Origin of the sequence: Streptomyces sp. NPDC014889 (assembly GCF_043081205.1) — a bacterium.
In the GTDB taxonomy this organism is placed as follows: Bacteria; Actinomycetota; Actinomycetes; order Streptomycetales; family Streptomycetaceae; genus Streptomyces.
Window position 1 is genome coordinate 286105 of record NZ_JBIBWH010000001.1, and the last position, 56638, is coordinate 342742.

At 72.1% G+C, this 56638-nt stretch carries 53 protein-coding genes, 1 pseudogene and 2 riboswitches (1 of these 56 cut by a window edge); of the genes and pseudogenes, 36 read left to right on the top strand and 18 right to left on the bottom strand.

What is annotated here, in order from left to right:
* A pseudogene (locus ACF09J_RS01300) lies at nt 1-717 on the bottom strand (hypothetical protein); the annotation flags it as partial.
* Between the two features lie 281 nt (nt 718-998).
* Here ACF09J_RS01300 and ACF09J_RS01305 point away from each other — a divergent pair.
* Nucleotides 999-1973 carry a carbohydrate kinase family protein gene (locus tag ACF09J_RS01305; RefSeq protein ID WP_392303300.1) on the top strand — a complete coding sequence of 325 codons (975 nt, stop codon included), beginning with the start codon at nt 999-1001 and terminating at the stop codon, nt 1971-1973.
* Between the two features lie 48 nt (nt 1974-2021).
* On the opposite strand, the gene ACF09J_RS01310 is transcribed toward ACF09J_RS01305, so the two are convergent.
* Nucleotides 2022-3404: a cysteine desulfurase/sulfurtransferase TusA family protein gene (locus tag ACF09J_RS01310; protein WP_392303301.1), complete on the bottom strand. Its 1383-nt coding sequence runs from the start codon at nt 3402-3404 to the stop codon at nt 2022-2024.
* Nucleotides 3405-3689: 285 nt separating this feature from the next.
* On the opposite strand from ACF09J_RS01310, the gene coxB reads away from it, so the two are divergent.
* The 4 genes from coxB to ACF09J_RS01330 all read left to right on the top strand — a co-directional run bounded on the left by coxB (nt 3690) and on the right by ACF09J_RS01330 (nt 8173).
* Complete coding sequence (coxB, locus tag ACF09J_RS01315; protein ID WP_392303302.1) at nt 3690-4649, top strand: cytochrome c oxidase subunit II; 960 nt, start codon at nt 3690-3692, stop codon at nt 4647-4649.
* Complete coding sequence (ctaD, locus tag ACF09J_RS01320) at nt 4646-6382, top strand: cytochrome c oxidase subunit I (RefSeq protein ID WP_392303303.1); 1737 nt, start codon at nt 4646-4648, stop codon at nt 6380-6382. Before coxB ends, ctaD begins: the two co-directional genes overlap by 4 nt.
* Complete coding sequence (locus ACF09J_RS01325) at nt 6379-6777, top strand: cytochrome c oxidase subunit 4 (RefSeq protein WP_392303304.1); 399 nt, start codon at nt 6379-6381, stop codon at nt 6775-6777. The genes ctaD and ACF09J_RS01325 overlap by 4 nt, the downstream gene beginning before the upstream one ends.
* A 139-nt stretch (nt 6778-6916) precedes the next feature.
* A complete protein-coding gene (locus ACF09J_RS01330) occupies nt 6917-8173 on the top strand; it encodes an Ig-like domain-containing protein (RefSeq protein WP_392303305.1) in 1257 nt (418 codons plus the stop codon).
* Nucleotides 8174-8271: 98 nt separating this feature from the next.
* On the opposite strand, the gene ACF09J_RS01335 is transcribed toward ACF09J_RS01330, so the two are convergent.
* Nucleotides 8272-8673, bottom strand: a complete 402-nt coding sequence (locus ACF09J_RS01335; protein WP_362349205.1) for a hypothetical protein — start codon at nt 8671-8673, stop codon at nt 8272-8274.
* Nucleotides 8674-8885: 212 nt separating this feature from the next.
* Here ACF09J_RS01335 and ACF09J_RS01340 point away from each other — a divergent pair, with 212 nt between their 5' ends.
* The 6 genes from ACF09J_RS01340 to ACF09J_RS01365 all read left to right on the top strand — a co-directional run bounded on the left by ACF09J_RS01340 (nt 8886) and on the right by ACF09J_RS01365 (nt 16043).
* Entirely contained in the window at nt 8886-9497 is a 612-nt protein-coding gene (locus ACF09J_RS01340; protein WP_100572299.1) for a heme-copper oxidase subunit III, read from the top strand.
* Between the two features lie 63 nt (nt 9498-9560).
* Nucleotides 9561-10370 (top strand): c-type cytochrome, encoded by an 810-nt coding sequence (locus tag ACF09J_RS01345; RefSeq protein WP_392303306.1) that lies wholly within the window; start codon nt 9561-9563, stop codon nt 10368-10370.
* Nucleotides 10367-11434 (top strand): Rieske 2Fe-2S domain-containing protein, encoded by a 1068-nt coding sequence (locus ACF09J_RS01350; protein ID WP_392303307.1) that lies wholly within the window; start codon nt 10367-10369, stop codon nt 11432-11434. The genes ACF09J_RS01345 and ACF09J_RS01350 overlap by 4 nt, the downstream gene beginning before the upstream one ends.
* On the top strand, nt 11431-13092 hold the full coding sequence (locus ACF09J_RS01355; RefSeq protein ID WP_392303308.1) for a cytochrome bc complex cytochrome b subunit: 1662 nt from the start codon (nt 11431-11433) through the stop codon (nt 13090-13092). Before ACF09J_RS01350 ends, ACF09J_RS01355 begins: the two co-directional genes overlap by 4 nt.
* Nucleotides 13093-13238: 146 nt before the next feature.
* Nucleotides 13239-14303, top strand: coding sequence for an anthranilate phosphoribosyltransferase (trpD, locus tag ACF09J_RS01360; protein ID WP_392303309.1), 1065 nt, complete (start codon nt 13239-13241; stop codon nt 14301-14303).
* An 85-nt stretch (nt 14304-14388) separates the two neighbouring features.
* Nucleotides 14389-14505, top strand: a riboswitch (SAM riboswitch).
* A gap of 164 nt (nt 14506-14669) precedes the next feature.
* On the top strand, nt 14670-16043 hold the full coding sequence (locus ACF09J_RS01365; RefSeq protein ID WP_392303310.1) for an aminotransferase class V-fold PLP-dependent enzyme: 1374 nt from the start codon (nt 14670-14672) through the stop codon (nt 16041-16043).
* A 60-nt stretch (nt 16044-16103) separates the two neighbouring features.
* Here ACF09J_RS01365 and ACF09J_RS01370 read toward each other — a convergent pair whose 3' ends face one another.
* Entirely contained in the window at nt 16104-16385 is a 282-nt protein-coding gene (locus ACF09J_RS01370) for an Lrp/AsnC family transcriptional regulator (RefSeq protein WP_100572304.1), read from the bottom strand.
* Nucleotides 16382-17134, bottom strand: coding sequence for a rhomboid family intramembrane serine protease (locus ACF09J_RS01375; RefSeq protein ID WP_392303311.1), 753 nt, complete (start codon nt 17132-17134; stop codon nt 16382-16384). Before ACF09J_RS01375 ends, ACF09J_RS01370 begins: the two co-directional genes overlap by 4 nt.
* A 154-nt stretch (nt 17135-17288) precedes the next feature.
* Here ACF09J_RS01375 and ACF09J_RS01380 point away from each other — a divergent pair, with 154 nt between their 5' ends.
* From ACF09J_RS01380 to ACF09J_RS01400, 5 genes are all read left to right on the top strand, one after another.
* Nucleotides 17289-17528 carry a hypothetical protein gene (locus tag ACF09J_RS01380; RefSeq protein ID WP_100572306.1) on the top strand — a complete coding sequence of 80 codons (240 nt, stop codon included), beginning with the start codon at nt 17289-17291 and terminating at the stop codon, nt 17526-17528.
* 74 nt (nt 17529-17602) lie between these two features.
* Nucleotides 17603-18952 (top strand): NYN domain-containing protein, encoded by a 1350-nt coding sequence (locus ACF09J_RS01385; RefSeq protein ID WP_392303312.1) that lies wholly within the window; start codon nt 17603-17605, stop codon nt 18950-18952.
* Between the two features lie 238 nt (nt 18953-19190).
* Nucleotides 19191-20225, top strand: coding sequence for an NlpC/P60 family protein (locus ACF09J_RS01390; RefSeq protein ID WP_392303313.1), 1035 nt, complete (start codon nt 19191-19193; stop codon nt 20223-20225).
* Between the two features lie 246 nt (nt 20226-20471).
* The gene (locus ACF09J_RS01395; RefSeq protein WP_392303314.1) at nt 20472-21494 is read left to right on the top strand and encodes an NlpC/P60 family protein; all 1023 of its coding nucleotides are present in this window, start codon (nt 20472-20474) and stop codon (nt 21492-21494) included.
* Nucleotides 21495-21526: 32 nt separating this feature from the next.
* On the top strand, nt 21527-22717 hold the full coding sequence (locus tag ACF09J_RS01400) for a hypothetical protein (protein WP_392303315.1): 1191 nt from the start codon (nt 21527-21529) through the stop codon (nt 22715-22717).
* Here the strand turns inward: ACF09J_RS01400 and ACF09J_RS01405 are convergent.
* On the bottom strand, nt 22705-23955 hold the full coding sequence (locus tag ACF09J_RS01405) for a glycosyltransferase 87 family protein (RefSeq protein ID WP_392303316.1): 1251 nt from the start codon (nt 23953-23955) through the stop codon (nt 22705-22707). The genes ACF09J_RS01400 and ACF09J_RS01405 overlap by 13 nt on opposite strands.
* A gap of 154 nt (nt 23956-24109) precedes the next feature.
* Here ACF09J_RS01405 and ACF09J_RS01410 point away from each other — a divergent pair, with 154 nt between their 5' ends.
* Nucleotides 24110-25252 (top strand): glycosyltransferase family 4 protein, encoded by a 1143-nt coding sequence (locus ACF09J_RS01410; protein WP_392303317.1) that lies wholly within the window; start codon nt 24110-24112, stop codon nt 25250-25252.
* A gap of 9 nt (nt 25253-25261) precedes the next feature.
* Here the strand turns inward: ACF09J_RS01410 and ACF09J_RS01415 are convergent, their stop codons facing one another.
* Nucleotides 25262-27058: an AMP-dependent synthetase/ligase gene (locus ACF09J_RS01415; RefSeq protein ID WP_392303318.1), complete on the bottom strand. Its 1797-nt coding sequence runs from the start codon at nt 27056-27058 to the stop codon at nt 25262-25264.
* Nucleotides 27059-27299: 241 nt separating this feature from the next.
* Between ACF09J_RS01415 and ACF09J_RS01420 the strand changes: the two genes are divergently transcribed.
* The 6 genes from ACF09J_RS01420 (at nt 27300) to ACF09J_RS01445 (ending at nt 32563) form a co-directional block, all read left to right on the top strand.
* The gene (locus tag ACF09J_RS01420; RefSeq protein ID WP_392303319.1) at nt 27300-28097 is read left to right on the top strand and encodes a metallophosphoesterase; all 798 of its coding nucleotides are present in this window, start codon (nt 27300-27302) and stop codon (nt 28095-28097) included.
* Between the two features lie 145 nt (nt 28098-28242).
* Nucleotides 28243-28686 carry an SRPBCC family protein gene (locus tag ACF09J_RS01425; protein ID WP_392303320.1) on the top strand — a complete coding sequence of 148 codons (444 nt, stop codon included), beginning with the start codon at nt 28243-28245 and terminating at the stop codon, nt 28684-28686.
* Between the two features lie 150 nt (nt 28687-28836).
* Nucleotides 28837-30006: an ArsA family ATPase gene (locus ACF09J_RS01430; protein WP_392303321.1), complete on the top strand. Its 1170-nt coding sequence runs from the start codon at nt 28837-28839 to the stop codon at nt 30004-30006.
* A gap of 57 nt (nt 30007-30063) precedes the next feature.
* Nucleotides 30064-30645: a DUF5304 domain-containing protein gene (locus ACF09J_RS01435; protein WP_392303322.1), complete on the top strand. Its 582-nt coding sequence runs from the start codon at nt 30064-30066 to the stop codon at nt 30643-30645.
* A 115-nt stretch (nt 30646-30760) separates the two neighbouring features.
* Entirely contained in the window at nt 30761-31714 is a 954-nt protein-coding gene (locus ACF09J_RS01440; RefSeq protein WP_392303323.1) for an ROK family glucokinase, read from the top strand.
* A 90-nt stretch (nt 31715-31804) separates the two neighbouring features.
* Nucleotides 31805-32563 carry an endonuclease/exonuclease/phosphatase family protein gene (locus ACF09J_RS01445; protein WP_392303324.1) on the top strand — a complete coding sequence of 253 codons (759 nt, stop codon included), beginning with the start codon at nt 31805-31807 and terminating at the stop codon, nt 32561-32563.
* 310 nt (nt 32564-32873) lie between these two features.
* On the opposite strand, the gene ACF09J_RS01450 is transcribed toward ACF09J_RS01445, so the two are convergent.
* On the bottom strand, nt 32874-33671 hold the full coding sequence (locus ACF09J_RS01450) for a hypothetical protein (RefSeq protein ID WP_392303325.1): 798 nt from the start codon (nt 33669-33671) through the stop codon (nt 32874-32876).
* The gene (locus tag ACF09J_RS01455; protein WP_392303326.1) at nt 33664-34443 is read right to left on the bottom strand and encodes an alpha/beta hydrolase; all 780 of its coding nucleotides are present in this window, start codon (nt 34441-34443) and stop codon (nt 33664-33666) included. The genes ACF09J_RS01450 and ACF09J_RS01455 overlap by 8 nt, the downstream gene beginning before the upstream one ends.
* A 147-nt stretch (nt 34444-34590) precedes the next feature.
* Between ACF09J_RS01455 and ACF09J_RS01460 the strand changes: the two genes are divergently transcribed.
* The 4 genes from ACF09J_RS01460 (at nt 34591) to ACF09J_RS01475 (ending at nt 38728) form a co-directional block, all read left to right on the top strand.
* Complete coding sequence (locus tag ACF09J_RS01460; protein WP_392303632.1) at nt 34591-35514, top strand: 1-acyl-sn-glycerol-3-phosphate acyltransferase; 924 nt, start codon at nt 34591-34593, stop codon at nt 35512-35514.
* A 21-nt stretch (nt 35515-35535) separates the two neighbouring features.
* On the top strand, nt 35536-36861 hold the full coding sequence (gene macS, locus ACF09J_RS01465; RefSeq protein ID WP_392303327.1) for a MacS family sensor histidine kinase: 1326 nt from the start codon (nt 35536-35538) through the stop codon (nt 36859-36861).
* Entirely contained in the window at nt 36858-37535 is a 678-nt protein-coding gene (locus ACF09J_RS01470) for a response regulator (RefSeq protein WP_392303328.1), read from the top strand. Before macS ends, ACF09J_RS01470 begins: the two co-directional genes overlap by 4 nt.
* Nucleotides 37536-37699: 164 nt before the next feature.
* Nucleotides 37700-38728: a 6-phosphofructokinase gene (locus ACF09J_RS01475; protein ID WP_392303329.1), complete on the top strand. Its 1029-nt coding sequence runs from the start codon at nt 37700-37702 to the stop codon at nt 38726-38728.
* Nucleotides 38729-38813: 85 nt separating this feature from the next.
* Here the strand turns inward: ACF09J_RS01475 and ACF09J_RS01480 are convergent, their stop codons facing one another.
* Both ACF09J_RS01480 and ACF09J_RS01485 read right to left on the bottom strand, forming a co-directional pair.
* The gene (locus ACF09J_RS01480) at nt 38814-40730 is read right to left on the bottom strand and encodes an anthranilate synthase family protein (RefSeq protein WP_392303330.1); all 1917 of its coding nucleotides are present in this window, start codon (nt 40728-40730) and stop codon (nt 38814-38816) included.
* A gap of 130 nt (nt 40731-40860) precedes the next feature.
* A complete protein-coding gene (locus ACF09J_RS01485; protein WP_392303331.1) occupies nt 40861-41109 on the bottom strand; it encodes a trp operon leader peptide in 249 nt (82 codons plus the stop codon).
* Here ACF09J_RS01485 and ACF09J_RS01490 point away from each other — a divergent pair.
* The 3 genes from ACF09J_RS01490 (at nt 41033) to ACF09J_RS01500 (ending at nt 44210) form a co-directional block, all read left to right on the top strand.
* Nucleotides 41033-42337 (top strand): glycoside hydrolase domain-containing protein, encoded by a 1305-nt coding sequence (locus ACF09J_RS01490; RefSeq protein WP_392303332.1) that lies wholly within the window; start codon nt 41033-41035, stop codon nt 42335-42337. The two genes, ACF09J_RS01485 and ACF09J_RS01490, sit on opposite strands and share 77 nt — an antisense overlap.
* 96 nt (nt 42338-42433) lie before the next feature.
* A complete protein-coding gene (locus ACF09J_RS01495; RefSeq protein ID WP_392303333.1) occupies nt 42434-43786 on the top strand; it encodes a class II 3-deoxy-7-phosphoheptulonate synthase in 1353 nt (450 codons plus the stop codon).
* Nucleotides 43787-43949: 163 nt separating this feature from the next.
* Nucleotides 43950-44210, top strand: coding sequence for a bacterioferritin-associated ferredoxin (locus tag ACF09J_RS01500; protein ID WP_100572356.1), 261 nt, complete (start codon nt 43950-43952; stop codon nt 44208-44210).
* A gap of 24 nt (nt 44211-44234) precedes the next feature.
* Here ACF09J_RS01500 and bfr read toward each other — a convergent pair whose 3' ends face one another.
* Nucleotides 44235-44753, bottom strand: coding sequence for a bacterioferritin (bfr, locus tag ACF09J_RS01505; protein WP_392303334.1), 519 nt, complete (start codon nt 44751-44753; stop codon nt 44235-44237).
* Nucleotides 44754-44907: 154 nt separating this feature from the next.
* On the opposite strand from bfr, the gene ACF09J_RS01510 reads away from it, so the two are divergent.
* Nucleotides 44908-45564 carry a sulfite oxidase-like oxidoreductase gene (locus ACF09J_RS01510; RefSeq protein WP_392303335.1) on the top strand — a complete coding sequence of 219 codons (657 nt, stop codon included), beginning with the start codon at nt 44908-44910 and terminating at the stop codon, nt 45562-45564.
* Between the two features lie 30 nt (nt 45565-45594).
* Here the strand turns inward: ACF09J_RS01510 and ACF09J_RS01515 are convergent, their stop codons facing one another.
* The 5 genes from ACF09J_RS01515 to thiO all read right to left on the bottom strand — a co-directional run bounded on the left by ACF09J_RS01515 (nt 45595) and on the right by thiO (nt 50799).
* A complete protein-coding gene (locus ACF09J_RS01515) occupies nt 45595-46485 on the bottom strand; it encodes a deoxyribonuclease IV (protein WP_392303336.1) in 891 nt (296 codons plus the stop codon).
* Nucleotides 46486-46533: 48 nt separating this feature from the next.
* A complete protein-coding gene (pknB, locus tag ACF09J_RS01520; RefSeq protein WP_392303337.1) occupies nt 46534-48468 on the bottom strand; it encodes a Stk1 family PASTA domain-containing Ser/Thr kinase in 1935 nt (644 codons plus the stop codon).
* 169 nt (nt 48469-48637) lie between these two features.
* Nucleotides 48638-49432, bottom strand: coding sequence for a thiazole synthase (locus ACF09J_RS01525; RefSeq protein WP_392303338.1), 795 nt, complete (start codon nt 49430-49432; stop codon nt 48638-48640).
* A gap of 3 nt (nt 49433-49435) precedes the next feature.
* Nucleotides 49436-49636, bottom strand: coding sequence for a sulfur carrier protein ThiS (gene thiS, locus ACF09J_RS01530; protein WP_392303339.1), 201 nt, complete (start codon nt 49634-49636; stop codon nt 49436-49438).
* A complete protein-coding gene (gene thiO / locus ACF09J_RS01535; RefSeq protein WP_392303340.1) occupies nt 49633-50799 on the bottom strand; it encodes a glycine oxidase ThiO in 1167 nt (388 codons plus the stop codon). The genes thiS and thiO overlap by 4 nt, the downstream gene beginning before the upstream one ends.
* Nucleotides 50797-50908, bottom strand: a riboswitch (TPP riboswitch). (Overlaps the previous gene by 3 nt.)
* Before the next feature lie 170 nt (nt 50909-51078).
* Between thiO and ACF09J_RS01540 the strand changes: the two genes are divergently transcribed.
* The 5 genes from ACF09J_RS01540 (at nt 51079) to ACF09J_RS01560 (ending at nt 55756) form a co-directional block, all read left to right on the top strand.
* A complete protein-coding gene (locus ACF09J_RS01540; protein ID WP_392303341.1) occupies nt 51079-52308 on the top strand; it encodes an NAD(P)/FAD-dependent oxidoreductase in 1230 nt (409 codons plus the stop codon).
* Between the two features lie 66 nt (nt 52309-52374).
* Nucleotides 52375-52740, top strand: coding sequence for a helix-turn-helix domain-containing protein (locus tag ACF09J_RS01545; protein WP_141361701.1), 366 nt, complete (start codon nt 52375-52377; stop codon nt 52738-52740).
* Between the two features lie 144 nt (nt 52741-52884).
* Nucleotides 52885-53568 (top strand): thiamine phosphate synthase, encoded by a 684-nt coding sequence (gene thiE, locus ACF09J_RS01550; protein WP_392303342.1) that lies wholly within the window; start codon nt 52885-52887, stop codon nt 53566-53568.
* Nucleotides 53569-53780: 212 nt separating this feature from the next.
* On the top strand, nt 53781-54704 hold the full coding sequence (metF, locus tag ACF09J_RS01555) for a methylenetetrahydrofolate reductase [NAD(P)H] (RefSeq protein ID WP_392303343.1): 924 nt from the start codon (nt 53781-53783) through the stop codon (nt 54702-54704).
* A 56-nt stretch (nt 54705-54760) separates the two neighbouring features.
* Nucleotides 54761-55756 (top strand): hypothetical protein, encoded by a 996-nt coding sequence (locus tag ACF09J_RS01560; RefSeq protein WP_392303344.1) that lies wholly within the window; start codon nt 54761-54763, stop codon nt 55754-55756.
* 12 nt (nt 55757-55768) lie between these two features.
* On the opposite strand, the gene ACF09J_RS01565 is transcribed toward ACF09J_RS01560, so the two are convergent.
* Nucleotides 55769-56638 carry the 3' portion of a phytoene desaturase family protein gene (locus ACF09J_RS01565; protein ID WP_392303345.1) on the bottom strand. It continues 627 nt past the right edge of the window, so only the last 870 of its 1497 coding nucleotides appear in the window; its start codon lies off the right edge, out of view; the stop codon is at nt 55769-55771.

Genomic DNA, 56638 nt, shown 5'->3' on the forward strand with positions numbered 1-56638 from the left:
CTCCGGCCCGGCCTTGCGCCCGGCCCCGGCCCGGTCGTCGGGCCCGGTCCGGTCTTCGGATCCGGCCCTGGCCTGCTCCTCGGGCTCGGCCCCGACTGTGGGCTCGGCGTCAGCCTCGGGCTCGGAGTGGGCGTCGGGACCGGTCTCGGCTTCGCCTCCGGAGTCGGCCCGGGCCCGGGACCTTGCCTCGGCCTCCGGCCCGGCCTTGCGCCCGGCCCCGGCCCGGTCGTCGGGCCCGGTCCGGTCTTCGGATCCGGCCCTGGCCTGCTCCTCGGGCTCGGCCCCGACCGTGGGCTCGGCGTCAGCCTCGGGCTCGGAGTGGGCGTCGGGACCGGTCTCGGCTTCGCCTCCGGACTCGGCCCGGGCCCGGGACTCCGCGTGGGTCTCCTGCCCGGCCTCGCGGCCGGATTCGGCCCGGTTCTCCGGCCCGGTCCGGTCCTTGGACCAGGCTCCGGACTGGTCCTCGGACACCGACTGGCCCTCGGGGCCGGATCGAGTCCCGGACTCGGGCTCGGTTCCGGGCTGGGTCTCCGTGTTGGGCTCGGGGCGGTTCTGGGGAGCGGATCGGGAGGATCCGGTCCCGGCCTGGTCCTCGGGCCCGGACGCGGTCCGGGGTTCCGGGCCCGAAGGACCCGCCTCCGGTCCCTTCCCCCGGTTCCGGGATTCCTCGGCGGTGTCCGGGGACTCGTTGTCGTGGTCGGGTCGCTCGGTGTTCACCGCATCGCTCCTTCGCCTGCACAGGTGCTGTTCCACACGGCGCCGCGGGCCGGTGGGTCGTATCCCGCATCCCCCGGGTGGGGGACGGCGATGGGACGCGGTGGGGGAGCGCGCGGTTCCCTGCCGTACGCCGGTCGGGGCACGGGTGGCGGAACGGCGGCCCGGTCGGGTGGGGGATACGGCGGACGCGGCCCGGCGCGGCGAGCGGCGGCGTGGGCAGGGGCCGTCGGAGCGGGTAGCGTGAACTGTCAATCCCCCCTGACTCCAGGAGCGTCCACGCCGTGCGCATCGCAGTCACCGGCTCCATCGCCACCGACCACCTCATGACCTTCCCCGGCCGCTTCGCCGACCAGCTCGTCGCGGATCAGCTGCACACGGTCTCGCTCTCCTTCCTGGTCGACCAGCTGGACGTCCGGCGCGGCGGGGTCGGCGCCAACATCGCCTTCGGCATGGGCCAGCTCGGCACCCGGCCGGTCCTGGTGGGCGCCGCCGGACCCGACTTCGGCGAGTACCGGGCCTGGCTGGACCGGCACGGCGTCGACACCTCCTCGGTCCGCATCTCCGAGACCCTGCACACCGCCCGCTTCGTGTGCACCACCGACGCCGACCACAACCAGATCGGCTCCTTCTACACGGGCGCGATGAGCGAGGCCCGCCTCATCGAGCTCAAGACCGTCGCCGACCGCGTCGGCGGTCTCGACCTGGTCCTGATCGGCGCGGACGACCCGGAGGCGATGCTCCGGCACACCGAGGAGTGCCGCTCGCGCGCCATCCCGTTCGCCGCCGACTTCTCCCAGCAGATCGCCCGGATGAACGGCGACGAGATCCGGATACTGCTGGACGGCGCGACGTACCTGTTCTCCAACGAGTACGAGAAGGGCCTCATCGAGTCCAAGACCGGCTGGAACGACGCCGAGATCCTCGACCGCGTCGGCCACCGGGTCACCACCCTCGGCTCGCGCGGCGTCCGCATCGAGCGCGCCGGCGCCGACCCGGTCGAGGTCGGCTGTCCGGACGAGGAGCGCAAGGCCGACCCGACCGGCGTCGGCGACGCCTTCCGCGCCGGGTTCCTCTCCGGCCTCGCCTGGGGCGTCTCCCTGGAGCGCGCCGCCCAGGTCGGCTGCATGCTGGCCACCCTGGTGATCGAGACCGTGGGCACCCAGGAGTACCAGCTCCGCCGCGCCCACTTCATGGAGCGCTTCACCAAGGCCTACGGCGACGACGCGGCCCGCGAGGTCCGCGCCCACCTCGCCTGACGCGGCGCGGGACCCGGCACCCGGCGCCGGGACCCGGGAGAGCCGCTCCTAGGAGACCCGGCGGACGACGTAGGCCGAGCCCTCGTCCGCCGGCTCCTCGCCCACGTACTCCTGCCCGCGCATCTCGCACCACGCCGGAATGTCCAGCCGCGCCGCCTCGTCGTCGGACAGGACGCGCACCGTGCCACCGACCGGCACGTCCCCGAAGACCTTGGCCAGCTCGATCACCGGAATCGGGCAGCGCCTGCCGAGGGCGTCCACGACCAGCGCGTCCTCCCGCCCGGCGGCCGGTGCCGCCGGAGCCGGCGCCCCGAGCTTCTCCCGCACCCCCGCCACCACGCCCGGCAGGACGGCCAGGAACCGCTCGACCTCCTCCTCCGGCGTCCCGGACGGCAGCGACACCCGCACATTGCCCTCGCTCAGCACGCCCATCGCCTTCAGGACATGGCTCGGCGTGAGCGTGCTGCTCGTGCAGGACGAACCGGAGGAGACGGAGAAGCCCTCACGGTCCAGCTCGTGCAGCAATGTCTCCCCGTCGACATAGAGACAGGAGAAGGTGACGACACCCGGCAGCCGGCGGACCGGATCGCCCACGACCTCCACATCCGGCACCAGCCGCGGCACCCGTGCCCGGATCCGCTCCGTCAACTCCCGCAGCCGTACCGCCTCCTCGGCGGCCTCCGCCCGCACCGCCCGCAGCGCGGCCGCGGCCGCGACGATCGCCGGGATGTTCTCGAACCCGGCCGCCCGGCCCGACTCCCGCTCGTCCACCGGCCCGCACGGCGCGAACCGCGCCCCCTTGCGCACGACGAGCAGCCCGGTCCCGGGCGGCCCGCCCCACTTGTGGGCGCTCGCCGTCAGCAGCGACCAGTCACCGCCGACCGGGCCCCAGCCCAGCGACTGCGCCGCGTCCACCAGCAGCGGGACGCCCGCGGCCCGGCACACCGAGGCCACCTCGGCGACCGGCTGCTCGGTGCCCACCTCGTGGTTGGCCGACTGAAGACAGGCCAGCGCGGTGTCCTCGCGCAGCGCCGCCTCGTACGAGCCCTCGGCCACCCTGCCCTGCCGGTCGACCGGCACCCGCGTCACCGACCCGCCGTCCGCCTCGTGCGCCTCGGCGGCGTGGAGCACCGAAGAGTGTTCGACCTCTGACACGATCAGGTGGCGTCCGACGCGGCGGCGCCCCGCCAGCGCCCCCGCGATCCCGCTGTGCACGGCCCGCGTCCCGGACGAGGTGAACGTCAGCTCGTCGGCCCGGCAGCCCACCGCCTCCGCGGCCGCCTCCCGGGCCGCGTCCAGCAGCAACCGGGCCCGGCGGCCCTCGCGATAGAGACGAGCGGGATCGGCCCACCCCTCGTCGAGGGCGGCGAGCAGCGCCTGCCGGGCGACGGGATGAAGGGGAGCACTGGAAGCAGCGTCGAAGTAGGCCACACGCCAACGCTAAGCGCTGCCGGGGTCACCCAGTCACGGCAAAAGGCGCATTACGCTCCTCATCGGGCGCCCCGAAGCCCCCTCACAAACCGGCCACGCAGGGGTATCCCACCCCTTCGGAGCGACCCGCCGCGCGTATGGCACCCTCCCCGCGACCCCCCGGAAGGCGTCCAGTAGGGTTTGGTCCGCATAAACATCCAAACCCCTGCCCGACGCAGGGCCGCGACCGACCAGCGAGAAGGCCGCAGCCGAACAGCGCGGGCGAGACTCTCGGGAAGGCGCTACGTGAGTCCCAACGGCTCCGACCGCTCGCCGCGGCGCCCGATGCGGCGGAAGCTGCTGCAGGCACTGACTGCGGGCCTGGTCCTGGCGACCGCAACCGGTTGCACATACAAGGACTTTCCCCGGCTGGGTATGCCCACCCCGGCCACGGAAGAGGCTCCCCGGATCCTCTCGCTGTGGCAGGGGTCCTGGGCGGCCGCGCTCGCCGTCGGCTGCCTGGTGTGGGGTCTGATCCTGTGGAGTGCTTTCTTCCACCGGCGCAGCCGCACCAAGGTGGAGGTTCCTCCGCAGACCCGGTACAACATGCCCATCGAGGCGCTGTACACGGTGGTCCCCCTCGTCATCGTCTCGGTGCTCTTCTACTTCACGGCCCGTGACGAGTCCAAGCTCCTGGACCTCTCCAAGAAGCCGGACGTGACGGTGAACGTCGTCGGCTACCAGTGGAGCTGGGCCTTCAACTACATCGAGCCCGTCGCCGGTTCGACCGGCGACGCGAAGACCGACAAGAACCTGAACGCGATTCCGGACCGGTTCAAGGCGGACTTCCCGGCGAACGCCGGCGGTGTCTACGACTACGGCATCCCGGGGACCCGGAACCCGCAGAACGGCAACCCCGGCCCCACCATGTGGCTGCCCAAGGGCAAGACCGTCCGCTTCATCCTCACCTCGCGCGACGTCATCCACTCCTTCTGGGTGCTGCCGTTCCTGATGAAGCAGGACGTCATCCCGGGCCACACCAACTCCTTCCAGGTGACCCCCACCATGGAGGGCACCTTCCGGGGCAAGTGCGCCGAGCTGTGCGGCCAGGACCACTCCCGGATGCTGTTCAACGTGAAGGTCGTCTCGCCCGAGCGCTATGAGCAGCACCTCAAGGACCTCGCCAAGAAGGGGCAGACCGGTTACGTTCCCGCAGGCATCGCGCAGACGAGCCACGAGAAGAACCGGGAGACGAACAAGCTGTGAGCATCCTCAACGAACCTCAGGGTGCCGCGGCAGCTGAGGACTCTTACGAGAGCGAGCTGCCGGTCCGGCGCAGGCAACCGGGCAATCTCGCGGTGAAGTGGCTGACGACCACCGACCACAAGACGATCGGAACGCTGTACCTGGCGACGTCGTTCGCGTTCTTCTGCATCGGCGGCGTGATGGCGCTCCTCATGCGCGCCGAGCTGGCCCGCCCGGGCCTGCAGATCATGTCGAACGAGCAGTTCAACCAGGCGTTCACGATGCACGGCACGATCATGCTGCTGATGTTCGCGACGCCGCTGTTCGCGGGCTTCACGAACTGGATCATGCCGCTGCAGATCGGCGCCCCGGACGTGGCCTTCCCGCGGCTGAACATGTTCGCCTACTGGCTCTACCTGTTCGGCTCGCTGATCGCGGTGGGCGGTTTCCTCACCCCGCAGGGCGCGGCCGACTTCGGCTGGTTCGCGTACGCCCCGCTGTCGGACGCGGTGCACTCGCCGGGCCTGGGCGGTGACCTGTGGATCATGGGTCTGGCCTTCTCCGGCTTCGGCACCATCCTCGGCTCGGTCAACTTCATCACCACGATCATCTGCATGCGCGCGCCGGGCATGACCATGTTCCGCATGCCGATCTTCACCTGGAACGTGCTGCTGACCGCGGTGCTGGTCCTGCTGGCCTTCCCGGTCCTGGCGGCGGCCCTGTTCGCCCTCGAGGTGGACCGCAAGTTCGGTGCCCACGTCTTCGACGCGGCCAACGGCGGCGCGTTGCTGTGGCAGCACCTGTTCTGGTTCTTCGGGCATCCAGAGGTGTACATCATCGCGCTGCCGTTCTTCGGCATCGTCAGTGAGATCATCCCGGTCTTCGCCCGCAAGCCGATGTTCGGTTACATGGGCCTGATCGGCGCGACGATCGCCATCGCCGGTCTGTCGGTGACGGTGTGGGCGCACCACATGTATGTCACGGGTGGCGTGCTGCTGCCGTTCTTCTCCTTCATGACCTTCCTGATCGCGGTCCCGACCGGTGTGAAGTTCTTCAACTGGGTCGGCACCATGTGGAAGGGAAGTCTCTCCTTCGAGACACCGATGCTGTGGGCGACCGGCTTCCTGATCACCTTCGTCTTCGGTGGTCTGACCGGTGTGATCCTGGCCGCGCCGCCGCTGGACTTCCACATCTCGGACTCGTACTTCGTGGTGGCGCACTTCCACTACGTCGTCTTCGGCACCGTGGTGTTCGCGATGTTCGCCGGATTCCACTTCTGGTGGCCGAAGTTCACCGGCAAGATGCTCGACGAGCGGCTCGGCAAGATCACCTTCTGGCTGCTGTTCATCGGCTTCCACGGCACCTTCCTGATCCAGCACTGGCTGGGCGTCGAGGGCATGCCGCGCCGGTACGCCGACTACCTGGCGGCCGACGGCTTCACCGCGCTGAACACGGTGTCGACGATCTTCTCGTTCGTGCTCGGCCTGTCGGTCCTGCCGTTCTTCTACAACGTCTGGAAGACGGCCAAGTACGGCAAGCCGGTCGGCGTCGACGACCCGTGGGGCTACGGCCGCTCCCTGGAGTGGGCCACCTCCTGCCCGCCGCCGCGGCACAACTTCCTCACCCTGCCGCGGATCCGCAGCGAATCCCCGGCGTTCGACCTGCACCACCCCGAGATCGCCGCACTCGACCAGCTCGAGAACGCCGGCCATGGTGAGAAGGCCCTCGCTGGCGGCAAGGAGGCCGGCAAGTGAAGATCCAGGGCAAGATGTTCATGTGGCTGAGCGTCTTCCTGCTCATCACCGCCATCGTCTACGGCGTGTGGTCGAAGGAAGCGGTCGGCGCGACGGCGCTCTTCATGGCCTTCGGTCTGTCCATCATGATCGGCTTCTACCTGGGCTTCACGGCCCGGCGGGTCGACGTGGGCGCCCAGGACAACAAGGAGGCCGATGTCGCGGACGACGCCGGCGAGCTGGGCTTCTTCAGCCCGCACAGCTGGCAGCCGCTCGGCCTCGGCATCGGTGGCGCGCTCGCCTTCCTCGGCATCGCGGTCGGCTGGTGGCTCGTCTACTTCGCCGCGCCGATCATCTTGATCTCGCTGTGGGGCTGGGTCTTCGAGTACTACCGCGGCGAGAACCGCACCCAGTGACCCCCACGGGACACCGCTGAACACCAGGGAGTCCGGACTCTCCACCTGGAGAGTCCGGACTCCCTCTTTTGGCCTACAGATTCCCTCGGACGGGTGATCCACCGCGCCGGAGGTGACGAAGCTCCCTAGCGTGAGGGCCATGACCACCACTGTGATTTCCCGTGGAGCGGGAGCCGCCCTGCTGGTCGCCGCCCTCGGCGCGAGTGCCACCGCCTGCGGGTCGGACGGCAACCCGCTGGCCGCCTACCCGTACGACGCGGCGGACCAGATCTCCTTCAGCGGCCCCAAGGACGCCGGGAAGAAAGCAGACCCGGACAAGCCCCTGGAAGTCACCGCTCAGGGCGCGGACGGGCGGATCACGGACGTCACGGCCATGGACGCCACGGGGCGCCACGTCTCCGGCGAACTGGCCGCCGACGGCAGCCGCTGGCACAGCACCTCACCACTCGCCGCGGGCGCCCACTACACGGTCCGCGTGAGCACCGAGGACGAGGCCGGAAAGCCCGGCCGCAAGGTCCTCACGTTCGACACGGACAAGCCCCCGGGGCAGCAGCGCCTGAACGTCACGTTCGGCCCTGAGGCGGGCACCTACGGCGTCGGGCAGCCCATCACGGCCGAACTCGACCAGCCCATCAAGGACAAGGCCCAGCGGGCCGTCGTGGAGCGCGCTCTCAGGGTCGACTCCAAACCGTCCGTGCAGGGTTCCTGGTACTGGGTCAGCGACAAGGAGCTCCACTACCGCCCGCAGGACTACTGGCCCGCCAACGCCACCGTCGAGGCGCACAGCAACCTGGAGAACATCAAGATCAGCGACCGGTTGCGGGGCGGCGCGGCCAAGCCGCTGAAGATCACCACCGGTGACCGGATCGTGGCGCTCACGGACGCCGCCAAGCACCTGATGACGGTCTACCGGAACGACGAGAAGATCAAGGAGATCCCCGTCACCACCGGCAAGCCCGGCTTCGAGACGCGCAACGGGATCAAGGTCGTCCTGGCCAAGCAGTACTACGTCCAGATGAAGAGCTCCACCGTCGGCATCGCCGCGGGCTCCAAGGACTCGTACGACCTGCCCGTGTACTACGCCACCCGGGTCACCTGGAGCGGCGAGTACGTCCACGCCGCCCCGTGGTCCGTCGGCTCGCAGGGCGAGGCCAACGTCAGCCACGGCTGCACCGGCATGAGCACCCCCAACGCCTCCTGGTTCTTCAAGACCGTCCACGAGGGCGACCTGGTCCAGGTGGTCAACTCGGCCGGCGACGACATGGAGCTGTTCGACAACGGCTTCGGCGACTGGAACATGCCCTGGCAGAAGTGGCTCCAGGGCAGCGCCATCGCCTCCGACGGGGACGGCGCAGGGGCGCAGAACAAGGCCCGGCTGAGCCCGCAGAGCGTGTGAGACGAGGCCAGGGGGTGTCTGACACCCCCTGGGTGGCGCACGACGGCCCGCGGCCGGACAGGACACGGGCCGTCGTCAGCCTGGCCCCGCCCAGGGCCTCAGACGCCGCTCAGCGCCTTCTTGCGCAGCAGGGACGCCAGGGCGGCCGCGAACTCCACCGGCTCCACCGGAAGAGTGACCGCAGCGTCCGCCCGGCTCCACGTGGCCAGCCACGCGTCCTGCGGCCGCCCGATGAGCAGCAGCACCGGAGGGCAGTTGAAGACCTCGTCCTTGATCTGCCGGCACATCCCCATGCCGCCCATGGGCACGGCCTCGCCGTCCAGGACACAGACGTCGATGCCGCCCCTGTCCAGCTCCTTGAGGACCGCGGCGGGCGTGGCGCACTCCAGGAACTCCACCACGGGGGCGTCCGGAGCCGGCCGCCGGCCGCAGGCCAGCCGCACCTGCTCCCGGGTGTTGGCGTCGTCGCTGTAGACCAGCACCGTGGCGGTCGCCTGCATTGTTCCTCCGCGTCGTTGGTCGGGGAAAACCCCGTCGGGAACTGTCGGGAACTTCCGGGTACCGATGGCGCGGATGCTACCCCCTTCAACTCCTGGTAGACAGCGGTTGGAACAGCCCTTCGACGGGCCGTACGGGCAGGGCACACCCCCGGGACACTCCGAACGGCACCCCCCGGGGTGAGGGCGGGATAAGCGACCGACATAATGTCGGCGTGGCGACAGCAACGACAGTAGAAACCGGGCACGCGCACCCGTCGGTCAATCGACCGAACCTCACCAGCGTCGGAACCATCATCTGGCTGAGTTCCGAGCTGATGTTCTTCGCGGCCCTCTTCGCGATGTACTTCACCCTGCGATCGGTGACGGGTCCGGCGCACTGGAAGGAGATGGCGGGCGCTCTCAACGTCCCCTTCTCGTCGGTGAACACCACGATCCTGGTGCTCTCCTCGCTCACCTGCCAGCTCGGCGTCTTCGCCGCCGAGCGCGGTGACGTGAAGAAGCTCCGGGGCTGGTTCATCGTCACCTTCATCATGGGTGCGATCTTCATCGGCGGTCAGATCTTCGAGTACACGGAGCTGGTGAAGAAGGACGGCATCTCGCTCTCCTCCGACCCGTACGGCTCGGTGTTCTACCTGACCACCGGCTTCCACGGGCTGCACGTGACGGGCGGTCTCATCGCCTTCCTGCTGGTCCTCGGCCGCACCTACGCGGCCCGGAGGTTCACCCACGAGCAGGCGACCGCGGCCATCGTCGTGTCCTACTACTGGCACTTCGTCGATGTCGTCTGGATCGGACTCTTCGCCACGATCTACCTGATCAAGTAGCCGAACGAACCGATCCAAGTCCGCAAAGCATCGACGCAGAAGATCCTGACACCGGGGTAATCCGTGAAAAAGCTCTCCGCACGACGACGCCATCCGCTGGCGGCGGTCGTCGTCCTACTCTTCGCGCTGGCGGCCACTGGGGGGCTGTACACCGCGTTCGCACCCGCGAGCAAGGCGAAGGCCGAGGACACCGCCCAGTCCCTCACCATCGAGGAGGGCAGGAAGCTCTATCTGGTCGGCTGCGCCAGCTGCCACGGCACCGGTGGGCAGGGCACCACCGACGGTCCCAGCCTCGTGGGCGTGGGCGCGGCGGCGGTCGACTTCCAGGTGGGCACCGGCCGTATGCCGGCCCAGCAGCCGGGCGCGCAGATCCCGCGCAAGAAGGTCATCTACAACCAGGCCGAGATCGACCAGCTCGCCGCGTACATCGCGTCCCTGGGCGCCGGTCCCAACGTGCCGACGGCGAACCAGTACAGCCCCGAGGGCGCGGACGCCGCCAAGGGCGGTGAGCTGTTCCGCACCAACTGCGCCCAGTGCCACAACTTCACCGGCAAGGGCGGTGCGCTGACGCACGGCAAGTTCGCCCCGAACCTCACGGGTGTGAGCAACAAGCACATCTACGAGGCCATGCAGACCGGCCCGCAGAACATGCCTTCCTTCCCCGACACGCTGCTGACGGAGAAGAACAAGAAGGACATCATCGCGTACCTCGACGCGGTCAACGGTGACGAGACCACGACCCCGGGTGGTATGGACCTGGGTGGCCTCGGACCGGTCACCGAGGGTCTGTTCGCCTGGATCTTCGGACTGGGTGCCCTTGTCGCGGTCGCCGTCTGGGTCGCCGCTCGGACCGCAAAGGCCAAGAAGTCATGAGTAGCCAAGACATTCCTGAAGAGAACCTGCCCGCAGCGCAGGCAGCCCCCGAGCACGGGCGCGGCGCGGTCTCCGTGGCGGACGAGCGGGCTCCGTTCGCCGACCCGGGACTGCCGCCCCACGAGCCCCGGATCCAGGACATCGACGAGCGGGCCGCCAAGCGGTCCGAGCGCACCGTCGCCCTGCTGTTCACGGTGTCGATGCTGGCCACTCTCGGCTTCATCGCCTCGTACGTGACGATCCCGCACGACCAGTCGATCTTCGTCTTCCCGCTCGGGCACATCAACGCGCTGAACTTCGCGCTCGGCCTGACGCTGGGTGTGGCGCTGTTCGCGATCGGCGCGGGCGCGGTCCACTGGGCCCGCACCCTGATGTCCGACGTCGAGGTCGCCGACGAGCGTCACCCGATCGAGGCATCCCCCGAGGTCCGTGCGAAGGTCCACGCGGACTTCAAGCAGGGCGCCAAGGAGTCGGTGATCGGCCGTCGCAAGCTGATCCGCAACACGATGCTCGGCGCGCTCACGCTGGTGCCGCTGTCCGGTGTCATGCTGCTGCGCGACCTGGGCCCGCTGCCCGGGACGAGCCTGCGCCACACGCTGTGGGCCAAGGGCAAGCGCCTCGTCAACATGAACACCAACCTTCCGCTGCGTCCCGAGGACGTCTCGGTCGGCTCGCTCACCTTCGCGATGCCGGACGGTCTGAAGGACACGGACGAGGACTTCGCCAACGAGATCGCCAAGGCCGCCCTGATGATCATCCGGCTCGAGCCGGCCGACATCAAGGACAAGCGCGAACTCGACTGGGGCCACGAGGGCATCGTCGCCTTCTCGAAGATCTGCACCCACGTGGGTTGCCCGATCTCCCTGTACGAGCAGCAGACGCACCACGCCCTGTGCCCGTGCCACCAGTCCACCTTCGACCTCTCCGACGGTGCCCGAGTGATCTTCGGCCCCGCCGGCCACGCTCTGCCGCAGCTGCGCATCGGCGTGGACAGCGAGGGTTACCTCCAGGCGCTCGGCGACTTCGAGGAGCCCGTCGGTCCTGCATTCTGGGAGCGCGGATGAGTACATCAGCAGCCAACACGAATCCGTCTGCCGCTGACGGGGCGGGCCGCTCTCGCGGGCAGGCACCGGCCGGCGAGAGGCTCGCCGACTGGGCTGACGGCCGGCTCGGGATCTACTCCCTGGCCAAGGCCAACATGCGCAAGATCTTCCCCGACCACTGGTCGTTCATGTTGGGTGAAGTCTGCCTGTACAGCTTCATCATCATCATCCTCACGGGTGTGTACCTGACGCTGTTCTTCCACCCCTCGATGAACGAGGTGGTGTACAACGGCTCGTACGTCCCGCTGCAGGGTCAGCTGGTGTCCGAGGCGTTCAACTCGACCATGCACATCTCCTTCGAGGTGCGCGGTGGTCTGCTCATCCGGCAGATCCACCACTGGGCCGCGTTGATCTTCCTGGCCGGCATGTTCGTGCACATGATGCGCGTGTTCTTCACCGGCGCGTTCCGCAAGCCGCGGGAGATCAACTGGCTGTTCGGCTTCCTGCTGTTCGCCCTGGGCATGTTCACCGGTTTCACCGGTTACTCGCTCCCGGACGACCTGCTCTCCGGCACCGGTGTCCGCTTCACCGAGGGTGCGATCCTGTCCATGCCGATCGTCGGCACGTACATCTCGTACTTCCTCTTCGGCGGCGAGTTCCCCGGCCACGACTTCGTGGCGCGGTTCTACTCGATCCACATCCTGCTGCTGCCCGGCATCATGCTGGGCCTGGTGGTCGCCCACCTGATCCTGGTCTTCTACCACAAGCACACGCAGTTCGCGGGTCCCGGCAAGAGCAACAAGAACGTCGTCGGCATGCCGCTGCTGCCGGTGTACATGGCCAAGGCCGGCGGCTTCTTCTTCCTGGTCTTCGGCGTCCTCGCGATCATCGCGGCGATCGTGGAGATCAACGCGATCTGGGTGATCGGCCCGTACCGTCCGGACCAGGTGTCCACCGGCGCCCAGCCCGACTGGTACATGGGCTTCGCCGAGGGTCTGGTCCGCTTCATGCCGGGCTGGGAGGTCAACTTCTGGGGCCACACGCTCGTCCTGGGCGTGTTCATCCCGCTGGTCCTCTTCGGCCTGGTCCTGGCGGCGCTGGCGGTCTACCCGTTCATCGAGTCCTGGATCACCGGCGACAAGCGCGAGCACCACATCCTGGACCGCCCGCGCAACGCCCCCACGCGTACCGCGTTCGGTGTCGCCTGGATCACGATGTACATGATCACGCTGGTCGGCGGCGGCAACGACCTGTGGGCCACGCACTTCCACCTGTCGATCAACGCGGTCACCTGGTTCGTCCGGATCGGCTTCTTCGTCGGACCGGTCATCGCGTTCGTCGCCACCAAGCGGATCTGCCTCGGCCTCCAGCGCCGCGACAAGGAGAAGGTGCTGCACGGCCGCGAGACCGGCATCATCAAGCGCCTGCCGCACGGTGAGTTCATCGAGATCCACGAGCCGCTCAGCCAGGAGCAGCTCTTCACGCTCACGGCGCACGACCAGTACGAGCCGGCCGAGATCGGCCCGACGGTCGACGAGAACGGTGTCGAGCGCAAGATCAAGGGCTCGCAGAAGCTCCGCGCCAAGCTCAGCAACGCGTACTACGGCGAGGACAACCAGATCCCGAAGCCGACTGTCGAGGAATACAGGGAGATCACGAGCGGCCACGGCCACCACTGATCACTGACCGCTGCGCGTCGCCACGCCACGGTCGAAGGGCCCCGTCCGATCTCCGGACGGGGCCCTTCGCGGTGTCCGGGGCTGGATAGGGTGGACCTGTTCGAGACACGCGTCCCGCATACGGGACACCGACCCAGGAGCGGCATATGAACGCTGTGACCCCCGCTGGAGGCGACACCGCGGCGGGCCGTTCCTGGCCCCGGGTGCTGAACGGTCTGCTGGAGGGCCGCGACCAGAGCGCGGACGACACCGCCTGGGCCATGGACCGGATCATGGGCGGTGAGGCGACGGACGCGCAGATCGCCGGGTTCGCGGTGGCGCTGCGGGCCAAGGGCGCGACCGTCGAGGAGATCACCGGGCTCGTGCGCACGATGTACGAGCACGCGAATGTGATCGAGGTGCCGGGCGCCACCGTAGACATCGTCGGTACGGGCGGCGACGGCGCGAAGACGGTGAACATCTCCACCATGTCGTCGATCGTCGTCGCCGGCACGGGCGCGAAGGTCGTCAAGCACGGCAACCGGGCCGCGTCGTCCGCCTCCGGGGCGTCCGACGTGCTGGAGAAGCTGGGCGTCAACCTCGACCTGACCCCGCAGCGGGTGGTGCAGGTCGCCGAGGAGGCCGGGATCACTTTCTGCTTTGCGGTGAAGTTCCATCCGGCGCTGCGCCATGTGGGCGCCGCGCGCGGGCAGTTGGGGATCCGGACCGTGTTCAACCTCCTCGGTCCGCTGACCAACCCGGCGAAGGTGAAGGCGCAGGCGGTCGGTGTGGCCGTCGCGCACGAGGCGCCCATCGTGGCGGGCGTCTTCGCCGAGCGCGGCAATTCCTCCCTGGTCTTCCGGGGCGACGACGGCCTCGACGAGCTGACCACCACGTCCACTTCACGGGTGTGGGCCGTCCGGGACGGCAAGGTCACCGAGGAGACCTTCGACCCGCGGGACGTCGGCATCGAGCTGGTGCCAGTGGAGGCGCTGCGAGGCGCGGACGCCTCGTACAACGCGGAGGTGGCCCGGCGCCTGCTGGACGGCGAGAAGGGGCCCGTACGGGACGCCGTCCTGCTGAACTCCGCGGCGGCGCTGGTGGCCCTGCGGCCGGGCCCGGGCAGCCTCGCCGAGCAGATCCGGGCCGGTATGGACCGTGCGGCGGAGTCCATCGACTCAGGGTCCGCCAAGCGCGTGCTGGAGCGCTGGGTGGCCGTCAGCAACGCCTGAGACCCTCGTCCTTCCCCGCAGGGCGCAGTCCACGATCCGGACTGCGCCTTGCGCGCGGAAGACCGTGTGGCAGGATGCTGAACCAGGTCATGAGTGACAGCCATGTGGCCCCGGCCGGCTGTCCGGCAACCCTCCGTCCGTGGCGGGGTGCCCCGGGTGAAGACCAGGCCGTAGGCAGCGAGGTCTACGGCAAGCGCGGACCCCTCGCGTCACCAGGGGTCCTGGTCGTTCGAGGGAGCCTTCCGTGAGCAAGCGAATGCGCTAGGGCGTAGAGCCCCGCCTCCGCATCCCCCTTTTCACCCCTCTCCACGCTCGAGCCGTGCCCGCTCGCGTGGCGATGCCGCCTGCTTTCACGGGAGTTCACCCATGTCCGTTTCCACCGTTGCCGCCGACCAGTCCGCCTGCCGTGACATCCCGGAGCCGCTGCCCGTGCTGGGCCGGGACGTCACCGTTCCGCTCGTCACCGGCGGGGAGGTCACCTACGCGGCGCTCGACTACGCGGCCAGCGCGCCCGCCCTCCAGCGGGTCTGGGACGACGTCGCCGCGTACGCGCCGTACTACGGCAGCGTCCACCGCGGCGCCGGCTACCTCTCCCAGCTCTCCACCGACCTGTTCGAGAACGCCCGCGAGACGGTCGCCCGGTTCCTGGACTGCCGTGCGGAGGACCAGGTGGTGTTCACCCGGTCCACCACGGACTCCCTCAACCTGCTCGCCCGCGCGCTGCCCGGTGACTGTCAGGTCTTCGTCTTCGAGACCGAGCACCACGCCTCGCTGCTGCCGTGGCGGGACGCGCGGGTGACGTACCTCGACGCGCCGCGCACCCCGGAGCGCGCCGTGGCGACCCTGGAGCGGGCCCTCGCCGAGCGCGCCCCCCACGGCCCTGCCCTGGTGTGCGTCACCGGCGCCTCCAACGTCACCGGCGAGCTGTGGCCGGTACGGGAACTGGCCGCCGCCGCCCACGCGCACGGCGCCCGGATCGTCCTGGACGCCGCCCAACTCGCCCCGCACCACCCGGTGTCGGTGCGCGACCTCAACGTCGACTGGGTCGCCTTCTCCGGCCACAAGCTGTACGCCCCCTTCGGCTCCGGCGTCCTGGCCGGCCGCGCCGACTGGCTGCGCGAGGCCGAGCCCTACCTCGCGGGCGGCGGCGCGAGCCGCACGGTGGCGCGGCGCGCCGACGGGTCCGTGGACGTGCGCTGGCACGAGTCGGCCGCCCGCCACGAGGCCGGCTCCCCGAACGTCATCGGCGCCTACGCCGTCGCCTCGGCCTGCACCGCGCTGACCGAGGCCGGCTTCGACGACCTCGTCGCGCGCGAGCAGCACCTGATCCGCAAGGTGCGGGCGGGGCTCGCCGAGGTGCCCGAGGTCAGGGTGCTGTCCCTGTTCGGCGACGACGCCCCGCGGGTCGGCGTACTGTCCTTCGTCGTGGCGGGCTGGAACAGCTCCCACTTCGCCGCCGCCCTCTCCGCCGAGTACGGCATCGGCGTCCGCGACGGCCTCTTCTGCGCCCACCCCCTGGTCCGCACCCTGCTGGGCGGCGACCCGCAGAGCCAGGGCGAGTGCGGGGCGCCCGAGGCCGCCCCGGGCGAGAAGTCCCTCAACGCCATCCGGGTGAGCTTCGGCGCGGGCACGCCCGACGAGCACGTGGACCGCTTCGTGGCGGCGGTGCGGGGGCTGGTCCGCGACGGGGCGAAGTGGACGTACCGCACGGAGGACGGCCGCTGCGTCCCGGCGGTGTGATCCGCCCGTTCAGGAGCCCCGGGCGGTGAGGAGCCCGGGGCGCTCGGGCGTCGGTGCAGGTCAGGAGTCCAGACCGATGGCGAAGGCCGCCTCCAGGTCGTGCTGCGAGTACGTGCGGAAGGCCACGTGCGTGTCCGTCCCCTCGACGCCCGGGATCTTGCTGATCCGCCCCGGGATGACCTCCGCGAGGTCCTCGTGCTGCCGCACCCGGACCATGGCGATCAGGTCGTACGTGCCGGTGACGGAGAACACCTCGCTGACCGAGTCCAGTGAGGCGATCTGCTCGGCGATCTCGGGGATCCGGTCCACGCTGGTCTTGATGAGGACGATCGCGGTGATCACGGCTGGTTCTCTCCCTCGGGGGCCGGAGCAGGGGCGGGCTTCACTCTAGTCTTCCGGCCGGACCAGGCCCACGTGCAGGCGAAGCCCAGGGCGAAGCCCACCACGTGGGCCAGGTAGGCGACCTGCGGTCCCTCGGCGGCGCGCCCCGCGGCCAGCCACTGCAGGGCCGCCCAGAAGGGCAGGACCACCCACGCGGGAAAGCGCAGCGGCATGAAGAACAGGAACGGGAAGAGGCTGGTCACCCGGGCACGGGGGAACAGCAGGAGAAACGCGCCGAGGACCGCCGAGATCGCGCCGGAGGCCCCCACCAGGCTCTGCACGGAGTTGGCGTTGGCGGCCGCGTAGCCCACCAGGGCCAGATAGCCGCAGCCGACGTAGAACAGCGTGAACCGGACGCGGCCCATGCGCTCCTCGGTCATCGCCCCGAAGACGTGCAGGAACAGCATGTTGCCGAGCAGGTGCACCCAGCTTCCGTGCACGAACAGGGCCGTCGCGGGGGTGAGGGCGGCCCGCGGTGAGCCCGTGAACAGGTCGGCGGGGACCACGCCCCACCGCCGGAAGTAGGCCCGCTGGGCGAGCAGCAGCGCGTCCCCGGTGCCGTAGGAGGGATTGAGACCCGAGGCCGGGCCGGTCACGAAGATCAGACAGCACAGGACGATCAGGGCGCACGTCACCGGCGCCTGCATGCTCCGTACCGCCCTGGCCGCCCTGATCGTCCGGGCGGCCACCGTGTACCTGTTGCCGATCATGTGCACAGAGCATGGCGTACCGGGACGCAACCGCACAGACCGCCTCGCCGCCATGGACGGACCGGCGCCGAGTCCCCGCCAGGCCGTAGGGTTACGTGCCACACGCCCAGGGAATCTGGCGCGTCACGGACACAGAAGGAAGCGAACAGTCACGATGACGGTTCCTCTGCCGACCGCCACGACGCGGTGGCGCTGCACCCTGTGCGGCAACCTCACCCGTTTCGACGTGACCCGCTCGTCGAAGGTCGTCGAGTACGTGCACCTCGACCTGGCGGGAGAGCCGCAGGTGGAGGAGCGCGAGGTGGTCAGTGAGACGATCGAGTCAGTGCGTTGCCGTTGGTGCAACGCCGTGGACCAGGTGGAACTCGTGGACAGGCCGGGCGCCGGTTCCTGAGCGGAACGGGCCCGTACGGGCGACCCCCGCAGGGGGCCGCGGGGAACAGAGGCATTGAGGCATTGGGGTGACGGATGGCGGAGACACAAGGCGGGGGGCCGGGCGACGGCGCCGCCGAGGTGCTCGACCGTCCCCTGCCCGACGGAGTGCGCCGCCGGGTCGTCCAGATCGTCTCCGACTCGTTCGGGGCACTGACGTTCGGGGAGCTGCCCGCGCAGCTGCGGCAGTACGCCCGGTTCACTCCCAGCCGCCGGGCGAAGTTCGCGGGCAACGCCATGGCGGCCGCCCTGGAGACCGATCCGCTGTTCCGCCAGCGCGTCGGCGAGAAGTTCAAGGAGGCCCAGCCGGAGCTGTCGGCCGCCCTCGACTCCGGCTCGCCACCCCCGGCCGCGGACCCGCTCGACGTGGCGGCCGCGGCGTACGTGCTGCGCCCGCCGGGCTGGGTGAAGCTGGTCGCCGCCGCGGGCGAGGAGGCCCAGCGGGCCGACGCCGAGCGCGCCGACGAGGAGAGCCGGGCCGAACTGGAGCGGCTGCGCGCCGAGCTGGCGGCGGCCCGCGAGCAGAACCGGGCCGACACCGAGCGGCTGCGGGCCGAGCTGGACGCCGCCCGGAAGGAGTCCGAGTCGCTGCACCGCAGGCTGCGGGCCGCGCACAGCGACGTCAAGCGCGGTGAGGCCGCGCTGCGCAAGGCACGGGGCGAGCTGGAGGCCGCGCGGGCCGAGGGGCAGGCGCAGGTGTCGGCCGCCGAGAGCGAGGCCAGACGGCTCAAGGCGCGTCTGGGGGAGGCGGAGGCGGCGCTGGAGACCGCCCGCCGGGCGGCCCGCGAGGGGCGCAGCGTGGAGGACATGCGGGTACGGCTGTTGCTGGACACCGTCCTCGACGCGGCCCAGGGGCTGCGCCGGGAGCTGGCGCTGCCGCCGGTGTCGGTGCGGCCGGCGGAGACCGTGGACGCGGTGGAGCCGGGCCGGATGACCCCCAAGGACATCGCCGCCCGCGCGCTGTCCGAGCACGACCCGGCGATTCTCGACCAGTTGCTCGCGCTGCCGCAGGCGCATCTGGTCGTCGACGGCTACAACGTCACCAAGACCGGTTATCCGCAGATGCCGCTGGAGAAGCAGCGGCTCAGGCTGCTGGGGCAGCTCTCGCAGCTCGCCGCGCAGACCGGCGCCGAGGTCACCTGTGTCTTCGACGGGGCCGAGCTGGTCGCGCCGGTGCTGCTCGCGCCGCCGCGCGGGGTGCGGGTGCTGTTCTCCAAGCCGGGGGTCACGGCGGACGAGCTGATCCGTCAGCTGGTGCGGGCCGAGCCGCCCGGCCGGCCGGTGATCGTCGCCTCGACCGACCGCGAGGTCGCCGACGGGGTCGCGAAGGCGGGGGCGCGGCCGGTGGCCTCGGTGGTGCTCCTGAAGCGGCTCTCCCGCGGCTGAAAACGGACTTAGGGTCGCGAAAAGCCTTTAGCGCAACATACGGGCCGCATTCCCGAATTGGTCGGAAGCGTCACGCGACACAGGGTCAAGTGGTCCTCACTGCTGGTGAGTTATGGGCAAAGAATGCAGCGAGTGGCGGGATTTTCCGCCCCAGGATTTGAATTCATCACGATGAGGTCACTAGGGTCAGGCTCGAACCTCCGAGCGGGTGATCACTCAGAAGAAGGAGCTCGCTTTCGTGGCGTCCCACCGTCGACCCAAGCAACCCAGCCGTGCGCGTGTGACTGTGCTCACCACCGCAGCGGCAGCGGCCGTAGCGATCAGTGCCCAGGCCGCCAACGCAGCCCCGAGCGCTAAGCCGAGCAAGGACGAGGTCAAGTCCAAGGTCGACGAGCTCTACCAGCAAGCGGAGCAGGCCACCGAGAAGTACAACGGGGCCAAGGAGAAGCAGGAGAAGCTCCAGAAGGAGATCTCCACCATCCAGGACAACGTCGCCCGCGGCCAGCAGGATCTCAACAAGCTGCGCGACGGCCTCGGTTCGCTGGCAGCGGGCCAGTACCGCACCGGCGGCATAGACCCCTCGCTCCAGCTCTTCCTGTCCTCCGACCCGGACGACTACCTCGACAAGGCCTCCACGCTCGACCAGTTGAGCGGCCAGCAGGTCGAGGCGCTGAAGAAGATCCAGGACAAGCAGCGGGAGCTCGCCCAGGAGCGGTCCGAGGCCTCCGCGAAGCTCAAGGATCTCGCCGCCACCCGCACCGAGCTGGGCAACAAGAAGAAGGAAGTCCAGGGCAAGCTCGCCGAGGCGCAGCGGCTCCTGAACAGCCTCACCGCCAAGGAGAAGGCCGCGCTCGCCGCCGAGCAGCAGCGGGCCAGCCGGGCCTCCACCGAGCGTGTGCAGATGGGCAACGCCGCCCCCGCCTCCGGCCGGGCCGGCGCCGCGTTCTCCGCCGCCCAGTCCAAGATCGGCTCGCCCTACGTCTACGGCGCCACCGGCCCGTCCTCCTACGACTGCTCGGGTCTGACCTCGTGGGCGTACGCCCAGGCCGGCGTCAGCATCCCGCGCACCTCCCAGGCGCAGGCCAACGCGGGCACCCGGATCTACTCGCAGAGCCAGCTCCAGGTCGGCGACCTGGTCATCTTCTACGGCGACCTGCACCACGTCGGCCTCTACGCGGGCAACGGCCAGGTGCTGCACGCCCCGCGCACCGGCACCGTCGTGCGCTACGAGTCGATCGGCAACATGCCCTTCCAGTTCGGCGTCCGCATCTGACGCCGATTCCGGAGAGCACGTCTCCCACTCGCCCGAACGGGCGAATCCCGGCACCTCACGGTGACCCCGCGCCCCGCCCATGACCTGCGTCTGAGGCGGGGCGGCCGCGTTCGGTGCCCCCTCGGCGGCTTTGGCCGCCGTGTGTCCGCGCGGCTACTGTCTGGCGCGTTTCCCGCCGGCCGGGCGCTCGGCGCCCCGGTCACGGGAAGCGGTCAGTGTCCGCCAGTGGAGGGAGTACGGCTTCCCGTGGGGTCTCATCGCCGCCCAGCACCGTCCGGGTTCGACCGGGGCGCGGGCGCCGCGTTCTGCGTTCTGTCCGTCGCCGCCGCCGCCCTCGGCGCCGTACCGGCCACCTCGGCCGTCGCCGCTCCGCACGGCGACGCCCGGTCCGAGGTCGACCGCCTCTACCAGGAGGCCGAGAAGGCGACCGAGGCCTTCGACCAGGCCGGCGAGCGCGCCGACCTGCTGCGCACCCGGGTGCACGAACTGCAGGACCGCATCGCCCGGCGGCAGCAGCGCGTCAACGACCTCAGGGAGTCGCTGGGTTCGCTGGCCGGGGCGCAGTACCGCTCCGGCTTCGACCCGTCGATCGCCCTGCTGCTCTCCCGCGACCCGGCCGACTACCTCGACAAGGCCGCCACGCTCGAGAGGATCACCGACCACCAGACCGGCGAACTGAAGAACCTGCGGCGGGTGCTGCGCGCACTCTCCCAGGACCGCACCGAGGCCACCGGCGCCCTCGCCGAACTGGACAAGAACCGCAAGGCGGCCGCGACCCACAAGCGGACGATCGAGCAGAAGCTCGCCCGGGCCCGGCAACTCCTCGGCGCCCTGCCCCCGTCGGAGCGCGAGGACTACGAGCGGGCCTCCCGCTCCGGCCGGGAGGACCTCTTGCCCGGCCTCGACGCCGGCCCGGCCGCCTCCGGGCGCGCGGCCGCCGCCTTCGCCGCCGCCCGCTCCGCCCTCGGCCGCCCCTACGTCTGGGGCGCCAACGGGCCCACGGGTTTCGACTGTTCGGGCCTGATGCAGTGGTCGTACGCGCAGGCCGGAGTGCATCTGCCGCGCACCTCGCAGGAGCAGCGCAACGCGGGCCGGCGGATCCCGCTGTCCGAGGCCCGGCCCGGCGACCTGGTCGTCTACCGCTCCGACGCCGGCCATGTCGCGATGTACGCGGGCAACGGCCGGGTGATCCACGCGCCCCACCCGGGCGCTCCTGTGCGCTACGACCCGGTGAACATGATGCCGATCTCGTCGGTGACCAGGGTCTGACGGCCGTCCCGGTGCCGCCGTACGATCGGGAAATGGCTGGTCGTGGGCGGACGTCGAAATCCTCGGTGACGGCGGTGTGCCTGCTGCTGGCGTCCCTGACGGCCTGCGGCGGGCCGTCCGCGGCCGACACCGCGAGGGCCGAGGTGCAGCGGGTGCTCGACCGGCGGGCGGCGGCGGTCCTGCACCACGATCCGGCGGCGTACGCGGCCACCGGGGTCCGGGACCCGTACGCGCGCGTGCGGGCCGTGCCGCTGACGGACTGGTCCTACCGGCTGAAGAGCCTGCGCCGCAGCGGCGACACCGCGGTCGCGCAGGCCGAACTGCGCTACCGGGTCACCGGTTACGACAAGGCGCCCGTCACCGCCGGCCGCACGCTGACCCTGTCCACCGGCGCCGACGGGAAGTGGTACGTCGACTCCGACCGGCCCGAGAGCGATTCCGCCGAGCAACTGTGGGACCAGGGCACGGTCTCGGTGGTGCACGGGCGCGGCAGTCTCGTGCTCGGCGTCGGACACGGCGACGCGGACCTGCGCGGCTACGCCGGCCTGGCCGACCGCGCGATACCCGCGGTCTCGGACGCGTGGGGCACGGACTGGAGCCGGCACGTCGTCCTGCTGGTCCCCAGGTCCCTCGACGGCATGGCCGGGCTGCTCGGCTCGACCGCGTCCAACTACCGCGGGATCGCCGCCGTCACCACGGGCGAGACCGGGGGCTCGGGCCGCGCGCCCGCGGACCGGATCATCGTCAACCCGGCCGCCTACGGCATGCTCGGGACGCTCGGCAAACGGGTCGTCCTCACCCATGAGACGACCCATGTCGCCACCCGCGCCCACACCAACGCCGCCACCCCGCTGTGGCTCTCCGAGGGCTACGCGGACTGGGTCGGCTACCGCGGCACCGGCCGCACCGCGGCCGAGGTCGCGCCCGAACTGCGGCGCGCGGTGGCCGGCGGGGACGCCCCCGCCGCCCTGCCGGCCGACGCGGACTTCGGCTTCGCCGGCGACCCGGCCCGGCTCGCCCGGGCCTACGAGAGCGGCTGGACGGCCTGCCGCATGATCGCCGACCAGTGGGGCGAGCGGCGCCTGGACGACTTCTACCGCGCCGTCGGCGCGCACGGCGTCCGCGAGGGCGCGGTCGAGGACGCCCTGCGGAAGGTCCTCGGCACCACCCTGGACCGGTTCACCGAGCAGTGGCGCGCGTACCTCGTGCGTCAGCTCGGCTGACCGAGCCGGGCGGCGGGCCGGGCCGCCCCGTCCGGCGGCCGTGCCCGGGGCGCGGCGGTGACCGCCGAGCGCCACAGGATCCGGCAGGCGGTCACGGCCGCGGCCACCAGCAGGCCGTTGCGCAGCAGCAGAAGGGTGACGCCGAGAAGGTCGCTCGCGACGACGTGCGCGAAGTACACCGGGAACTCCAGGACCGTCACCGGGGCCGCCGCCAGGACGAGACCGGCCGGCAGCCGCATCCCGCCGTCGCGGAAGCACAGGCAGACGGCGGCCAGGCCGATCAGCCACACCAGGTACTGAGGGCTGAGGACCCGGCTGGTGACCGTGAACAGCAGTACCGCCGTGAACGCCGCCTCGGCGGCCGTGTGCGGACGGAAGCGGCGGGCCCGCAGCCGCCACAGCAGCAGCCAGCCGAGGGCGGCCGCGGTCAGGGCCAGGGACGCGGTGCTCACCACGTCGGTGTACGGGCCGGCGAACTCCAGCGAGCCGTAGGTGAGCAGCACCTGTCCGTGCCAGCCGAGGTGCCGGGCCACGTGCAGGACGAGCGCGGCCGGGGCCTCCACCTCCGTGCCCCGGCCGCGCTGCGCGGTCACGAAGGACAGGGCGCCGGGCATGGTGAGCGCGAACAGCGAGGCGAGCGCCGCCGCGGTCACCGCCGCCGCCGTCCACGCCCGGCGCCCGGCCGTGCCCCGCAGGCCCGGCAGCAGCAGGAGCGGCCACACCTTCAGCAGCGCCCCGAAGCCGGCCAGCGCGCCCATCGCACGCGGGTGCCGGACACCCGCGAGCAACGCGGCCACGGCCACCGCGGTCACCATCACGTCGTAGCGCGCGTAGAGGACCGGGCCGAGCAGGGGCGGGCCCGCCGTCCACACCCGGGCGCCGCGCAGCGGCCGGCCGGGCCGCCGCCCGGCGCACAGCAGCAGGCACAGCACCGCCAGGTCGGCGAGCAGGGCCAGCACGTGGAAGGCCGTGGCGTAGCCGAGGAACGGCAGGGCGGCGGGGGAGAGGATCGCCAGCGCGGCGGCGGGCGGGTACTGCCAGGTCACGTCGCCGACCGGGAACCCGCCCTGCCGCAGCACCTCGTACCAGCCCTGATACGTCACCGACACATCCACCGTGACGTCGTCCGGCCCCGGAAAGCCGACCACCTCGAACACGCACAGCAGCAGCGCGACCCGGCTGACCGCCCAGCCCACGAGCACCCCGGCGAGCCCCCACCGGGTACCTGTCCCGTCCACCCCTCTCCTCTCCCGCAAGCCCGACCGGTCCGTCCGGTCCATCCGGTTCGCGCGGTTCATGCCGCGGGGCACATGATCCCGCGGCCGGTCGGCGCGGGGCGGGCGGCACGGCCGTGGGCCGCGCTGCCGAGCTGGTTCGGTAGGGTCGGCGGTTGTGCGCAAGACCCTCATCGTGACCAACGACTTTCCGCCCCGGCCGGGTGGGATCCAGGCGTTTTTGCACAACATGGCGCTGCGGCTGGACCCCGAGCGGCTGGTCGTCTACGCCTCCACCTGGAAGCGGGGCCGGGAAGGCGCCGAGGCGACGGCCGCGTTCGACGCGGAGCAGCCGTTCACCGTCGTGCGCGACCGTACGACGATGCTGCTGCCGACTCCGGGCGCGACCCGGCGCGCGGTCGGGCTGCTGCGCGAACACGGCTGCACCGCCGTGTGGTTCGGGGCGGCGGCGCCGCTCGGCCTGATGGCGCCGGCCCTCAGAAGGGCGGGCGCCGAGCGGCTGGTGGCCACCACCCACGGCCACGAGGCGGGGTGGGCCCAACTGCCCGCCGCCCGCGGGCTCCTGCGCCGCATCGGGGAGTCGACGGACACGATCACCTACCTCGGCGAGTACACCCGCTCCCGGATCGCCGCCGCGCTGACCCCTGAGGCGGCCGGACGGATGGCGCAACTGCCCCCGGGCGTCGACGAGAAGACGTTCCACCCCGGCTCGGGCGGCGACGAGGTGCGGGCCCGGCTCGGGCTCACCGGCCGGCCGGTGGTCGTGTGCGTCTCACGGCTGGTCAGGCGCAAGGGGCAGGACACGCTGATCCTGGCCATGCCCCGGATCCTGGCCGCCGAACCGGACGCCGTCCTGCTGATCGTCGGCGGCGGACCGTACGAGAAGGAGCTGCGCGCCCTCGCGGAGCGGACCGGGGTGGCCGGCTCCGTGCGCTTCACCGGCCCCGTGCCCTGGGCCGAACTGCCCGCGCACTACGGCGCCGGCGACGTCTTCGCCATGCCCTGCCGCACCCGGCGCGGCGGACTCGACGTCGAGGGGCTCGGCATCGTCTACCTGGAGGCGTCCGCGACCGGACTGCCCGTCGTCGCCGGGGACTCCGGCGGCGCGCCCGACGCGGTGCTCGACGGAGAGACCGGCTGGGTCGCGCGCGGAGGCTCTCCCGAGGAGGCCGCCGACCGCGTCGTCACGCTTCTGGCGGACCCCGCCCTGCGCCGCCGCATGGGGGAGCGGGGACGCTCCTGGGTCGAGGAGAAGTGGCGCTGGGACCTGCTGGCCCAGCGGCTGGAGGAACTGCTCTAGGGGGTCGCGCTACTTGGTGTAGAGCGCCTCGATCTCGCCCGCGAAGTCCTGGGCCACCACGTTCCGCTTGAGCTTCAGGGACGGCGTGAGGTGCCCCGACTCCTCCGTGAACTGGGAGGACAGGATGCGGAACTTCCGCACCGACTCCGCCTTCGACACCGCGGCGTTGCCGTCGTCGACGGCCGCCTGGACCGCCGCGTTCAGGTCCGGGTCGTCGCGCAGCGACGCCGCGGTGGAGTCCGCCGGCTTGCCGTGCTCGGCGCACCAGCGGTGCAGGAACTCCTCGTCGAGGGTGACCAGCGCGCCCACGAACGGCCGCCCGTCGCCCACCACCATGCACTCCGCGACCAGCGCGTGCGCCCGGATACGGTCCTCGATCACGGCCGGGGCGACGTTCTTGCCGCCCGCGGTGACGATGATCTCCTTCTTGCGGCCGGTGATCCTGAGGTAGCCGTCCTCGTCGAGGGTGCCGATGTCACCGGTGTGGAACCAGCCGTCGGCCAGCGCCTCCCGGGTCGCGCCGGGGTTGTTCCAGTACTCCTTGAACAGGTGCTCGCCGTGCAGCAGCACCTCCCCGTCGTCCGCGATGCGGATCACCGAACCGGGCAGCGGCTGGCCGACCGTGCCGATCTTCTGCCGGTCCCAGGGGTTGAAGGCGGTCGCCGCGCAGGACTCGGTCAGGCCGTAGCCCTCCAGGACCGTGAAGCCGATACCGCGGTAGAAGTGCCCGAGGCGCTCGCCGAGCGGGGCGCCGCCGGAGATGGCGTACTCGCCGCGCCCGCCGAGCACCGCGCGCAGCTTGCCGTAGACCAGCTTGTCGAACACCTTGTGCCTGATCCGCAGCCCGAGCGAGGGGCCCGAGGGGCTGTCCAGTTCCTTGCTGTAGGCGATCGCCGTGTCGGCCGCGCGGTCGAAGATCCGGCCCTTGCCGTCCGCCTGCGCCTTGGCGCGCGCCCCGTTGTAGACCTTCTCGAAGACCCGCGGGACACCGAGGATCAGCGTGGGGCGGAACGCGGCCAGCTCGTCGGTGAGGTTCCTGATGTCCGGCACGCAGCCCAGCTTGATCGGCGCCATCATCGGGGCGACCTGGACCAGCCGGCCGAAGACGTGCGCCAGCGGCAGGAAGAGCAGCACCGAGCATTCGCCGGTGCGGAACAGCGGGCGCAGCCGCTCCACGACGTTGCCGCACTCGGCGAAGAAGGCGCGGTGGGTGAGCACGCAGCCCTTGGGCCGGCCGGTGGTGCCGCTGGTGTACACGATGGTCGCCGGGTCGTCGGCCTTCGCCAGCGAGCCGCGCTCCTCCACCGCCGCGTCGCTGATGTCCCGGCCGGCCCGGCCGAGCTCCTCGACGCCGCCGGCCTCGATCTGCCAGACGTTCTTCAGCGCGGGCAGCGACTCGCGCACCGCCTCGACGGCGGCGGCGTGCTGGTCCAGCTCCACCACGCAGGCGGTCGCGCCCGAGTCGCCGAGGATCCACCGCACCTGCTCCGGCGAGCTGGTCTCGTACACCGGCACGGTGATCGCGCCGGCGCTCCAGATCGCGAAGTCCAGCAGCGTCCACTCGTACCGCGTACGGGACATCAGGCCCACCCGGTCGCCGGGCTGGATGCCGGAGGCGATCAGGCCCTTGGCGGCGGCGTGCACCTCGGCGAGGAAGTCCCGGGCCGTGACGTCCCGCCAGGCGCCGTCCACCTTGCGCGCGATGACGGCGACGTCGGGATGCTGCGCGGCGTTTCTGCGGACGATGTCGGTCAGATTCCCGTCCGCAGGGACCTCGTACAGAGCCGGAAGGCTGAACTCGCGCAAGACTGCTGCTCCTCATAGGGCGCCGGCGCCACGACGTTGTGGAAATCCAGAAACGACTGGACGGGCCGGACGTTACCCGCCGGTATCGTTCTTCGACAGGGGGACCCGGCGAGATGTTCGCTGCGTCACACGGATCGATGTTCCCCTGCGCACAGTAGTCGACGGGCCGAATGACCGGCCAGTAACGGCGTTTCCGGCCGCCACTGTTCACGTATGCCACGCCCGCCTACGCTTGATCACCATGGCACCCACATCGGCCCGTCACGGCAGAACGCGCGTCCACGTGGTCAGCGACGTGCACGGCAACGTGCGCGACCTGGCCCGAGCCGGAGAGGGCGCCGACGCCCTGGTGTGCCTAGGCGACCTGATCCTCTTCCTCGACTACGCCGACCACTCGCGCGGGATCTTCCCCGACCTGTTCGGCGTGGAGAACGCCGACCGCATCGTCGAACTGCGCACCGCCCGCCGCTTCGCCGAGGCGCGCGAGTTCGGCGCCCGGCTGTGGGAGGGCATCGACGGCGACCGGACCACGGTGATGGAGCAGGCGGTGCGCAAGCAGTACGCGGAGCTCTTCGCCGCGTTCCCCAGCCCCACGTACGCCACCTACGGCAACGTCGACATGCCGGCCCTGTGGCAGGAGTACGCGCGCGAGGGCACCACCGTGCTCGACGGGCAGCGGGTGGAGATCGCCGGCCGTGTCTTCGGCTTCGTCGGCGGCGGCCTGCGCACCCCCATGCGCACCCCGTTCGAGATCGGCGACGAGGAGTACGCGGCGAAGATCGAGGCGGTCGGCGAGGTCGACGTGCTGTGCACGCACATCCCGCCCGAGGTGCCGGACCTCGTCTACGACACCGTCGCGCGCCGCTTCGAGCGCGGCAGCCGAGCCCTGCTGGAGGCCATCCGCCGCACCCGTCCCCGCTACGCCCTCTTCGGCCATGTCCACCAGCCGCTGGTGCGGCGGATGCGGATCGGCACGACCGAATGCGTGAACGTGGGGCACTTCGCCGGGAGCGGCCGCCCCTGGGTGCTCGAATGGTGAGTATTCCGGCCGATCGCGCAGGTGGGGATGGAGTCCGGCGGCCGGGCGCGCGGTAGCCTTCACGCTGCACACACGTGCGCACGAGGAGCGCACCACCGGCCTCACCCGGCCGCACTACCGGCCCGCATCTGGAGGAGCCACGGCGATGGCGGAACACACCAGCTCGAGCATCACGATCGAGGCGCCACCGGCCGACGTCATGGGGGTGATCGCCGACTTCGCCCGCTACCCGGACTGGACCGGTGAGGTGAAGGAGGCCGAGGTCCTCAAGACGGACGACCGGGGCCGCGCCCACCAGGTCCGCCTCGTCATGGACGCGGGCGCCATCAAGGACGACCAGACCCTCGCGTACACCTGGACCGGCGACCACGAGGTCTCCTGGACCCTGGTGAAGTCGCAGATGCTGCGTTCCCTGGACGGTTCGTACGTCCTGCGGCCCGCGGGCGTGCACGCCACCGAGGTGACGTACCGGCTCACCGTGGACGTCAAGATCCCCATGCTCGGCATGATCAAGCGCAAGGCCGAGAAGGTCATCATCGACCGCGCCCTGGCGGGCCTGAAGAAGCGCGTGGAGTCGGGCGAGAAGTAGGGCTGCGCGGACGGCGGTCTGCGGACGTCGGCGGTCGGGGGTCGGGGGTCGGCCGGGGACCGAGGGCACCGGCTGAAGGCGCCCGTAGGCGACTGAGGCATCAACCCGCGCCATCAACCCGCGCCGTCAGATCCACTACCGTTCAGCATCATGCGCACCCTCCTGATCACGGGCCCGGGCGGCAGCGGCCGTACGACCGTTTCCGCCGCCACCGCACTGACCGCCGCCCGTGACGGCGTCGAGACCCTCGTGCTGAGCGCCGACCGCACGGACTCCCTCGGCGCGGCGCTCGGGGTGCCGACGGGTGCGGAGCCGGTGTCCGTCGCGCCGCGGCTGACGGCCTGGCGCCCCGACGCGGCGGCCGGCTTCCGGGCCGACCTCACCGCCTTCCAGGACCGCGCGGGCAACGTACTGGACCTCCTGGGGGCGTCCCGTCTGGACCCCGAGGAGGTCACCCCGCTGCCGGGAGCGGAGGAGCTCGCCCTGCTGCGCGCGCTGCGCGACGCGGCCCTGTCGGAGCGGTTCGAGCTGCTGGTCGTCGACCTGCCACCGGCGCCGCAGGCGCTCGCCCTGCTCGCGCTGCCCGAGGAACTGCGCCGCTATCTGCGCCGGCTGCTCCCGCCGGAGCGGCAGGCGGCCCGCGCCCTGCGGCCGGTGCTCGGCCGGCTCGCGGGCGTCCCCATGCCGACCGAGTGGCTGTACGAGACGGCGGCACGCTGGGACGTCGAACTGGCCGCCGTGGCGGCGGTCGTCGCCGACCGCGGCACCCGCGTGCGCCTGGTCGCCGAGCCGGGACCGGCAGGCGCCGACGTGGTCCGGAACGCGGCCCTGGGCCTGGCCGTGCGCGGCCTGGCCGTGGAGTGCCTTGTCGCCGGCCGGGTCCTGCCGGAGAGCGCCGCGGACTCCTGGCTGGCCGGCCCGGTGGCGCAGCAGCGCAAGACCCTCGACGAGTGGCGGGAGACGTACGCCGTCCGTCCGGCCGCCCATCTGGGCCGGGACCCGCGCGGCCTGGACGACCTGGCCGCCCTCGCCGTGCCCGGCGCGAACCCGGCGGCCGCCCCGGTCGAGTGGCCGGTGACCGACCGGCTCGCCGAGGACGGGGTCCTCGTGTGGAACATCCCGCTGCCCGGTGCCATACGCGAGGAGCTGGACCTCATCCGGCTCGGCGACGAACTCGTGCTCACCGCCGGGCCGTTCCGCCGTGTCGTACCGCTGCCCTCGGCGCTGCGCCGGTGCACCGTCGACGGGGCCGCCCTGCGCGACGGCGAGCTGCGGATCCGGTTCGCGCCCGACCCCGCGCTGTGGCCCCGCGAGAGATGAAGCGCGTACCCCCGTTCGGGTAACGTCGTAGGGACGAACCGTAGTCAGGAGCCCGCCATGAGCGAAGAGCGCCCACCGTCCGACGCCGCTCGGGACGACGCCGCTCAGGAGGAGCCCGGCGGCCGCGAGGACACCGCCCGTCCGGGCGAGGCCGGGGAGCCGGGGGAGCCGCGCGCCACGGACGCCGACGCCTGGTCCACGGCCTGTGCCGAGGACCTCGCGGCCGAGCAGGCCCGCCGCCGCGCGCGGTACGGCGCGCCGCCCGGCTCGGCCGCCGAGGAGCTGCGCAAGTTCGTCGACACCGTCGCCGACAAGCTGTCGTCGATCCAGGGGCCGCTGCTCGGCGCGCTCGCCGGACCCGCGGCCGAGCAGATGGTGCGGCAGGTGGTCCAGCAGGCGAAGGCGGCCGTCGAGCCGGTCGTGGAGCGCAACCCCGAGGTGTTCGAGCACCTGGCGGCGGCCGGCGGCGAACTGCTCGCCGCGTACCGTTCGGCCGTCGAGTCCCAGGAGCGCCGCTGGACGTCGTCCCGCGCGGGCGAGTCCCCGGGGGACGAACTCGACGACCCGGACACCCGCCCCGGCGAGCGCCGGGACCCCGGTGAGGGCACCGGCGGCGGCGAGCGCATCGACCTGGACTGACCGGCCGGACGACTTGTCGGGACGACTCGGACCGACCGTCCGGACGACGCGAATCCGACGGCAGGGGCTCGGGTACGGTTGGCCGTAGCGGGGCTCGACCGGAACTGAGGGATTCATGGGACTCACCATCGGCGTCGACATCGGCGGCACGAAGATCGCGGCCGGCGTGGTCGACGAGGAAGGCAACATCCTCTCGACCTTCAAGGTGCCGACCCCCACCACGCCCGGGGCCATCGTGGACGCCATCGCCTCGGCGGTGGAGGGAGCACGCGCGGGGCACGAGATCGTCGGTGTGGGCATCGGCGCCGCCGGATACGTCAACCGGCAGCGCTCCACGGTCTACTTCGCGCCCAACATCGACTGGCGCAACGAGCCGCTGAAGGAGAAGGTCGAGGCGCGCGTCGCCCTGCCGGTCGTCGTGGAGAACGACGCCAACGCCGCGGCCTGGGGCGAATACAGGTTCGGCGCCGGCAAGGGCCACCGCAACGTCATCTGCATCACGCTCGGCACCGGCCTCGGCGGCGGCATCGTCATCGGCAACAAGCTGCGCCGCGGGCACTTCGGCGTGGCCGCCGAGTTCGGCCACATCCGGATGGTCCCGGACGGCCTGCTGTGCGGTTGCGGCTCGCAGGGCTGCTGGGAGCAGTACGCCTCCGGGCGGGCCCTGGTGCGGTACGCCAAGCAGCGCGCCAACGCCGCCCCCGAGAGCGCGGAGGTGCTGCTGGCCCTCGGTGACGGCACCCCCGACGGCATCGAGGGCAAGCACATCTCCATGGCCGCCCGCCAGGGCTGCCCGGTGGCCGTCGACTCCTACCGCGAGCTGGCCCGCTGGGTGGGCGCCGGCCTGGCCGACCTGGCCTCGCTGTTCGACCCGTCCGCGTTCATCGTGGGCGGTGGGCTCTCCGACGAGGGCGAGCTGGTCCTGGAGCCGATCCGCAAGTCCTACAAGCGCTGGCTGGTCGGCGGCAACTGGCGCCCGGTCGCCGACGTCCTCGCCGCCCAGCTCGGCAACAAGGCCGGTCTGGTGGGCGCGGCGGACCTCGCCCGGGAGCCCGACCCGATCATGTAGCGCCGGTCGCGGCCCCGAGCGCGCCCACCGTCCCCGTCCGGCCGGGACCGGTGGGCGCCGCCGTACCGCCGGTGGACCCGGCCGCGGCGTATGTTGATCGTCATGCTGCTGCCCAACTCCCGGACGGAGCCCGATGGTTCCGCCGTCATCCGCGTCCTGAGCCACAACATCCGGTCGATGCGGGACGACACCGAGGCGCTGGCCCGGGTGATCCGCGCCTGCGCGCCGGATCTCGTCCTCGTCCAGGAGGCGCCGCGTTTCTTCCGCTGGCGCAAGAAGCTGGCGCGGCTCGCGGCGGCCTCGGACCTGGTGATCCTCACCGGGGGCGCGACGGCCGCGGGCACGGCGATCCTCTGCTCGCTGCGGGCCACCGTGGAGCGCACCGAGGACGTCCTGCTGCCGCTCACCCCCGGACTGCACAGGCGGGGCCTGGCGACGGCGGTCGTCCGGTTCGGTGACGCCCGGCTGGGCGTCGTCAGCAGTCATCTCTCGCTGAACGCGGACGAGCGCTACGAGCAGGCCGGGATGCTTCTGGACCGGCTGGCCGGGATGGGCGTGGAGCACGCGGTGGCGGGCGGCGACCTCAACGAGGGTCCGGACGGGCCCGCGTTCCGGCGGCTGGCCGCCTCGCTCCAGGACGGCTGGGCCACCGCCCCGTGGGGCGCGGAGGCCACCTGGCCGTCCACCGCCCCCCACCGACGCATCGACGCCCTCTTCGCGACCCGAGGTGTCGAGGTCCTCGCCTGCGGCGCACCACTGGGCCTGCCCGGAGTGACAGAGCCGGACCTGAAGGCCTCCACGGACCACCTGCCGGTCCTGGCAGCACTCAGAGTCCCGGCCCTTCCCTAGAACCGGGGCGGGGCTCGCGGGGCTGGTGCCGGCTGCGCGGTCGGCCCCTTGGCTCGTGGAGGTGGGGGAGGTTGGGTGGTCGGCCTCCCGGTTTGCCGGGCCGGGGCCGGGTTTGCGGCCGGCGGCCGGTTTGTGGGGCCTTACGGGGTCGGGGGCCGGGTGTGAGGGTTGGCCTTCCGGCTCGCGGGCCGGGGCGGTTTCCCTGGCCGAGCTCCGGCCCCCGGGCCGGGGAGTGGGTGGCCGGGCTGCTGCCGGGCTTTGTCGAGATGGGGGTCCGGCGGTTCGCCCGGCCGTCGCGGGACGGCCGGGTTCAGACCACCGCCCCGCGGCCCGGGTCGTCGTTGTCGTCGTCGTCCGGGTTCATCCGCATCACCAGCGTCGCGAAGCCGCCCAGGAAGCCGCCGATGCCCAGCAGGGTGAGCCACCACGTCATGTCCCAGCCGAACAGGACGGCCAGCAGGAGCAGGACGGGCCCGCCGATCACCGCCAGCCAGGCGAATTTCGCGGTCACGTCGGCGGACGGCAGCGGGGGCGGCTCCGGCGGGACGAAGTGGCCCTCGTCGCCCTCGTCGAAGTCGTCGTCGGACGGTTCGGCGAGCGAGTAGTCGCGCGGTCCCCCACGAGGGTTGCCGACACCGGGCGCGAAGGACACGGAGCTGCCCAGCCGCCCGGCCGCGCCGGACGGGCCCTCCTCGCGCTCGCCGTCCTCGCCGCTCCCGTCGCCCTTGGCGTCCTTACCGGTCCTGGCGGCCTCGTCCTTCCTGGCCTTCCACGGCTTCTCGACGTCCGTCGACGGGTCCGGCGGCAGTGCCAGGTCCTCGATCGGCCGGAAGGGCCTGGAGCCCGCCGGGTCCGGCGGCTCCTCGCCGTACCCGGCGACGATCGCCGCCCAGGCGGCGTCCTCGTCGAAGGAGGCGCCCTCCTTCCCGGCGGGCACGCCGGGCTCGGCGGGCTCCTCGGCCGGCCCGACGGGTTCCGCCGCTCCGACGGGTTCGGCCGGCCCCACGGGTTCCGCAGGCGTGACCGGGCCCGCCGGCGTGACCGGTTCGCCCGGCTCGACCGGCTCGCGGCCGTCCCGGTTCTCGCGGTCGGAGTCGTGCTCAGCCACCTGCCGTCGTCCCTTCCTTGCCGACACTGGGTGCGAGCCGGCCGACGAAGGCGTAGCTCTCATCGAAGATCCGGTCCGCATCGTGGTCCAACGTCGCGACGTGGTAGCTGTGTTCCAGCAGGACCTCCGTGACGTCCGTGGAGGAGATCCGGCCGAGAATCCGTGCCGAGTCGGCCGGCGGCACCACATGGTCCTGCGGGCTGCGCAGAAGCAGCAGCGGCTGCGTGACCTGCGGCAGCTCACCGTCGAGCATCCGGAAGAAGTTCCTGAGCGAGTGCGCGGCGTGCAGCGGCACCCGGTCGTACCCCAGCTCGGCGGCGCCCTCCAGCGCGATGTCGCTCGCGATGCCCTTCGTGGTCCGTACGACATGGCGGGCCACCGGCAGGGCGTACGCTGACAGACCGTGCACCTTGTTGGCCGGGTTGACGACCACCACGCCCGCGACCGCGTCCCCGTGCCGGGCGGCCAGCCGCAGCGCCAGCGCGCCACCCATGGAAAGACCGGCCACGAACACGCGCGCGCAGGACTCCCGCAGGATCCGCAGCTCGCGGTCCACCTCCGCGTACCAGTCCGGCCAGCCGGTGAGCTGCATGTCCTCCCAGCGGGTGCCGTGCCCGGGCAGCAGCGGCAGGGAGACGGTCAGACCGCGCTCGGCGAGGTACTGCCCCCAGGGGCGCAGGGACTGGGGGGAACCGGTGAAGCCGTGGCAGAGGAGGACGCCGACCTCCCCGCCCTCATGGCGGAACGGCTCGGCTCCGGGGAGCACCGGCACGTGGCTCTCCTGTGGTCGTCGATTGCAGGTACTTCACCGTACGCGACCGCACTGACACCGACCAGGGTCGTCGGTCCCCCGGACGGTACCCCGGCGGTATCGTCTGATCGACACACACAGGAAGGCACTCGGTTGTTCTACGGCACGATGAAGGTCGCCATCGGGGGGCCGCTGAAGCTCGCCTTCCGGCCCTGGGTGGAGGGCCTGGAGAACATCCCCGACGAGGGCCCCGCCATTCTGGCGAGCAATCACCTGTCCTTCTCGGACTCCTTCTTCCTTCCTGTGGTGCTCCACCGCAAGGTGACCTTCATCGCGAAGGCCGAGTACTTCACGACGCCCGGTGTGAAGGGCCGGCTGACCGCCGCGTTCTTCAAGGGCGTGGGCCAGCTCCCCGTGGACCGCTCCGGTTCGCGCGGCGCGGGCGAGGCGGCGGTGAAGAGCGGCGTGGAGGTGCTGGAGCGCGGCGAGCTGTTCGGCATCTACCCGGAGGGCACCCGTTCACCCGACGGCCGTCTCTACCGCGGCAAGCCGGGCGGACTGGCCCGCGTGGCCCTGGCCACCGGAGCGCCCGTCATCCCGGTCGCCATGATCGACACCGAGAAGATCCAGCCGCCCGGGAAGGTCGTCCCCAAGCTGATGCGCCCGGGCATACGCATCGGCAAGCCACTGGACTTCAGCCGCTACCAGGGCCTCGCGCACGACCGTTTCGTGCTGCGGGCGGTGACGGACGAGGTCATGTACGAGATCATGAAGCTCTCCGGCCAGGAGTACGTCGACATCTACGCGACGGCGGCCAAGCGGCAGATCGCGGAGGCGGCCAAGGCCGAGAAGGAAGCGGACAAGGCGGCGGGGAGAACGGCCGGGACGGCGGCCGACAGGGTCCAGCAGGCGGCGGGGACGGCGGCGGACCGGGTCCAGAAGGCGGCCGGCAAGGCCCAGGAGGCTGCGGGGAGGGCGGCCGGCAAGGCCCAGGAGGCGGCGAAGGCGGCGCTCGGGCGGGCCGAGAAGGCCGAGAAGGGCGAGAACGCCGAGAAGGGCGAGAACGCCGAGAAGGGGAAGCGGGCGGAGTAGGGCGAACCGCCGGGGGGGGACATGCCGAAGCGGCAACGCGTGATGACGATGTCGGTCGAGCAGCCGATGTGGCGCGCGCTCACCGGATACCGAGTGCTGACCATGCTCTACGCGGTCGGCCTGTTCGCCACCGGCTCCGACCAGTTCCCGCGCCCCGGCGTCGCCATCGCCTACTACTGCGTGCTGTCCACCTGGACCCTGGCCACACTGCCCAAGGTCGCGAACGCCGCGAGCTGCACCAGGCGCTTCCTGGCCGCCGACCTCACCCTGGCGCTGACCGGCATCCTCCTCACCCCCGTCGCCGACGCCCCGGCACGGATCGCGGACGGCGGCCCGACCCTGCCGTCGATCTGGACCGCCGGCTCCGTCCTCGCCTTCGCCGTCAAGGGCGGCTGGCGCTGGGCCGCCGTCGCCTCCACCGCGGTCGCCGCCGCCAACCTGGTCGAGCGCGGCGCCCCGACCCGCGACACCGTGCACAACGTGATCCTGGTCTGGGTCGCCTCCATCGCCATCGGCTACGTCGTCGAGGTCGCCCGCGCCTCCGAACGCACCCTCGCCCGCGCCCTGGAGATCGAGGCGGCCACCCGGGAACGGGAGCGCCTGGCCCGGGACATCCACGACAGCGTGCTCCAGGTGCTGGCCATGGTCCAGCGGCGCGGCGCGGTCATCGGGGGCGAGGCCGCCGAACTGGGCCGGCTGGCCGGCGATCAGGAGGTGGCGCTGCGCACCCTGGTCTCCGGCGGGCTGGTCCCGGTCCCCCGGGCGTCGGAGGACACGGACGGGGGTCCGGACGGGGGCATGTCCGCGGGCGCGGTCGTCCGGGCCGCCGACGAGGACACGGACGGCGACGCCGACGGGCCCGTCGACCTGCGCGCGCTGCTCGTCCCGTACGCCGGCGCCCGGGTCAGCCTCGCCGAGCCGGGCGCGCCGGTGCTGCTGCGACCCGCCGCCGCCCGCGAGGTGGCCGCGGCCGTCGGGGCCGCGCTGGACAACGTCCGCCGGCACGCGGGCGAGGGGGCGCGGGCCTGGATCCTGGTCGAGGACGAGGCGGAGTCGGTGATCGTGACCGTGCGGGACGACGGTCCCGGCATCCCCCGGGGGCGGCTCGCCCAGGCCGAGGGCGAGGGCCGGCTCGGTGTGGCCCTGTCGATCCGGGGCCGGCTGCGCGACATCGGCGGCACCGCCGAGCTGATCTCGGTACCCGGCCAGGGCACGGAGGTCGAACTGAACGTGCCCAGGGACGCGGGTGCGGCGGACACCACCGGCACCGGCACCACGAACGACACCGGGCACACGAGGGGCGCGAAGGGCGCGCCCCGGACACGGGGGAAGGCGGAGAACCGATGAGCGAGGGGCAGGGCCCGATCAGGGTGATGGTGGTCGACGACCACCCGATGTGGCGCGACGCGGTGGCCCGCGACCTGACCGAGGCCGGCTTCGAGGTGGTCGCCACCGCGGGCGACGGCGAGCAGGCGGTGCGCCGCGCCCGGGCCGCCGCGCCCGACGTGCTCGTCCTCGACCTGAATCTGCCCGCGAAGCCCGGGGTCCAGGTCTGCAAGGAACTCGTCGGCGCCGACCCGGCGTTGCGCGTGCTGGTGCTGTCCGCGAGCGGCGAGCACGCCGATGTGCTGGAGGCCGTGAAGTCGGGCGCGACGGGCTACCTGCTGAAGTCGGCCTCGACCCAGGAGCTGCTGGACGCGGTGCGCCGTACGGCCGTGGGCGATCCGGTGTTCACACCGGGCCTGGCGGGCCTGGTCCTCGGCGAGTACCGGCGTCTGGCCGCCGAGCCCGCGCCCGCCGCGGACGCCGGTGAGCCGAGGGCGCCCCGGCTCACCGACCGCGAGACCGAGGTGCTGCGCCTGGTCGCCAAGGGACTGAGCTACAAGCAGATCGCCGAGCGTCTGGTGATCTCCCACCGCACGGTCCAGAACCACGTCCAGAACACCCTGGGCAAGCTCCAGTTGCACAACCGGGTGGAGCTGGTGCGGTACGCCATCGAACGCGGACTCGACGGCGAGTAGGAGCGAGTCAACCCGCATACGTGCCGGCATACCCCTTTCGAGTGGTTTAGCTGTGATCAACTACTAGACAATTCAGTGGAATTGACTCTCCGCCCCATGCCGAAGTGACGTGCGTCACCATTAGCGTGACCTTCACCAGGCAACCGCGGCGAAGGGACTTTTCCATGCGGGTCGGAGTACTGACCGGAGGCGGCGACTGCCCCGGGCTCAACGCCGTCATCCGGGGCATCGTCCGCAAGGGCGTGCAGGAGTACGGCTATGACTTCGTCGGCTTCCGGGACGGCTGGCGGGGCCCACTCGAGAACGACGCCATCCGTCTCGACATCCCCGCGGTGCGCGGCATCCTGCCCCGCGGCGGCACCATCCTCGGCTCCTCGCGGACCAACCCCCTCAAGCAGGAGGACGGCATCCGGCGGATCAAGGAGAACCTCGCCAAGCAGGAGGTCGAGGCCCTCGTCGCGATCGGCGGCGAGGACACCCTCGGCGTCGCCGCACGGCTCAGCGACGAGTACGGCGTGCCCTGCGTGGGCGTCCCCAAGACCATCGACAACGACCTGTCGGCCACCGACTACACCTTCGGCTTCGACACCGCCGTCGGCATCGCCACCGAGGCGATCGACCGGCTGCACACCACCGCCGAGTCCCATATGCGGGTCCTGGTCTGCGAGGTGATGGGCCGTCACGCCGGCTGGATCGCCCTGCACTCCGGCCTCGCCGGCGGCGCGAACGTCATCCTCATCCCGGAACAGCGCTTCGACGTCGACCAGGTGTGCGCCTGGATCACCTCCCGCTTCAAGGCGTCGTACGCCCCGATCGTCGTCGTCGCCGAGGGTGCCATGCCCAAGGACGGCGACATGGTCCTGAAGGACGGCTCGCGCGACTCCTTCGGGCACGTACGGCTGTCCGGGGTCGGCGAGTGGCTGGCCAAGGAGATCGAGGCACGCACCGGGAAGGAGGCACGCACCACCGTCCTCGGGCACATCCAGCGCGGCGGCACGCCCAGCGCCTTCGACCGCTGGCTGGCCACCCGGTTCGGGCTGCACGCCATCGACTGCGTCCGCGACGGCGACTTCGGCAAGATGGTCGCCCTGCGCGGCACCGACATCGTCCGCGTGCCGATCAGGGAGGCCACCGCGAAGCTTAAGACGGTCGACCCGAAGCTGTACGAGGAGGTCGGGGTCTTCTTCGGCTGACCCCGCCACCGGCCTCCCCGCCCGCAGACCGCACCGGGGGCGCCGCCGGCCCGACCGGCGGCGTCCCCGGTGCGCGCGTCCCCGGCTACGGGACGCGCCGCGGCTCGCCGTGCGCGCCTGCGCCGTGCGACTGGCCGGCCAACAGTGCGCGGACGATCGCCCGGCCGTTCAGCGTCAGCACGGACTCGGGGTGGAACTGCACCGACGCGAACCGCGCGGAGCGCAACGCGTGCACCTCACCGGACGCGCTGCGGCTGACCTCGATCCCGTGCGCGGACAGTTCGGCGTCCGCCTCGTCGTCGCAGTGCGCCACGAAGCTGTTGTAGAAGCCCACGGTCTCCGTCCGGCCGAACAGGTCGATCGAGCTCTGGGCGCCCTGGTGGGGCACCGCCTTGCGGACGATCTCCAGCCCCAGCCCGGCGGCGATCAGCTCGTGCCCGAGGCAGACCCCGAGGACGCCGTGTCGGTGGGTGGCGAGCACCTCCGCGGTCAGTGCGCGCAGCAGCCGCATCTTCGGGTCGGCCGCGTCGCACGGGTCGCCGGGACCGGGCCCGAGGACGACCGGTCCCTCGTGCGCGAGCACGGCCTCGCGCAGCCCGGACTCGTTCCAGCGGCGCACGGTGACGGTCAGCCCCGACGACCGCAGCACGTGCGCGAGCATCGCGGTGAACGTGTCCTCGCCGTCCACGACCAGGGTGTGCCGCGAGAGTCCCGGCGCACCCGCGTCGGCTCCCGACTGCGGGGCGGGGACGCCGCTCCGCATCCGCAGCCAGAACGGCGCGAGCAGCGCGCGCCGGCCGTCCAGGGCCGCCTGCACCCGCGGGTCGTCGGCGAGCCGGGGCCCCGACCGCTCCGCGCGCGGCCGTGCGGGCCGTACGCCCAGCGCCGCCAGGACCCCTGCCGCCTTCGCGTGCGTCTCGGCGACCTCGCCCGCCGGGTCGGAGCCGCGGACGAGGGTGGCGCCGACCGGCACGCGCAGCCGGCCCCGGGCGTCGATGTCGGCGGTGCGGATGAGGATGGGGGAGTCCAGGGTCTGCGCGCCGCCGGAGCCGCGGCCGAGCAGGGCGAGCGCGCCCGCGTAGTAGCCGCGCCCGCCGGTCTCGTGGCGTCCGATGACCCGGCAGGCGTTCTGCACCGGCGACCCGGTGACGGTCGCGGCGAACATGGTCTCCTTGAGCACCTCGCGCACGTCCAGGGAGGACCGGCCGCGCAACTCGTACTCGGTGTGCGCCAGATGCGCCATCTCCTTCAGGCGCGGGCCGACGACCACCCCGCCCATGTCGCCGACGGTGCACATCATCTTGAGCTCCTCGTCGACGACCATCGACAGCTCCTCGATCTCCTTGCCGTCGGCGAGGAAGCCCAGCAGGTGCTCGGGCGTCGGCCCCCCGTCCGGGTAGCGGTACGTCCCGCTGATCGGGTTCATCACGACCGTCCCGCCCGACATGCGCACATGCACCTCGGGGCTGGCGCCGACCAGCGTCCGGTCCCCGGTGTGCACCACGAACGTCCAGTACGCCCCCCGCTCGCCCTCCAGCAGCCGCCGGAACAGCGCCAGCGCGTCGGCCCGCCCGAAGCCGGGGATCTCCCCCTCGTACGTCCGCCGGATCACGAAGTTCGCGCCCTCGCCCGCGCCGATCTCCTCGCGCAGCACCCGCCCGACGATCTCCGCGTACTCCTCGTCGCCCACGTCGAAGCCGCCGCCCTCGACGCGCACCCGGTGCGCGGGCAGCGCCGCCAGGGCCTCGGCGAGCGGGACCGTGCCCGTCTCCTCGGGCGTCAGCACCAGCAGCGGGGTGCCGTCGTCGCGGACGTCGAAGCCGCGCTCGCGGATCTGCCGGAACGGAACGAGCGCCAGGCCTTCGTCGGGCAGGTCGGCCAGCCGGTCCCGAGCGGTCACCGGGCCGAGCAGCACCTCGACCAGGTCCTGGTCGTGCCCCGGGGTACGGCGGCGCAGCAGGGCGAAGGGGCGGGGGTCGTGCAGCAGCCGTGCCAGGTCCATGGGTTCCTCTTCCGTCGATGTCGATCGATGCCGATGGAGGTCGGTCGATGCCGGTGAGGAACGGCCCAGGCGCCCAGAACGCCGAAGGCCGCCCCCCGGGCGGCCTTCGCGAAGTGTGGGATACGCGCAGTCAGCGGGCCGCCGGAGAAGCGGTCCACCACCAGTTCTGGGTCTGGGTCGAGTGCGCGAACATGCCCGGCACCCTACCGCATCGGTCCGCCGCGCGACCCTGTCCGGCCCCCGTCCGCCGTTTCGCCCGTACGCAGCACAGGCCGGTTTCCGGCCGCCGCGCGGGGTGGAAAGTGGGACCGCGTCGACCGTGTGTCGAGCGTGCCCCGGCGTCCGCCGCGCGCCCGTGCCCGACCGAGGAGTACGCCATTCCCGCCCCACGATCACCCCACCAGGCCCGGCCCCGTTCCGGGTTCGGACGCGCGCTGACCGCGCTGAGCGCCTGCGCGGTGCTCGCCGCCGGCGCCCCGGCCGCCGCCCGTCCGGCCGCCGACGACGCCACGAAGACCGTCAGCTACCGCGGCCACACCTTCACCGTCCCGGCCGGCTGGCCCGTCGTCGATCTCGACCAGGAGCCCACGGCCTGCGTCCGCTTCGACCGGCACGCCGTCTATCTCGGCACCCCCGGCGAGCAGCAGGACTGCCCGGCCCGCGCCGTCGGGCGCACCGAGGTCCTGTGGGTGCAGCCCGCGCCGGCGACGAAGGCCTCGGTGACCGAGGACCGCACCTCCCGCGTCTACCGGGCGACCGCCACCAACGAGGGAATCTCCGTCACGGCCCCCTACGGCGAGGACCGCGCGGAGATCCAGCGGGTGCTGCGCAGCGCCGGACTCCCCGTCGCCGCCGCCGTCGGCGGGGAACACCCCCAGGCGCCGTCCGCGCGCGCCGTGCCCGCCGACGCGACCGCCTACCAGGGCAGGGGCTTCGACACCTGCACCGCACCGAGCCGGACGGCCATGAACGCGTGGAAGGACAACTCGCCCTACGGAGCCGTCGGCGTCTACATCGGAGGGGTCAACCGCGCCTGCGCCCAGGCGAAGCTGACCGCCGAGTGGGTGCAGACGCAGTACGCGAACGGGTGGCGCTTCTTCCCGCTGTACGTCGGCCCGCAGCCCAGCTCCGGCGCCGGCAGTTGCCGGAACTCCTGCGCCTCGATCAACGATCCGGTGCCGCAGGGCAAGGAGGCCGCGGAGAACGCGGTCGCCCAGGCGGTGGCGCTCGGCTTCGCCAAGGGGTCGGTGCTCTACAACGACCTGGAGCAGTACACGCCGGGCGGCGCTCTCACCGCGCGCGTACTCGGCTACCTGGAGGCCTGGACCGAGCGGCTGCACGAACTGGGCTACCGCTCGGGCGCGTACGGCAGCGTCTCGTCCCTGGTCGCCGACCTGGTGGGCAACGCCGGCAAGGTCACCCTGCCCGACGTGATCCACTTCGCGCACTGGAACAACGAGAACACCACCGTCCACACCGCCGTCCCGGCCGACCTGTGGGACGCTCACCAGCGCATCCACCAGTACGCGGGCAACAAGACAGAGACGTACGGCGCGGTGACGATCAACATCGACCGCGACCAGCTCGACGTCGGCGCCGGCGCCTGAACACCCCGGGGAGGGACATTCCGCGGCCGGGCGCCGTCCGTCTCATTGGCTGAACGGAGGAGGGGGCCCGACGGGCGACCCCGTAATCTTGGTGGGGTGACCGTGAACGCTAAGACCAGCGCGAGCGCTGGCAACACCTGGCGAGACCTGCCCGCGGCGCAGCAGCCCGAGTACCCCGACCCCGAGGCTCTGCGCGCAGTGATCGCGGACCTCGAGTCGTATCCGCCGCTCGTCTTCGCGGGCGAGTGCGACCAGCTGCGCGCCCGGATGGCGGCCGTCGCCAGGGGAGAGGCGTTCCTCCTCCAGGGCGGCGACTGCGCCGAGGCGTTCGACGCGGTGTCCGCGGATCACATCCGCAACAAGCTCAAGACGCTGCTGCAGATGGGCGCCGTGCTGACGTACGCAGCCTCGGTGCCGGTGGTGAAGGTCGGCCGGATCGCCGGCCAGTACTCCAAGCCGCGCTCCAAGCCGACCGAGACCCGCGGCGGCGTGACCCTGCCGACCTACCGCGGCGACTCGGTCAACGGCTTCGAGTTCACCGAGGCCGACCGCGTCCCGGACCCCGAGCGGCTGAAGCGGATGTACCACGCGTCCGCCTCCACGCTGAACCTGGTGCGCGCCTTCACCACCGGCGGCTACGCCGACCTGCGCCAGGTGCACGCCTGGAACCAGGACTTCGTGAAGTCCTCCCCGTCCGGCCAGCGCTACGAGCAGCTCGCGCGTGAGATCGACAACGCGCTGAACTTCATGCGGGCCTGCGGCACGGACCCGGAGGAGTTCAAGACCGTCGAGTTCTTCTCCTCGCACGAGGCGCTGCTGCTCGACTACGAGACGGCGCTGACCCGCGTCGACTCGCGCACCGGGCGGCTGTACGACGTCTCCGGGCACATGGTGTGGGTCGGCGAGCGCACCCGGCAGCTCGACCACGCGCACATCGAGTTCGCCTCGCGCATCCGCAACCCGATCGGCGTCAAGCTCGGCCCGACGACCACGCCCGAGGAGGCGCTGCGGTACATCGACCGCCTCGACCCCGAGCGGGAGCCGGGACGGCTGACGTTCATCGTCCGCATGGGCGCCGACAAGATCCGCGACCGGCTTCCGGAGCTGGTGGAGAAGGTCACGGCCTCCGGCGCGGTGGTGGCCTGGGTGACCGACCCGATGCACGGCAACACCTTCGAGGCGGCCTCCGGCCACAAGACCCGCCGCTTCGACGACGTGCTCGACGAGGTCAAGGGCTTCTTCGAGGTGCACAAGGGGCTCGGCACGCACCCCGGCGGCATCCATGTGGAGCTGACCGGCGACGACGTCACCGAATGCGTCGGCGGCGGCGACGAGATCTTCGTCGACGACCTGCACCAGCGCTACGAGACGGCCTGCGACCCGCGTCTGAACCGCAGCCAGTCCCTGGACCTGGCGTTCCTGGTCGCGGAGATGTACCGGGACCAGTGAGGCGCCCGCCCGTCGCGGGGGCGTACAGGTGAAGTGGGGCGCGGATCACACGAAATCCGCGCCCCTGCCCTTTTCCGGCATGCACGTGGTGAGTAAGGTTAGGTTTGCCTCACCGAGATTCGGGACGGCGCCACTGAACCGATCCCGGTGGGAGGTGAACCGCGTGTACGTGTGCAGTTGCTTCGGTATCACCGAGCAGCAGGTCAAGCAGCACGCGGACAACGGCGCCTGCACCCCCCGCAAGATCGCCTCCGTCTGCAAGGCGGGCACCGACTGCGGCGGCTGCGTACGCCGCATCCAGGCACTGCTCGGCCGGGGCGCGTGCCCGCGCCGGGAACTGATCGACCAGGGCGGCCCGGCGCTCGCGCCGCTCACGGGCCGCACGTCCGGCGCCGGTCCGGAGGAGCTGGGCGACGCCGCCTAGCGCGCTGGGCGGCCTTGTGCCGCCTCAGTGGCCGGAGAAGCCGTGCGTGCCGGGGCCCGACGGGTCCGGCTGGCTCTGCTCGACGACGGTCGAGAGATAGAGCGCCTCGCCCAGCTTGTCGACCAGCTCGAGCTGGGTGTCCAGGTAGTCGATGTGGTGCTCCTCGTCGGCGAGGATCGCCTCGAAGATGTTCGCCGACGTGATGTCGTCCTTGTCGCGCATCAGCTCCACGCCCCGGCGCAGCCGGTCGATGGCCTCGACCTCGATCTGCCGGTCGGCGCGGAACATCTCGGTCACCGTCTCACCGACCTGGACGTGGAAGAGCCGCTGGTAGTTCGGCAGACCGTCAAGCAGCAGGATGCGGTCGGTCAGGAGCTCCGCGTGCCGCATCTCGTCGAACGACTCGTCGCGGGTGTACCTGGCGAGCTTCGTCCAGCCCTTGTGGTCCTGGAGCTTGGAGTGCAGGAAGTACTGGTTGATCGCGGTGAGCTCGGCGGTCAGCTGCTCGTTGAGCAGTTCGATCACCTCGGGGTCGCCTTGCATGGCGGCGGGGCTCCTTCCGGACGTGTCTGGGCCGATCCCGCGCATGATTGCACCGGCACACACAGCCGTCCAGTAAGTACAGGCTTAGTGTGAGTTGTCCGAATCGCCCCCGGGCTGGTCATGTGCACCCCCTCCGGTCTGTCAGGATGGAGACATGGGTCAGCCGGTGGAACGCGCGTCAGGAGACGCGTCTGGGGGAGTGCCGACGGGAGCGGCACAGCCGGAACTTCCGCCGGGACAGCGGCTCCAGCGCGGCTGGCCGGTGACGCACTACGGACCGGTGCCCAAGTTCCGTCCCGAACGCTGGGACTTCCGCGTCTTCGGCGCCACCGCGGACGGCGAGAAGCACTGCTGGACCCACGAGGAGTTCACGGCGCTGCCGTACACCACCGTGGTGGCCGACCTGCACTGCGTCACGAAGTACAGCATGCTCGGCGCCGAGTGGGGCGGCATCCCCGCGCGCACCGTCCTGGACATCGCCCCGCCCGCTGAGAACGTCACCCATGTGATGGTGTGGGCGGAGTACGGGTTCAGCTCCAATCTGCGCCTGTCGGACTTCACCTCGGAGCGCGCCCTCTTCGCCACCCACAAGGACGGCGAGCTGCTCACCGCCGAGCACGGCTTCCCGCTCCGCCTGATCGTCCCCCACCTGTACGCCTGGAAAGGCCCCAAGTGGGTCCGCGGCGTGGAGTACATGACCGCCGACCGCCGCGGCTTCTGGGAGGAGCGCGGCTACCACAACCTCGGCGACCCCTGGAAGGAGCAGCGCTACTCCTACCAGGAGGAACCGGGGGACGGACCGGAACTCTGACGCCCGCCCCGGTGCCCCCTCACACCTTCCTCATCCGTCCCTGAGCCGCTTCAGGCGCTCCACGTCCGCCGTGTGGCCCTCCTTGCCGCCCGGGGTCTCGATGACCAGCGGGACGCCCTCGGTGGCGGGGTGGGTCATCAGGGCGCGGAAGGGGTCCTCGCCGATGTGGCCGGCGCCGATGTTCTCGTGCCGGTCCTTGTGCGCGCCGGCCACGTCCTTGGAGTCGTTGGCGTGGATCAGCTTCAGCCGGCCCTTGCCGACCGTCTCCACCAGCAGGTCCAGCGTGCGGTGCATGCCGTCCGGGCCGGTCAGGTCGTGCCCGGCGGCGAAGACGTGGCAGGTGTCCAGGCACACGCCCAGCCTCGGATGGGCGTCCAGCGCCTCGAAGTAGGGCCCGAAGTCCCAGGTGCGCGAGCACAGCGAGGCACCCTGGCCCGCGGTGGACTCAAGCAGCAGGTACGGGTCGTCGTCGTGGGTGAGTTCGTCGAGCAGCGGCAACAGGTGCTCCCGTACCTGCTTCAGCGCGACGGACCGGTGCCGGCCGCCCGTCGCGCTCCCGGTGTGGACGACGACGCCCAGCGCGCCGATCTCCCGGGCGCGCCGCAGCGAGTGCCGCAGCGACTCCACCGACCGCTCCACGGTCGCCTCGGTGTGGGAACCGAGGTTGATCAGGTACGGGGCGTGGACGTACGCCGGGACCGACTGCTCGGCGCAGGCCGCGCGGAACTGCTCGTCCTGCCGCGGACTGCCCGCGGGCGTGGCCCAGCCGCGCGGATTGGCGACGAAGACCTGCACGGTCTCGGCTCCGAGGTCACGGGCGTAGGACAGGCCCACGGAATGCAGCCCGCCGGCGACGGGCACATGGCCGCCGATCGGGTTGCGGGAGGGGCCTGGGAGGGGACGGGACCGCTGACTGCTCACCCGTTCAGGGTGTCACGCGCCCGGCGGCCCGCGGCCGCCCGGCCGCCGTCACCGGATGGTGATCGTTATCGTCGAGCCCTTCGGCGCCCGGTCGCCGCCCTTCACCGACTGCTGCTTGACGGTGTCGCCGAACAGCCCGAGCAGTCCGCGGTCCTCTCGCACCTGGAAGCCGGCCTTCTGCAGCGTGTTCTTGGCGTCGCCGACGCTGTTGCCGGTCACGTCCGGCACCTCGACCATCTCCGGGCCCTTGGACAGCGTCAGTGTGACCGTGTCGCCCTCGGCGGCCTCGCTGTCGCCCTCCGGGCTCTGCCGGGCGACCTTGCCCTTGTCGAAATCGGAGGTGACCTGCTCGGAGGAGATCCGCACCTTCAGACCGGCGTCCTGGAGGTCGGACCGCGCCTCGTTCAGGTCCTCGCCGGTGACGTCCGGGACGTCCACCGCGCGGCCCTTGCTGACGGTGAGCGCGATCGCCGAGCCCGCGTGCCGGTCGGTGCCCGCCCCGGGATCCGTGCCGATCACGACGTCGCGGGGCACGTCGTCGCTGAACTCCCGGCTCACCATGCCCGGCTCCAGGCCCTCCTGCTTCAGCAGGGCCCGCGCCTCGTCCAGCCGGTGGCCCTTCAGATCGGGCACCCGCACGGTCTCCGGGCCGTCGGACACCGTGAGCGTCACGGAGCCGTGGCTGCGGATGCGCGCTCCCGCCTGAGGGTCGGTGCTGAGGACCGTGCCGCGCCCGACCGTGTCGCTGTAGGCGTGCTCGACCCGGTCGACACCGAGACCGGCCTTCTTGAGCTGCTCCCTGGCCTGCGCCTCGGTCTTCGTCAGCAGCGGCGGGACCTTCGTGAACTGGCCGGAGTTGATGTACCACACGCCTCCGCCGACTCCGAGGACCAGCAGGACGGCGGCGACGACCGTGAGCAGGGTCCGCCGGGGCCGCCCGGGGCGCCGGGCGCCGGCCGGCCGCGGTGGGGGCGGGGGAGCCTGGAGCCGGCTGGTGCGGTTGAGAGCGGCCTCGGACCGTGCGCTCTGCGCGTCGCGGACTCGCGTCGTCAGGGCGCGCGGGATGACGCTCGTACGGTCCTCGGCGTTGTCGTGCTCGGCGGTGAGGGCCTGCGGCGGCAGCGCGTCGAGCTGGTCCGCGCTGAGCGCGGACCGGGCCTCACGGACCCGCGCGAGCAGCGCGACCGCGTCGTGCGGCCGGATGTCCGGGGTGCGGGCGGTGGCCTCCGCGACCAGTTCGTCCAGTTCCAGGGGCAGTCCCGGCACGGCCGCCGACGGGGCCGGCACGTCCTCGTGCAGGTGCTGGTACAGCACCTGGGCGGGGGACTCCCCCTGGTGCGGCTTGCCGCCGGTCAGCATCTCGTACAGCACGACACCGCACGCGTACACATCGACACGGGGGTCTGCGGTGCCGCGCTCGATCTGCTCCGGCGCGAGGTAGGAGACGGTGCCGAGGACGGCACCGGTGGTGTTCGTCACCGTGTCCACGGACCGCACCAGCCCGAAGTCGGCGACCTTGACCCGGCCGTCATCCCCTATCAGGACGTTCTCCGGCTTCATGTCGCGGTGCACGAACCCGGCCCGGTGCGCGGCCCCCAGCGCGGCGAGCACCGGTTCCAGGATGTCCAGCGCCGCGCGCGGCTGGAGCGCCCCGCGCTCGCGCAGCACGTCACGCAGGGTGCAGCCGGCCACGTACTCCATGGCGAGGTACACGTACGTCCCGTCCGTGCCCTGGTCGAAGACCTGCACGACGTTCGGATGGGCCAGCCGAGCGACCGACTTGGCCTCCCGGATGAACCGCTCCACGAACGAGCCGTCGGCGGCGAGCGTCGGGTGCATCACCTTGAGGGCGAGGACCCGGTCGAGACGGGTGTCCAGGGCCCGGTAGACCGTGGCCATCCCGCCGACGGCGATCCGTGCGTCGACGCGATAGCGGCCGTCGAGCACCTGCCCGACGAGAGGGTCCTGAAGGGTCGTATCCACGCAGGCGAGTCTACGAGCCGTCACGGACACACACCGATCGCGGACAGTGTCGCGGCGGGACTGAAGCCGACCTGTGACGCGGTACACGCACCCGTACGGGGCGATGACCGGCCGGTGCCCCGGCAGCCGACGCACGCCCCGTCGCGGGCGAACGTTGCCCGTCGCGGCATTAGAACGCGGGCCGCTCCGGGTCCAGCCCGGCCATGCCCTCCGCCGGGGACGACGCCTGGGCGAAGTGCCGCTTGGGGATCCGCCCGGCCAGCCGGGCCAGCCGCCCCGCCTCCACGGCGGAACGCATCGCCGAGGCCATCATCACCGGCTCCTGCGCCCGTGTCACCGCTGAGGCGAGCATCACCCCCGCACACCCCAGCTCCATGGCAAGCGCCGCGTCCGAGGCCGTACCGGCCCCGGCGTCCAGGATCACCGGCACGCGCGCGTGCTCCACGATCAGCTGGAAGTTGTGCGGGTTGCGGATACCGAGCCCGGACCCGATGGGCGAGCCGAGCGGCATGATCGCGGCGCAGCCCACGTCCTCCAGCTTCCGCGCGAGCACCGGATCGTCGTTCGTGTACGGCAGCACCGTGAACCCGTCGTCGACCAGCGTCTCCGCAGCGTCCAGCAGCTCGATCGGGTCCGGCAGCAGCGTGCGCTCGTCGGCGATGACCTCCAGCTTGACCAGGTCCGTGCCCAGCGCCTCCCGCGCCAGCCGGGCGGTGAGCACCGCCTCGCCCGCCGTGAAGCAGCCCGCGGTGTTGGGCAGCGCCCGGATCCCGAGCGACTCCAGCACCGACAGCACGGAGCCGTGCACGGAGGGGTCGACCCGCCGCATCGCGACCGTGGTCAGCTCCGTGCCGGAGGCCACCAGTGCCCGCTCCAGCACCTCCAGGCTGGGCGCGCCGCCGGTGCCCATGATCAGCCGGGAGGTGAAGGACGTACCACCGAGGACGAAGGGGTCGTCGGCCATGGCTCAGCCTCCCTGGACGGCGGTCAGCACTTCGACGCGGTCGCCCTCGGCCAGGGCCGTGGACGACCAACGCGCGCGCGGGACGACGGTCTCGTTGAGGGCGGCGGCCACGCCGGAGGGTGCCGCGCTCAGCGCCTGCACGACGGTGCCGAGGGACGTGCCGGGCTCGACGCGGCGGGGCTCACCGTTGACAGAGATGTTCATGCGGGCTGCTCCGTGAGTGCCGTGGCGTGGAAACGCCTGGGGGAGAAGGGGCGGACCTCGTCCGGCAGCTCGCCGGTGGTCAGGACGTGCGCCATGGCGTCACCGGTGACCGGCGTGAGCAGCACGCCGTTGCGGTAGTGCCCGGTGGCGAGGAGCAGGCCGTCCAGGCCGGTCGGGCCGAGCAGCGGCGCGTTGTCGGGGGAGCCGGGCCGCAGTCCCGCCCGGGTCTCCGTGAGCGGCAGCTCGGTGATCCCGGGCACCAGCTCGTGCGCGTCGCGCAGGAGCTCGTACACGCCGCCCGCCGTCACTGTCGTGTCCCAGCCCAGCTCCTCGCTCGTGGCCCCGACGACCAGCTCGCCGCTCAGCCGCGGCACCAGGTAGACCTGGCTGCCGCGCACCACGGCCCGCACGGTACGGCTCAGGAACGGCGCGTAACGCTTCGGCACCGTCAGCCTCAGCACCTGCCCCTTCACCGGCCGCACCGGCGGCAGCACCTCGTCCGGGACGCCCGCGAGCCGTCCGCTGCGGCTGCCGGCGGCGAGCACCACGCGGTCCGCGGCCGGCGCGGTGCCGTCGCGCAGCACACACCCCGTGGCCCGGTCGCGGGCCACGGTGAGCCGCTCGGCCCAGCCGCGGTGGAAGACCACGCCGGCCCGCTCACAGGCGTCGACCAGGGCGCGGGCGAGCCGCCGCGGATCGATCTGGTGGTCGCCGTCCACCCGCAGACCGCCGCGCACGCCCGGCGCGAGCATCGGTTCGAGGCGGCGGCAGTCCCGCCCGGACAGCCACTCGGAGTCCAGGCCCGAGCGGCGCTGAAGGTCGTGCAGTTCCCGCAGGTGGGCGCGGTCGTCGGCGTCCAGTGCCACGGCGAGGGTGCCGCAGCGGCGGTAGCCGAGGTCGTGGCCGGTCAGCTCGGTCAGCTCGGCCGCGAAGTCCGGGTAGCGGCGGGCGGAGGCCAGATTGAGTCCGAGCAGGGTCTGCTCGCCGTAGTGCAGTTCGGTGACGGCGGCCAGCATCCCGGCGGCCACCTGCGCGGCCCCGCCGCCCGGCTCGGGGTCCACCACGGCCGTGGCGAACCCGCGCTGCGCCGAGCGCCAGGCCGTCACAAGGCCGATGATCCCGCCCCCCACGACGAGGACGTCTGACGTACAAGGCGACGACATGGGCGTCCAGCCCCTCCCTTCGCCGGCATGACCCGGATCAGGTTCGTACGGTCGGAGGCCGCCAGCCTCCCTCTCAGCCCGGTGCGTCCGGGCTCCCGCGAGTGCTTGTACGGGCCACCCTAGCCCGCGGAGCACCGCCCCGGTAAGGGAGCCTGCCACGGACCGGGGCGGCCGGGCATGAGGGAAGAGTCTGTCGGGCAGGTTGAGGGAGCCGGTTGTGGAGCAGGTCACTCCGCACACCCCTGACTGACGCTCCGTCAGTTGACTTAAGGTGATCAGGTGAGCGACCAGACGCAGGAACAGGGCACATCGGGGCCGCGGCGCGTGGTCGTCGCGGGCGCGGGCATGGCCGGTGTGCAGACCGCGGTCGCCCTGCGCGAGCAGGGCTTCACCGGCACCGTGACACTGATCGGCGCCGAGCCCCACCAGCCCTACGACCGGCCACCGCTGTCCAAGGCCGTCCTGCTCGGCAAGGCCGAGGGCTCCGCCTTCGACATCGACTTCGAGGCGCTCGGCCTCGAACTGCGGCTCGGCTGCGAGGCGCTGGCCGTGCGGCCCGGCGCGCACGTGCTGGAGACCTCGGCCGGGCCGGTGCCGTACGACGTCCTCGTCCTGGCCACCGGCGCCGAACCGATCCGGCTGCCCGGCGCGGAGGGCGTTCCCGGCGTCCACCTGCTGCGCACCCTGGACGACGCCGAACGGCTGCGGCCGGTGCTCTCCGAGCAGCACGACATCGTGGTCGTCGGCGCCGGCTGGATCGGCGCCGAGTTCGCCACCGCCGCGCGCGAGGCGGGCTGCGCCGTGACCGTCGTGGAGGCCGCGGACCGGCCGCTCGCCGGGGCGCTGCCCGCCGAGGTGGCCGAGCCGATGACCGCCTGGTACGCCGACAGCGGCACCGAACTGCGCACCCACGCGCGCGTGGAGCGCGTCGAACCCGGCGCGGTCGTGCTCGACGACGGCTCGCGGCTGCCCGCGGGCGCCGTCGTGGTGGGCATCGGCGCGCGCCCCGCCACGGGCTGGCTGGCCGGCTCCGGCATCGCACTGGGCCCGCACGGGGACGTCCTGGCCGACGACCGTCTGCGCACGTCCGTGCCGGACGTGTACGCGGTCGGCGACTGCGCCTCGTTCCCCTCGGGACGGTACGGCGAGCGCCTCCTGATCCACCACTGGGACAACGCGCTCCAGGGCCCGCGCACGGTCGCGGCCGACATCGTCGGCCTCACCCCCGTGGTCTACGACCCGGTGCCGTACTTCTGGTCCGAGCAGTTCGGGCGCTTCGTGCAGTACGCCGGACACCACACGTCGGCCGACACTGTCGTCTGGCGCGGCGATCGCACCGGACCCGCCTGGACGGTCTGCTGGCTCCGCGAGGGCCGGCTCGTCGCCCTGCTGGCCGTCGGCCGGCCGCGGGATCTGGCGCAGGGGCGGCGGCTGATCGCGTCGGGCACGCCCATGGATCCGCTGCTGCTGGCGGACCCGGCGAAGCCCCTGAAGGCGGCGACGGCGTGAGGCGCGTGTCCCCGAGTGGACGGGCCTGGCTTCCGAGTGTCGGTGGCAGATGGCACGCTTGTTTCCGTGACCGAGATTGACACGAAGATCGACGCTCTCGTCCCTGCCTGGCTCACCCTTCCCGACATCGCCGAACAGCTCGGCGTCGAGGTGACACGTGTGCGGCAGCTGGTCAAGGAGGGCCAGCTCATCGCCGTACGCCGGGGTGAGAACCGCGCGCTGCACGTCCCCGCCGCCTTCATCGACGGCGACAAGGTCGTCAAGGGCCTGTCCGGCACCTTGACGCTCCTGAGGGACGACGGCTTCACGGTCGAAGAGATGATCGAATGGCTGTTCACCCCCGACCCGACCCTGCCCGGCACCCCCGCCCAGGCCCTGAGTGAGAACCGTGGCACAGAGGTGAAGCGCCGCGCCCAGGCGCTGGCCGTCTGACCCGGCCGCTTCTCCGCGCCCCCCGGCCGCGGCCCCCCCGCGGCCGGGCGGGCGGAGGCGGAGCCGGCCGGTCGGGAGGGGCGGGTAAGGTCCGTCCGAGTGGCCGGACGAGCCACCGAACCGACGAGCCCGGGGGACCCTCGTATGCCCGAGACCGCTGCCGCAGCCGTTGCCGACGCCGCGGCCGACACCCGTGACCGGCTCGGTGCGGCGCGCCTGTACCTGTGCACGGACGCCCGCAGGCGGCAGGGGGATCTGGCCGGTTTCCTGGACGCTGTGCTGGCCGCGGGGGTCGACGTCGTGCAGTTGCGGGACAAGGGCATGGAGGCGGGGGAGGAGCTGGACCTGCTGGAGGTGTTCGCCGACGCGTGCTCCCGGCACGGGAAGCTGCTCGCGGTCAACGACCGGGCGGACGTCGCCCACGCGGCCCGCGCCGATGTGCTGCACCTGGGGCAGGGGGACCTCCCGGTGCCCGCCGCGCGCGCCATCCTCGGCGACGGCGTCCTGATCGGCCGGTCCACGCACGCCGAGGACGAGGCCGCCGCGGCGGCCGTCCAGGACGGCGTGGACTACTTCTGCACCGGGCCCTGCTGGCCCACGCCCACCAAGCCGGGCCGGCCCGCCCCCGGCCTGGACCTGGTCCGGTACACCGCCTCGCTGGGCACCGACCGGCCCTGGTTCGCCATCGGCGGCATCGACCTCGGCAACCTGGACCAGGTCCTGGAGGCCGGCGCCCGCCGTGTCGTCGTGGTCCGGGCGATCACCGAGGCCGACGACCCCGGAGCGGCGGCGGCCGAGTTCGCCGGGCGGCTGCGGCAGGCGGCGTAGAGCGCGGTGCGGAACGGCCGGGCGCGGTGGCTGGCCCAGGGCGCGACACGACCGGAGGCCGGTCGCTCCGGCGTCTCACTTTTCGGACAGTCGGTCGGGTCCGACCCGCTCATTTCCGCCCCGTTGTCCGAAGGGTGGACAAGAAGCCGACAATCCAGGCAAATTTCCGGTGCTCGGTTGGGGGAGCGCCGCGCCCTGGATAGCCTGCCAGTATGGCCCTCGGAACCGCATCCACCAGGACTGATCGCGCACGCACCGTGCGTGACATGCTCGCCACCGGCAGGAGCACGTACTCCTTCGAGTTCTGGGCGCCGAAGACGGCGAAGGGCGAGCGCAACCTGTGGAACGCGCTGCGCAGGGTCGAGGCCGTCGCCCCCGACTTCGTCTCGGTGACGTACGGTGCCGGCGGCTCCACCCGCGCGGGCACGGTCAAGGCGACCGAGCAGATCGTGTCCGACACGACGCTCACCCCGGTCGCGCACCTCACCGCGGTCAACCACTCCGTCGCCGAACTGCGCAACATCATCGGCCAGTACGCCGACGCCGGGATCCGCAACATGCTCGCCGTGCGCGGCGACCCGCCCGGCGACCCGATGGGCGACTGGGTCCCGCACCCCCGCGGACTGACCTACGCCGCCGAACTCGTCCGGCTCATCAAGGAGTCGGGCGACTTCTGCGTAGGCGTGGCCGCCTTCCCCGAGATGCATCCCCGCTCGGCCGACTGGGACACCGACGTCGCGCACTTCGTCGACAAGTGCCGCGCGGGCGCCGACTACGCCATCACGCAGATGTTCTTCGAGCCGGAGTCGTACCTCCGCCTGCGCGACCGGGTCGCCGCCGCCGGTTGCGCGACACCCGTCATTCCCGAGATCATGCCGGTCACGAGCGTGAAGATGCTCGAGCGTCTGCCCCAACTCAGCAACGCCGCCATCCCGGACGACCTCCAAGAGCGGATCCGCGCGGCGGCGGACGATCCGGCGGCGGTACGCTCCCTTGGGATCGAGTTCGCCACCGAGTTCTGTGCGCGACTGCGGGCCGAGGGAGTGCCCGGGCTGCACTTCATCACGCTCAACAACTCCACGGCGACGCTGGAAATCTACGAGAACCTGGGTCTGCACCACCGGCCGCGGACCTAGACCGGCCGCACCCGCGTACGACACACTGCGTAGCGGCCACTGGGAGAGGGGCGTACATGGGCTGGACGGTCCTCTACATCGCGTTCGGCATCGTCGCGCTGTGGCTGCTGGGCGAGGTGCTGCTGCAGTACAAGGCACGGCTGCGCTGGCGGCTGCTGGCCTTCGGCGGCTTCCTCGGTGTCGTTCTCGGGGTCCTGATCCCCTCCGTCATCGTGATCGGTCTCGGCGCGGCCGCCTTCGCGGTCGGCCAGACCTACGTCACCCTGTCCTTCCGGCGCGGCTTCGCGGCGGGCTGGGCGGTCAACCGGCCCGAGGCCGACGGCGGCAAGCCGCGCCGCCGCGGCAAGGCCGAGCACCAGGACCCGACCCTGGAGGTCTCCGACCTCGAGGTGTCCGACGGCGCCACCGGCACCATGGAGGCTCTGCACGGCCACGAGGGTGAGTCCTACGACCACGAGGGCCGGCCCTACGCCCACGGCGACGACGACCGCGACGACGTCTTCACCCCAGCTCTCGCCACCACCGAGCCCACGGCCGCCGAGGCCGCCGCCGTGTACGAGCCGCAGCCCATGCCCGACGACACCGGTTCCTACGGCGTCTACGGCGACTCGGCCCACCAGGGCGGCACGCAGTCGCCCTACCCGGGGGCCGACCAGACCCAGGACCAGTACGCCACCGCGGCCCAGGGCGCCGACCAGAGCCACGCGTACGACTACTCCGGCTACGGGCAGCAGGGCTACGGCTACGACGCCTCCGGCCAGCAGCAGTACGCCGCCTACTCCGACCCGTACGCCGGCACCCAGACCTATGACGGCTCCTACGACACCGGCTACGCCCAGCAGGGGTACGGCCAGCAGGACTACGGCACCCAGGACGCCTACGCCGGCTACGGCGGCGAGACGCCGGCCGGCGGGGTGTGGGTCCCGCAGCAGCGCACCGACGAGGCCTACGGCGGGGAACTCCCGCAGGAGCAGCAGGCCTACCCGTACCAGGGCGACAGCCACGGGCAGCCGCAGCACGGCACGGGCTACGACGAGCAGTACCGTTTCTGAACGCTCCCGGGCTCACTGGGAGCCGCGGAACTCCGGCCCCTCCACGATCAGTCCGGCCACCAGCGCCCCCGACATCCCGGCGTGCGGCAGCCCGCCCCCGGGGTGGGACCAGCCGCCCACGGTGAACAGGCCCGCGAGGCCCGTGGTGTTCGCCGGGTGCAGCAGGCGCCCCTGAGCGGCCGCGAGCGTCGGCGCGGGGACGGCCCCGCCCTCCGCTCCCGTCACCCGCGCGATGTCGGCCGGGGTGCGCACCTCGTGCCAGAGCAGGCGGTCGCGGAGCCCGGGTATCGCCCGCGAGGCGACGGCGATCATCCGGTCGGCCTGCGCCCGGAGGTCCGCCGACGCGGACGCGGGGACCGTCGCCGTGAGCGTGACCGCCTCGTGCCCCGGGTCCGGGACCAGCGCCTGATCGCCGGGACGCGACACGGCGACCGTGGGCCGCTCGGGCAGCCCGGGGGCCGCGCCGAACAGCGCGTCGAGTTCGGCCGCCCGGTCCTCGGCGTGCACCACGGTCCGGTGCGCCGTCCCCTCGGGACGGCCGCCGCGCAGCGCCAGCAGCACGGTCAGGCGGCTGGGCGCCCGGGGCTGCGGCGGCACCTCGCCCGCACCCCGCAGGGCCGTACCCCGGACCATGCTTTCCAGCGTCCGGGGCGGCACACCGGCGACCACGAACTCCGCATCGGTCACGGTCCCGTCGGCGAGTTCCACGCCCGCCGCCCGGCCGTCCTTGCGGACGACCCCCGTGACCTCGGCGCCGAAGAAGAACTCGACCCGGCGGGCCAGACACCGCTCGTACACCGCGCGCGCCAGCTCGCGCAGGCCGCCGCGCACGTACCAGGTGCCGAAGGCGTGGTCCAGGTACGGCAGTACGGCCGCGCTCGC

Excerpts from the sequence above, each read along its gene's own strand:
- ACF09J_RS01365 (WP_392303310.1), top strand. The coding sequence starts at position 14,670 with ATGTCCGTTTCCACCGTTGCCGCCGACCAGTCCGCCTGCCGTGACATC.
- ACF09J_RS01350 (WP_392303307.1), top strand. The coding sequence starts at position 10,367 with ATGAGTAGCCAAGACATTCCTGAAGAGAACCTGCCCGCAGCGCAGGCA.
- ACF09J_RS01375 (WP_392303311.1), bottom strand. The coding sequence starts at position 17,134 with ATGATCGGCAACAGGTACACGGTGGCCGCCCGGACGATCAGGGCGGCC.
- ACF09J_RS01470 (WP_392303328.1), top strand. The coding sequence starts at position 36,858 with ATGAGCGAGGGGCAGGGCCCGATCAGGGTGATGGTGGTCGACGACCAC.
- ACF09J_RS01445 (WP_392303324.1), top strand. The coding sequence starts at position 31,805 with ATGTTGATCGTCATGCTGCTGCCCAACTCCCGGACGGAGCCCGATGGT.
- ACF09J_RS01485 (WP_392303331.1), bottom strand. The coding sequence starts at position 41,109 with ATGGCGTACTCCTCGGTCGGGCACGGGCGCGCGGCGGACGCCGGGGCA.
- ACF09J_RS01385 (WP_392303312.1), top strand. The coding sequence starts at position 17,603 with ATGGCGGAGACACAAGGCGGGGGGCCGGGCGACGGCGCCGCCGAGGTG.
- ACF09J_RS01330 (WP_392303305.1), top strand. The coding sequence starts at position 6,917 with ATGACCACCACTGTGATTTCCCGTGGAGCGGGAGCCGCCCTGCTGGTC.
- ACF09J_RS01400 (WP_392303315.1), top strand. The coding sequence starts at position 21,527 with ATGGCTGGTCGTGGGCGGACGTCGAAATCCTCGGTGACGGCGGTGTGC.
- metF (WP_392303343.1), top strand. The coding sequence starts at position 53,781 with ATGGCCCTCGGAACCGCATCCACCAGGACTGATCGCGCACGCACCGTG.
- ACF09J_RS01480 (WP_392303330.1), bottom strand. The coding sequence starts at position 40,730 with ATGGACCTGGCACGGCTGCTGCACGACCCCCGCCCCTTCGCCCTGCTG.
- thiE (WP_392303342.1), top strand. The coding sequence starts at position 52,885 with ATGCCCGAGACCGCTGCCGCAGCCGTTGCCGACGCCGCGGCCGACACC.
- ACF09J_RS01475 (WP_392303329.1), top strand. The coding sequence starts at position 37,700 with ATGCGGGTCGGAGTACTGACCGGAGGCGGCGACTGCCCCGGGCTCAAC.
- ACF09J_RS01525 (WP_392303338.1), bottom strand. The coding sequence starts at position 49,432 with ATGGCCGACGACCCCTTCGTCCTCGGTGGTACGTCCTTCACCTCCCGG.
- ACF09J_RS01460 (WP_392303632.1), top strand. The coding sequence starts at position 34,591 with ATGAAGGTCGCCATCGGGGGGCCGCTGAAGCTCGCCTTCCGGCCCTGG.
- ACF09J_RS01420 (WP_392303319.1), top strand. The coding sequence starts at position 27,300 with ATGGCACCCACATCGGCCCGTCACGGCAGAACGCGCGTCCACGTGGTC.
- ACF09J_RS01380 (WP_100572306.1), top strand. The coding sequence starts at position 17,289 with ATGACGGTTCCTCTGCCGACCGCCACGACGCGGTGGCGCTGCACCCTG.
- ACF09J_RS01355 (WP_392303308.1), top strand. The coding sequence starts at position 11,431 with ATGAGTACATCAGCAGCCAACACGAATCCGTCTGCCGCTGACGGGGCG.
- ACF09J_RS01435 (WP_392303322.1), top strand. The coding sequence starts at position 30,064 with ATGAGCGAAGAGCGCCCACCGTCCGACGCCGCTCGGGACGACGCCGCT.
- ACF09J_RS01425 (WP_392303320.1), top strand. The coding sequence starts at position 28,243 with ATGGCGGAACACACCAGCTCGAGCATCACGATCGAGGCGCCACCGGCC.
- ACF09J_RS01510 (WP_392303335.1), top strand. The coding sequence starts at position 44,908 with ATGGGTCAGCCGGTGGAACGCGCGTCAGGAGACGCGTCTGGGGGAGTG.
- thiO (WP_392303340.1), bottom strand. The coding sequence starts at position 50,799 with ATGTCGTCGCCTTGTACGTCAGACGTCCTCGTCGTGGGGGGCGGGATC.
- bfr (WP_392303334.1), bottom strand. The coding sequence starts at position 44,753 with ATGCAAGGCGACCCCGAGGTGATCGAACTGCTCAACGAGCAGCTGACC.
- ACF09J_RS01440 (WP_392303323.1), top strand. The coding sequence starts at position 30,761 with ATGGGACTCACCATCGGCGTCGACATCGGCGGCACGAAGATCGCGGCC.
- ACF09J_RS01335 (WP_362349205.1), bottom strand. The coding sequence starts at position 8,673 with ATGCAGGCGACCGCCACGGTGCTGGTCTACAGCGACGACGCCAACACC.
- trpD (WP_392303309.1), top strand. The coding sequence starts at position 13,239 with ATGAACGCTGTGACCCCCGCTGGAGGCGACACCGCGGCGGGCCGTTCC.
- ACF09J_RS01560 (WP_392303344.1), top strand. The coding sequence starts at position 54,761 with ATGGGCTGGACGGTCCTCTACATCGCGTTCGGCATCGTCGCGCTGTGG.
- ACF09J_RS01430 (WP_392303321.1), top strand. The coding sequence starts at position 28,837 with ATGCGCACCCTCCTGATCACGGGCCCGGGCGGCAGCGGCCGTACGACC.
- macS (WP_392303327.1), top strand. The coding sequence starts at position 35,536 with ATGCCGAAGCGGCAACGCGTGATGACGATGTCGGTCGAGCAGCCGATG.
- thiS (WP_392303339.1), bottom strand. The coding sequence starts at position 49,636 with ATGAACATCTCTGTCAACGGTGAGCCCCGCCGCGTCGAGCCCGGCACG.